Annotated in this window: 55 protein-coding genes, 2 tRNA genes and 1 riboswitch (1 of these 58 only partly in view); of the genes, 32 read left to right on the top strand and 25 right to left on the bottom strand. The window is 56.3% G+C overall.

What is annotated here, in order from left to right; translation table 11 throughout:
* Window positions 1-384 carry the 3' portion of a DUF3833 domain-containing protein gene (locus AC2FGE_RS08815; RefSeq protein WP_496818846.1) on the top strand. The gene continues 234 nt to the left of window position 1, outside the view, so only the last 384 of its 618 coding nucleotides appear in the window; the start codon falls outside the window, past its left edge; its stop codon occupies window positions 382-384.
* Complete coding sequence (locus tag AC2FGE_RS08810; RefSeq protein ID WP_496818845.1) at window positions 381-923, top strand: DUF3833 domain-containing protein; 543 nt, start codon at window positions 381-383, stop codon at window positions 921-923. The genes AC2FGE_RS08815 and AC2FGE_RS08810 overlap by 4 nt, the downstream gene beginning before the upstream one ends.
* Window positions 924-940: 17 nt before the next feature.
* On the opposite strand, the gene AC2FGE_RS08805 is transcribed toward AC2FGE_RS08810, so the two are convergent.
* Entirely contained in the window at window positions 941-1,552 is a 612-nt protein-coding gene (locus tag AC2FGE_RS08805) for an FMN-binding negative transcriptional regulator (protein WP_496818843.1), read from the bottom strand.
* Window positions 1,553-1,606: 54 nt separating this feature from the next.
* Window positions 1,607-1,807, top strand: a riboswitch (FMN riboswitch).
* A gap of 70 nt (window positions 1,808-1,877) precedes the next feature.
* Here AC2FGE_RS08805 and AC2FGE_RS08800 point away from each other — a divergent pair.
* The 5 genes from AC2FGE_RS08800 to cobO all read left to right on the top strand — a co-directional run bounded on the left by AC2FGE_RS08800 (window position 1,878) and on the right by cobO (window position 5,853).
* The gene (locus AC2FGE_RS08800) at window positions 1,878-2,318 is read left to right on the top strand and encodes a 6,7-dimethyl-8-ribityllumazine synthase (protein ID WP_496818842.1); all 441 of its coding nucleotides are present in this window, start codon (window positions 1,878-1,880) and stop codon (window positions 2,316-2,318) included.
* A 141-nt stretch (window positions 2,319-2,459) separates the two neighbouring features.
* Window positions 2,460-3,560, top strand: a complete 1,101-nt coding sequence (gene aroC / locus AC2FGE_RS08795) for a chorismate synthase (protein ID WP_496818840.1) — start codon at window positions 2,460-2,462, stop codon at window positions 3,558-3,560.
* Window positions 3,544-4,206, top strand: coding sequence for an HD domain-containing protein (locus AC2FGE_RS08790; RefSeq protein ID WP_496818839.1), 663 nt, complete (start codon window positions 3,544-3,546; stop codon window positions 4,204-4,206). The genes aroC and AC2FGE_RS08790 overlap by 17 nt, the downstream gene beginning before the upstream one ends.
* Window positions 4,207-4,260: 54 nt before the next feature.
* Window positions 4,261-5,196, top strand: a complete 936-nt coding sequence (locus tag AC2FGE_RS08785) for a DMT family transporter (protein ID WP_496818837.1) — start codon at window positions 4,261-4,263, stop codon at window positions 5,194-5,196.
* A 57-nt stretch (window positions 5,197-5,253) separates the two neighbouring features.
* A complete protein-coding gene (gene cobO, locus AC2FGE_RS08780) occupies window positions 5,254-5,853 on the top strand; it encodes a cob(I)yrinic acid a,c-diamide adenosyltransferase (RefSeq protein ID WP_496818836.1) in 600 nt (199 codons plus the stop codon).
* A gap of 465 nt (window positions 5,854-6,318) precedes the next feature.
* Here cobO and AC2FGE_RS08775 read toward each other — a convergent pair whose 3' ends face one another.
* The 4 genes from AC2FGE_RS08775 to AC2FGE_RS08760 form a co-directional block, all read right to left on the bottom strand.
* The gene (locus AC2FGE_RS08775; protein ID WP_496818835.1) at window positions 6,319-7,887 is read right to left on the bottom strand and encodes an alkaline phosphatase D family protein; all 1,569 of its coding nucleotides are present in this window, start codon (window positions 7,885-7,887) and stop codon (window positions 6,319-6,321) included.
* 134 nt (window positions 7,888-8,021) lie between these two features.
* On the bottom strand, window positions 8,022-8,387 hold the full coding sequence (locus tag AC2FGE_RS08770; protein WP_496818834.1) for an SPW repeat domain-containing protein: 366 nt from the start codon (window positions 8,385-8,387) through the stop codon (window positions 8,022-8,024).
* A 110-nt stretch (window positions 8,388-8,497) separates the two neighbouring features.
* Window positions 8,498-9,448 (bottom strand): AraC family transcriptional regulator, encoded by a 951-nt coding sequence (locus tag AC2FGE_RS08765; protein WP_496818832.1) that lies wholly within the window; start codon window positions 9,446-9,448, stop codon window positions 8,498-8,500.
* 126 nt (window positions 9,449-9,574) lie between these two features.
* On the bottom strand, window positions 9,575-10,441 hold the full coding sequence (locus AC2FGE_RS08760; protein WP_496818831.1) for a branched-chain amino acid aminotransferase: 867 nt from the start codon (window positions 10,439-10,441) through the stop codon (window positions 9,575-9,577).
* 159 nt (window positions 10,442-10,600) lie between these two features.
* On the opposite strand from AC2FGE_RS08760, the gene AC2FGE_RS08755 reads away from it, so the two are divergent.
* From AC2FGE_RS08755 to dxs, 6 genes are all read left to right on the top strand, one after another.
* A complete protein-coding gene (locus tag AC2FGE_RS08755; RefSeq protein ID WP_496818830.1) occupies window positions 10,601-11,113 on the top strand; it encodes a MarR family winged helix-turn-helix transcriptional regulator in 513 nt (170 codons plus the stop codon).
* A complete protein-coding gene (locus AC2FGE_RS08750) occupies window positions 11,110-11,811 on the top strand; it encodes a response regulator (protein WP_496818829.1) in 702 nt (233 codons plus the stop codon). Before AC2FGE_RS08755 ends, AC2FGE_RS08750 begins: the two co-directional genes overlap by 4 nt.
* Before the next feature lie 69 nt (window positions 11,812-11,880).
* The gene (locus AC2FGE_RS08745) at window positions 11,881-12,807 is read left to right on the top strand and encodes a histone deacetylase family protein (protein WP_496818828.1); all 927 of its coding nucleotides are present in this window, start codon (window positions 11,881-11,883) and stop codon (window positions 12,805-12,807) included.
* A complete protein-coding gene (locus AC2FGE_RS08740; protein WP_170534025.1) occupies window positions 12,804-13,046 on the top strand; it encodes an exodeoxyribonuclease VII small subunit in 243 nt (80 codons plus the stop codon). The genes AC2FGE_RS08745 and AC2FGE_RS08740 overlap by 4 nt, the downstream gene beginning before the upstream one ends.
* Window positions 13,047-13,913 (top strand): polyprenyl synthetase family protein, encoded by an 867-nt coding sequence (locus AC2FGE_RS08735; protein WP_496818826.1) that lies wholly within the window; start codon window positions 13,047-13,049, stop codon window positions 13,911-13,913.
* A 16-nt stretch (window positions 13,914-13,929) separates the two neighbouring features.
* Window positions 13,930-15,858, top strand: a complete 1,929-nt coding sequence (gene dxs, locus AC2FGE_RS08730; RefSeq protein ID WP_496818825.1) for a 1-deoxy-D-xylulose-5-phosphate synthase — start codon at window positions 13,930-13,932, stop codon at window positions 15,856-15,858.
* Window positions 15,859-15,893: 35 nt separating this feature from the next.
* Here the strand turns inward: dxs and AC2FGE_RS08725 are convergent, their stop codons facing one another.
* Window positions 15,894-16,208 carry a hypothetical protein gene (locus tag AC2FGE_RS08725; protein WP_496818823.1) on the bottom strand — a complete coding sequence of 105 codons (315 nt, stop codon included), beginning with the start codon at window positions 16,206-16,208 and terminating at the stop codon, window positions 15,894-15,896.
* 183 nt (window positions 16,209-16,391) lie between these two features.
* A tRNA-Thr gene (locus AC2FGE_RS08720) sits at window positions 16,392-16,467 on the bottom strand.
* A 182-nt stretch (window positions 16,468-16,649) separates the two neighbouring features.
* Between AC2FGE_RS08720 and AC2FGE_RS08715 the strand changes: the two genes are divergently transcribed.
* From AC2FGE_RS08715 to arsB, 4 genes are read left to right on the top strand one after another with little or no spacing between them, the layout of a single operon-like run.
* The gene (locus tag AC2FGE_RS08715; RefSeq protein WP_496818822.1) at window positions 16,650-17,477 is read left to right on the top strand and encodes an arsenate reductase/protein-tyrosine-phosphatase family protein; all 828 of its coding nucleotides are present in this window, start codon (window positions 16,650-16,652) and stop codon (window positions 17,475-17,477) included.
* A 1-nt stretch (window position 17,478) separates the two neighbouring features.
* Window positions 17,479-18,477, top strand: a complete 999-nt coding sequence (locus AC2FGE_RS08710) for an ArsJ-associated glyceraldehyde-3-phosphate dehydrogenase (protein ID WP_496818821.1) — start codon at window positions 17,479-17,481, stop codon at window positions 18,475-18,477.
* A complete protein-coding gene (gene arsJ / locus AC2FGE_RS08705; RefSeq protein WP_496818819.1) occupies window positions 18,474-19,739 on the top strand; it encodes an organoarsenical effux MFS transporter ArsJ in 1,266 nt (421 codons plus the stop codon). Before AC2FGE_RS08710 ends, arsJ begins: the two co-directional genes overlap by 4 nt.
* Window positions 19,736-20,758, top strand: a complete 1,023-nt coding sequence (gene arsB / locus AC2FGE_RS08700; protein ID WP_496818818.1) for an ACR3 family arsenite efflux transporter — start codon at window positions 19,736-19,738, stop codon at window positions 20,756-20,758. Before arsJ ends, arsB begins: the two co-directional genes overlap by 4 nt.
* Before the next feature lie 64 nt (window positions 20,759-20,822).
* On the opposite strand, the gene AC2FGE_RS08695 is transcribed toward arsB, so the two are convergent.
* On the bottom strand, window positions 20,823-21,917 hold the full coding sequence (locus AC2FGE_RS08695) for a tyrosine-type recombinase/integrase (RefSeq protein WP_496818816.1): 1,095 nt from the start codon (window positions 21,915-21,917) through the stop codon (window positions 20,823-20,825).
* Between the two features lie 215 nt (window positions 21,918-22,132).
* On the bottom strand, window positions 22,133-22,351 hold the full coding sequence (locus AC2FGE_RS08690) for a hypothetical protein (RefSeq protein WP_496818815.1): 219 nt from the start codon (window positions 22,349-22,351) through the stop codon (window positions 22,133-22,135).
* Window positions 22,352-22,526: 175 nt separating this feature from the next.
* Between AC2FGE_RS08690 and AC2FGE_RS08685 the strand changes: the two genes are divergently transcribed.
* From AC2FGE_RS08685 to AC2FGE_RS08675, 3 genes are all read left to right on the top strand, one after another.
* Window positions 22,527-22,961 carry a helix-turn-helix domain-containing protein gene (locus AC2FGE_RS08685; RefSeq protein WP_496818814.1) on the top strand — a complete coding sequence of 145 codons (435 nt, stop codon included), beginning with the start codon at window positions 22,527-22,529 and terminating at the stop codon, window positions 22,959-22,961.
* On the top strand, window positions 22,961-23,521 hold the full coding sequence (locus AC2FGE_RS08680) for a hypothetical protein (protein WP_496818813.1): 561 nt from the start codon (window positions 22,961-22,963) through the stop codon (window positions 23,519-23,521). Before AC2FGE_RS08685 ends, AC2FGE_RS08680 begins: the two co-directional genes overlap by 1 nt.
* 126 nt (window positions 23,522-23,647) lie before the next feature.
* The gene (locus tag AC2FGE_RS08675) at window positions 23,648-24,787 is read left to right on the top strand and encodes a DNA-methyltransferase (RefSeq protein ID WP_496818811.1); all 1,140 of its coding nucleotides are present in this window, start codon (window positions 23,648-23,650) and stop codon (window positions 24,785-24,787) included.
* A gap of 22 nt (window positions 24,788-24,809) precedes the next feature.
* Here AC2FGE_RS08675 and AC2FGE_RS08670 read toward each other — a convergent pair whose 3' ends face one another.
* Genes AC2FGE_RS08670 through AC2FGE_RS08650 form a run of 5 tightly spaced genes read right to left on the bottom strand, consistent with a single transcriptional unit; the run spans window position 24,810 to window position 32,022 of the window.
* Window positions 24,810-27,362, bottom strand: coding sequence for a sigma factor-like helix-turn-helix DNA-binding protein (locus AC2FGE_RS08670; RefSeq protein WP_496818810.1), 2,553 nt, complete (start codon window positions 27,360-27,362; stop codon window positions 24,810-24,812).
* A complete protein-coding gene (locus tag AC2FGE_RS08665) occupies window positions 27,359-27,739 on the bottom strand; it encodes a hypothetical protein (protein WP_496818809.1) in 381 nt (126 codons plus the stop codon). The genes AC2FGE_RS08670 and AC2FGE_RS08665 overlap by 4 nt, the downstream gene beginning before the upstream one ends.
* A complete protein-coding gene (locus AC2FGE_RS08660; protein ID WP_496818808.1) occupies window positions 27,736-29,721 on the bottom strand; it encodes an AAA family ATPase in 1,986 nt (661 codons plus the stop codon). The genes AC2FGE_RS08665 and AC2FGE_RS08660 overlap by 4 nt, the downstream gene beginning before the upstream one ends.
* Complete coding sequence (locus tag AC2FGE_RS08655) at window positions 29,718-29,939, bottom strand: hypothetical protein (RefSeq protein ID WP_496818806.1); 222 nt, start codon at window positions 29,937-29,939, stop codon at window positions 29,718-29,720. Before AC2FGE_RS08655 ends, AC2FGE_RS08660 begins: the two co-directional genes overlap by 4 nt.
* Complete coding sequence (locus AC2FGE_RS08650) at window positions 29,929-32,022, bottom strand: DEAD/DEAH box helicase family protein (protein ID WP_496818805.1); 2,094 nt, start codon at window positions 32,020-32,022, stop codon at window positions 29,929-29,931. Before AC2FGE_RS08650 ends, AC2FGE_RS08655 begins: the two co-directional genes overlap by 11 nt.
* Before the next feature lie 228 nt (window positions 32,023-32,250).
* Between AC2FGE_RS08650 and AC2FGE_RS08645 the strand changes: the two genes are divergently transcribed.
* The 4 genes from AC2FGE_RS08645 (at window position 32,251) to AC2FGE_RS08630 (ending at window position 35,396) form a co-directional block, all read left to right on the top strand.
* The gene (locus AC2FGE_RS08645) at window positions 32,251-32,541 is read left to right on the top strand and encodes a type II toxin-antitoxin system RelE/ParE family toxin (protein ID WP_496818804.1); all 291 of its coding nucleotides are present in this window, start codon (window positions 32,251-32,253) and stop codon (window positions 32,539-32,541) included.
* Window positions 32,542-32,553: 12 nt separating this feature from the next.
* Window positions 32,554-32,844 (top strand): HigA family addiction module antitoxin, encoded by a 291-nt coding sequence (locus AC2FGE_RS08640; protein ID WP_496818803.1) that lies wholly within the window; start codon window positions 32,554-32,556, stop codon window positions 32,842-32,844.
* Window positions 32,845-33,052: 208 nt separating this feature from the next.
* A complete protein-coding gene (locus tag AC2FGE_RS08635) occupies window positions 33,053-34,153 on the top strand; it encodes an SEC-C domain-containing protein (protein ID WP_496818802.1) in 1,101 nt (366 codons plus the stop codon).
* Window positions 34,154-34,355: 202 nt separating this feature from the next.
* Window positions 34,356-35,396, top strand: coding sequence for an IS481 family transposase (locus AC2FGE_RS08630; RefSeq protein WP_496818801.1), 1,041 nt, complete (start codon window positions 34,356-34,358; stop codon window positions 35,394-35,396).
* A 127-nt stretch (window positions 35,397-35,523) separates the two neighbouring features.
* Here the strand turns inward: AC2FGE_RS08630 and AC2FGE_RS08625 are convergent, their stop codons facing one another.
* The 4 genes from AC2FGE_RS08625 to AC2FGE_RS08610 form a co-directional block, all read right to left on the bottom strand.
* Window positions 35,524-37,077, bottom strand: a complete 1,554-nt coding sequence (locus tag AC2FGE_RS08625; RefSeq protein ID WP_496818800.1) for a relaxase family protein — start codon at window positions 37,075-37,077, stop codon at window positions 35,524-35,526.
* Complete coding sequence (locus tag AC2FGE_RS08620; protein ID WP_496818799.1) at window positions 37,071-37,544, bottom strand: plasmid mobilization protein; 474 nt, start codon at window positions 37,542-37,544, stop codon at window positions 37,071-37,073. Before AC2FGE_RS08620 ends, AC2FGE_RS08625 begins: the two co-directional genes overlap by 7 nt.
* Window positions 37,541-38,326, bottom strand: a complete 786-nt coding sequence (locus tag AC2FGE_RS08615) for a hypothetical protein (protein WP_496818798.1) — start codon at window positions 38,324-38,326, stop codon at window positions 37,541-37,543. Before AC2FGE_RS08615 ends, AC2FGE_RS08620 begins: the two co-directional genes overlap by 4 nt.
* A gap of 224 nt (window positions 38,327-38,550) precedes the next feature.
* Window positions 38,551-38,627 (bottom strand) — tRNA-Arg (locus AC2FGE_RS08610).
* Window positions 38,628-38,742: 115 nt separating this feature from the next.
* On the opposite strand from AC2FGE_RS08610, the gene AC2FGE_RS08605 reads away from it, so the two are divergent.
* The gene (locus AC2FGE_RS08605; RefSeq protein WP_496818797.1) at window positions 38,743-39,768 is read left to right on the top strand and encodes a LacI family DNA-binding transcriptional regulator; all 1,026 of its coding nucleotides are present in this window, start codon (window positions 38,743-38,745) and stop codon (window positions 39,766-39,768) included.
* Between the two features lie 4 nt (window positions 39,769-39,772).
* Entirely contained in the window at window positions 39,773-40,987 is a 1,215-nt protein-coding gene (locus AC2FGE_RS08600) for a winged helix-turn-helix domain-containing protein (RefSeq protein WP_496818796.1), read from the top strand.
* A 3-nt stretch (window positions 40,988-40,990) separates the two neighbouring features.
* Here the strand turns inward: AC2FGE_RS08600 and AC2FGE_RS08595 are convergent, their stop codons facing one another.
* Complete coding sequence (locus AC2FGE_RS08595) at window positions 40,991-41,689, bottom strand: fumarylacetoacetate hydrolase family protein (protein ID WP_496818795.1); 699 nt, start codon at window positions 41,687-41,689, stop codon at window positions 40,991-40,993.
* A gap of 655 nt (window positions 41,690-42,344) precedes the next feature.
* Complete coding sequence (hpaR, locus tag AC2FGE_RS08590; RefSeq protein WP_496818794.1) at window positions 42,345-42,779, bottom strand: homoprotocatechuate degradation operon regulator HpaR; 435 nt, start codon at window positions 42,777-42,779, stop codon at window positions 42,345-42,347.
* A gap of 188 nt (window positions 42,780-42,967) precedes the next feature.
* On the opposite strand from hpaR, the gene AC2FGE_RS08585 reads away from it, so the two are divergent.
* A complete protein-coding gene (locus tag AC2FGE_RS08585) occupies window positions 42,968-43,744 on the top strand; it encodes an aldolase/citrate lyase family protein (RefSeq protein ID WP_496818793.1) in 777 nt (258 codons plus the stop codon).
* Here AC2FGE_RS08585 and AC2FGE_RS08580 read toward each other — a convergent pair.
* Complete coding sequence (locus tag AC2FGE_RS08580; protein WP_496818792.1) at window positions 43,741-44,883, bottom strand: DUF3095 domain-containing protein; 1,143 nt, start codon at window positions 44,881-44,883, stop codon at window positions 43,741-43,743. The two genes, AC2FGE_RS08585 and AC2FGE_RS08580, sit on opposite strands and share 4 nt — an antisense overlap.
* Window positions 44,884-45,020: 137 nt before the next feature.
* Here AC2FGE_RS08580 and AC2FGE_RS08575 point away from each other — a divergent pair, with 137 nt between their 5' ends.
* From AC2FGE_RS08575 to AC2FGE_RS08565, 3 genes are all read left to right on the top strand, one after another.
* The gene (locus AC2FGE_RS08575) at window positions 45,021-46,193 is read left to right on the top strand and encodes an MFS transporter (protein WP_496818791.1); all 1,173 of its coding nucleotides are present in this window, start codon (window positions 45,021-45,023) and stop codon (window positions 46,191-46,193) included.
* Between the two features lie 22 nt (window positions 46,194-46,215).
* Window positions 46,216-47,253 (top strand): glycosyltransferase family 4 protein, encoded by a 1,038-nt coding sequence (locus AC2FGE_RS08570; RefSeq protein ID WP_496818790.1) that lies wholly within the window; start codon window positions 46,216-46,218, stop codon window positions 47,251-47,253.
* A gap of 112 nt (window positions 47,254-47,365) precedes the next feature.
* Entirely contained in the window at window positions 47,366-48,388 is a 1,023-nt protein-coding gene (locus AC2FGE_RS08565; protein ID WP_496818789.1) for an aspartate-semialdehyde dehydrogenase, read from the top strand.
* A 160-nt stretch (window positions 48,389-48,548) separates the two neighbouring features.
* On the opposite strand, the gene AC2FGE_RS08560 is transcribed toward AC2FGE_RS08565, so the two are convergent.
* Window positions 48,549-49,448, bottom strand: coding sequence for a type IV pili methyl-accepting chemotaxis transducer N-terminal domain-containing protein (locus AC2FGE_RS08560; RefSeq protein WP_496818788.1), 900 nt, complete (start codon window positions 49,446-49,448; stop codon window positions 48,549-48,551).
* A gap of 393 nt (window positions 49,449-49,841) precedes the next feature.
* Between AC2FGE_RS08560 and AC2FGE_RS08555 the strand changes: the two genes are divergently transcribed.
* Window positions 49,842-50,948, top strand: a complete 1,107-nt coding sequence (locus tag AC2FGE_RS08555; RefSeq protein WP_496818787.1) for a TIGR03032 family protein — start codon at window positions 49,842-49,844, stop codon at window positions 50,946-50,948.
* A 287-nt stretch (window positions 50,949-51,235) separates the two neighbouring features.
* On the opposite strand, the gene AC2FGE_RS08550 is transcribed toward AC2FGE_RS08555, so the two are convergent.
* Together AC2FGE_RS08550 and glyA are read right to left on the bottom strand one after the other, a co-directional pair.
* Entirely contained in the window at window positions 51,236-51,736 is a 501-nt protein-coding gene (locus AC2FGE_RS08550) for a hypothetical protein (RefSeq protein WP_496818786.1), read from the bottom strand.
* Between the two features lie 273 nt (window positions 51,737-52,009).
* Window positions 52,010-53,320 (bottom strand): serine hydroxymethyltransferase, encoded by a 1,311-nt coding sequence (glyA, locus tag AC2FGE_RS08545; RefSeq protein ID WP_496818785.1) that lies wholly within the window; start codon window positions 53,318-53,320, stop codon window positions 52,010-52,012.
* Between the two features lie 97 nt (window positions 53,321-53,417).
* Between glyA and AC2FGE_RS08540 the strand changes: the two genes are divergently transcribed.
* Window positions 53,418-54,317 carry a LysR family transcriptional regulator gene (locus AC2FGE_RS08540; RefSeq protein ID WP_496818783.1) on the top strand — a complete coding sequence of 300 codons (900 nt, stop codon included), beginning with the start codon at window positions 53,418-53,420 and terminating at the stop codon, window positions 54,315-54,317.
* Here AC2FGE_RS08540 and AC2FGE_RS08535 read toward each other — a convergent pair.
* Window positions 54,314-55,306 carry a helix-turn-helix domain-containing protein gene (locus tag AC2FGE_RS08535; protein ID WP_496818782.1) on the bottom strand — a complete coding sequence of 331 codons (993 nt, stop codon included), beginning with the start codon at window positions 55,304-55,306 and terminating at the stop codon, window positions 54,314-54,316. The two genes, AC2FGE_RS08540 and AC2FGE_RS08535, sit on opposite strands and share 4 nt — an antisense overlap.
* Between the last annotated feature and the right edge of the window lie 149 nt (window positions 55,307-55,455).

Genomic DNA, 55,455 nt, shown 5'->3' with positions numbered 1-55,455 from the left:
GGCACTTTGGCCGAGTGGTTCACCTATTCCAACGGCAAACAAATGACCCGCAAATGGTATCTGACGCTGGGCACTGGCAACACGTTCATTGCCACGGCGGATGACATCGTCGGTGAAGGTAAGGGAGAAATCTCCGGCTCGACCGTCAAACTGACCTATCGGATTATCCTGCCCGAAGACGCGGGTGGGCACACACTGGATGTAACCGACTGGATGTACCTGACCGAAAATGGCGCGATCATGAACCGCTCAGAGATGCGCAAATTCGGCATCAAAGTGGCCGAGCTGGTCGCAACCATGCGCCCCGCACCCGAGGTCAAGACTGCGCATTTGAACGGCGTAAACGGCTATGATGCCAAAGCTGCGGAAAGACCACTGCAATGATCCGCGCCCGCTTTGTCATCACCTTTGCCGCCATCACTTGCCTTTTGGTTCTGGCCGCCTGCTCGGCCAAGCCCCGCACGCCAAAGACCTTCCTGTCGGGCCGTGAATTGAACCTAGAGGAGTTTTTCGAAGGCAAAACCGTCGCTTATGGTCAGTTTCAGGACATCCTCGGCAATGTCCCGCGTCGTTTCACCGTTGACATCGACGGCACCTGGGACGGAGAAACGCTGACCTTGGTCGAAGACTTCCTCTATGACGACGGCGCAACCGAGCAGCGTATCTGGACCCTGACCAAAACCGGCAAGGATACATGGACCGGAACAGCGCCCGGTGTGCTTGGCACTGCCGAAGGGATCGAGCGGGGCGATACGTTCAACTGGAAATACAAGATCGATCTGCCCATCAAAGATGGCACCATGCGCGTCAAGTTCGATGACTGGATGTGGCTGCTGGAGGATGACCGCCTGCTGAACCGCGCCTATGTTTCGCGCTTTGGAGTCCGCATCGGCGAGGTGATCCTGTTTTTTGAGAAAATGTAGGCTCTAAACAGGGCCTTCTACACCTCGCGCATCAGCGCGGCCAGCTGATCAGTTTCAGCGCCAAAACCGGTCCCCACCTGGTCCGCCGCAGCGCGCCGCACCTCATCGGGCTTGTTCTGACCCAGTTTCCATGTGCCTTGAATATCTTCAACCTGCATCTGGCAAGGCACAATCATCCGCATCATCCGGGCCAAAGCAACCTCTGACATCTTACCCGTGACCCAAGGGGGTTTCGGCAGCAGCTTCTGTTCGTAAAACGCAGATTGCCGGTTCAGCAGATCCAACAATTCCTCCTGCGGGCGCAACTCAAGACGCCCAATCAGATGAACCGCCACATAGTTCCAGGTGGGCACTTGATCATCCACCTCATACCAGTCGGGCGAGATATACGCATCCGGGCCCGTCACAGCGATCCGCACCGCGCGTGATTGCTTCAAAAGCCTGACAATCGGATTCGAACGCACCAGATGCAACTCGACCAGCTCACCCGTCTTATCCAGCAAAAACGGGACATGACTCATGATCGGCGCGGCATCGCCTGACACAGCCAAAACGCCAAAGCCACGGTCACGGGCAAAGGTGATATGTCGGGCTCGGTCTTCGGCACGAAATGCGGGATTGGGATGCATGGAACTCCTCCTGTCAAATCTCTTGCAGATCAGGTGGGTTCTATGCAAGGTCCTGCATGTTCTCAGGGCGGGGCGAAATTCCCCACCGGCGGTATGCGGGCAATGATCCGTAAGCCCGCGAGCGGCCCCGCAGTGTCCACGATCCGAAAAGTGGGAACCGGTTTTCGGACAAATTGTGGAACCACGAAAAGGGTGTCAGCAGATCTGGTGAGAGGCCAGAGCCGACGGTTACAGTCCGGATGAAAGAGAACGTGCATCGTGCCGCTCAGCGGCGCGCCTGCTCGTGATCGCCTTGGGTGACGTGTCTGTAACTCAGGAGGTCCGAATGACACACACCCGATATGCTTTCATCAAAGCCAACTGGCACTCCGATATTGTCGACCGTGCGCTGGATGGGTTTGTGCAACTCATCCCTGTCGACCAAGTCGATGTCTTCGACGCGCCCGGCGCGTTCGAAATGCCCCTGCTGGCCCGCGATCTAGCCCAAACCGGACGCTACGCTGCAATCGCCTGCGCGGCCTTTGTGGTGGATGGAGGCATCTACCGGCACGATTTCGTAGCCCAAGCCGTGGTTGATGGCCTGATGCGCGCCGGGCTGGATACCGGCATCCCCGTCCTGTCGGTCTCATTGACACCCCATCAGTATCAGGAAACCGATCACCACAACGCCATCTATCGTGACCACTTCGTGCAAAAAGGCCGCGAGGCGGCTCAGGCCGCGCTTGAGATCACCAAAACCCGCCAATCCCTGAAAGCGGAAACCTGATCCCTTCTTCTGTTCAAAAATACCTCGGGGGTGAATTGAGCCAGAGGCTCAAGAGGGGGCTGGCCCCCTCCCCGTTTCCCTAAATCCGCTTGAGGCCAAAGGCTCACCCCGCTAATCACAACCCACAAAGGAGCACGCCCCATGTCGATGAACAGCTTTGGACACCTTTTCCGCGTCACCACCTGGGGTGAAAGCCACGGGCCCGCATTGGGTGCCACTGTCGATGGCTGCCCTCCGGGTGTGACAATCGACGAAGCGATGATCCAACTCTGGCTCGACAAGCGCAAACCGGGGCAGAACAAATTTACAACCCAGCGGCGCGAACCCGATCAGGTCAAGATCCTGTCGGGCGTTTTCGAAGGCCAGACCACCGGAACGCCGGTGCAGCTGATGATCGAGAACACCGATCAACGCTCGAAGGATTACGGCGATATCATCGACAAGTTTCGCCCAGGCCATGCCGATATCACCTATTGGCAAAAATACGGCATCCGCGACTATCGCGGCGGCGGGCGCAGCTCGGCGCGCGAAACCGCCTCGCGCGTCGCCGCCGGAGGGCTGGCGCGTGAAGCTATCAAACAGATCGCACCGAATGTTCAGATCACCGGCTACATGACCCAGATCGGACCGAATAAGATCGACCGTGACAATTTCGACTGGTCGCAGATCGAACAGAACCCGTTCTGGACCCCCGACGCGCAAGCTGCTGAGGATTGGGCAACCTATCTGGACGACCTGCGCAGATCCGGCAACTCGGTCGGTGCAGTGGTCGAAGTCGTGGCACGCGGTGTCCCTGCCGGGCTGGGCGCACCGATTTATGCAAAGTTAGACACGGATCTGGCCGCTGCGATGATGTCGATCAACGCGGTCAAAGGTGTTGAGATCGGCGAAGGCATGGCTGCTGCCGAACTGACCGGTGAAGCCAATGCCGATGAGATTTTCATGGGCCAGAACGGCCCGCAATACAGCACCAACCATGCGGGCGGCATTCTGGGTGGCATCTCGACCGGTCAGGACATCGTGGTGCGCTTTGCGGTCAAACCAACGTCGTCGATCCTGACCACCCGCAAGACCATCACCAAAACAGGCGATGAGACCGAGATTATCACCAAGGGTCGCCACGACCCCTGCGTCGGCATTCGCGCGGTCCCGGTGGGTGAGGCAATGATGGCCTGCGTGATCTTGGATCACCTGCTGCTGCATCGCGGCCAGATCGGCCAGAACCGTGGCCATATTGGCTGATCTCCGCACCCGGTTACGCGGCATAGTCGCGCAGCGTATGCAGGCTGACCCAGCCCATGATCTGGCGCATCTGGATCGGGTCTGGCGCAACGCACAGGCCATCGCAGATGATCAGGCCAATATGCAGGTTCTCATGGCCGCGTGCTATCTGCACGATCTGGTCAACCTGCCGAAAAACGATCCGAACCGGCATCTCGCATCTCGTAAATCAGCACAAATATCAGAGTCTATATTGGACGATTTGGGCTTTGACGACCCGTCGGTCCATGCCACGCAACATGCCATCGAAGCTCATAGCTACTCGGCCAATATCCCGCCTCGCTCGCCCGAGGCCCGCATCCTGCGCGATGCGGATCGCCTCGATGCGCTAGGGGCAATTGGAATTGCCCGGTGTTTCACTGTGACCGGTGCCTTAGACCGGACGCTCTACAACCCGGACGATCCATTTGCTGAAAGCCGCGATCTGGACGATCTGACATTCGCAATCGACCATTGGAAGATCAAGTTGCTGGACCTGCCGTCCGGCATGCTTACGCTGGGCGGACGGGATCTGGCAACAAAACGCGTTTCAGTGATGCTCGGGTATCTTGATGCTCTGGCAGAGGAAATCGGCCACCCCGTTCCCGATCACTGGAAATCTGCATAATTGGTACAATCCCGTCGTTGATCTTTCTACGCCAAAGGCGCAGGTTCGCGGCACATGACACAATCCTTAACATCGCATCGGCCCATGCTTGCCGTGGGTCTGAAACTGGCCGCGCTGATGCTATTCACAGCGATGTCGGCACTGGTCAAAGCGCTGTCCGAGGATTTCCCTCCGGGTGAACTGGTGTTTTTCCGCTCGCTCTTTGCTATTCCCGTGATCATTGCCTGGCTGATCTGGCGTGGAGAGTTGGCGCAAGGCTTTGTTGTCAAGAAACCCATGGGTCATTTCTGGCGCGGCGTGTTGGGCACCAGCGCTATGGGCCTGACCTTTACGGGCCTCAGCCTGTTGCCCCTGCCCGAGGTCACGGCCATCGGCTACGCCACCCCGATCTTCACCCTGATTCTAGCCGCTGTCATGTTGGGGGAGCGCATTCGCATGATCCGAATTGGCGCGGTGGCGATTGGCTTGCTGGGTGTTCTGATCATGGTCTGGCCCCGGCTGGGCAGTACCCAGATGGAGATGGCGGCCACCATCGGCGCGCTTTGCGTACTGGGCGCAACCTTGGCTCGTGCCTTTGTTCAGATCCATATCAGGCAATTGGTCAAGGTCGACCATCCCGCCGCCATCGTGTTCTATTTCTCGATGACCGCCACGTTACTGTCTTCGCTCACCGCCTTTTGGGGATGGACGATGCCAACGCTGAATCAGGCTCTAATCTTGGTTACAACGGGCCTTATTGGTGGAGTAGCGCAGATTCTGGTCACCTCATCCTATCGGTTCGGGCAAGCCTCGATGCTCGCCCCTTACGACTATACCACGATGTTGTTTGCCATCTTCATTGGCTACGTTTGGTTCGATGAACTGCCAACACTGGCCATTCTGCTGGGGGCTACGCTGGTGATTGCGGGCAATGTGGTCGTGATCTGGCGTGAGCATCAGCTGGGCCTGGAACGCGGCAAGGCCCGTTCGGTCACGGACCCCAAATCCTGATCTTTACCTTTCGCAAACTTCGCCTAGGTTGGGCGCGACAGTCAAAGAGGGTTTCCCATGAGCGACGCGCAGGATCACAAGGAAAAAATGCAGAAGGTGCAGGCCAAGCACCGCAAGAAAGTATCCGAGGCGGTTGATCCCGGGCGGGGCCTGGTTCTGATCAACACCGGCAAGGGCAAGGGCAAATCCTCGGCCGCCTTTGGTGTTGTGATCCGCGCGCTTGGTTGGGGGCAAAAAGTTGCCGTGGTTCAGTTCATCAAAGGCAAATGGAAGACGGGCGAGCGCCGGTTCTTTGAAGACCGCGATCTGGTCACCTGGCACACGATGGGCGAAGGTTTTACTTGGGATACGCAAGACCGCGAGCGTGACATAGCCGCCGCCACTGCAGCGTTTGAAAAAGCCTGTGAGCTGATGGCCAGCGGCGACTATGATCTGGTCGTGCTGGACGAGATTAATATCGCCCTACGCTATGAATACCTGTCGGATGAACGCGTATTGGACGGCCTCAAGGCGCGGTCGGATAAGACCAGCGTTTTCCTGACGGGCCGCGACGCACCACAAGCATTGCGCGACTATGCTGATCTGGTCACCGAAATGACCGAAGAGAAACATCCGTTTCAGGCTGGCATCAAGGCGCGGCGCGGTGTCGACTACTGATTGTGTACAGGATTGGCGGGCTGGCTGAGACCCATACCCGCCTTATCCGACGCGCTTTTGTAATAGGTTTTCAAAAAAGTCGCGTACCGACCCGCTGCGACACACGGCGCTTTCGGGCAATGACGGATCTACGGTCAGTTCAGAAATCACACGATCGCGTTTCTTGCACTCAACATAAGCCGAAAAGTCAGTATCACAGCAGCTGCAGCCACATGCGATGGCGGCGTCATGCCGTGTTATGATCTCTTCAAACGGAACGCTCATACCGAAACCTTATATACGGTCGTTTCCGGGGCGGCGGCATGCCCTCACCAAGTTGCGCGCTAAGCCTGCAAACCGCCCCGAAACCTATGGCCAGATAAGGAAAAAGCTGGCGTTGACTTTTATCTGACTATTTTTGTCGATTATTTCAAGTAAAAAACGCCCTCGAAAAACAACGAGGGCGCAAGTTACGGGGAAACAAAATCAGATAGACTGACCCTGCGGATCCAGTGTCACCGACCAAAGCTCGGTATCGGCGCGATCCATCAGGCGCACCGTCATCTGTTGCGTGGCGCCATCAATGTCGACCAGACCAAAGAACTGCAGGCCGGCGCTTGGGGGAAGGTTGACGCCCTGCCCTTCGGCCGGGGCTTTGACGAACTTCACCTCGGGACCGAAGGTGCCATCCAGCGCATTCGGGCCAAAGGTTCCGGCGTGCAATGGGCCAGACACAAACTCCCAAAACGGCTCAAAATCCTGGAATTGAGCTTTGTTAGGGTCGTAGTAGTGCGCCGCAGTATAGTGTACGTCTGCGGTGAACCAGACAGTGTTGGTGACGCCTGCGGTTTTGATGAACCGCAGCAGATCGGCAATCTCTAACTCGCGACCCTTGGCCGGTCCACTATCACCGTTCGAGATCGCCTCTGCCCCGGCCTGTTCTTTCCAGTTGTCCCAGACAATCAAGCCAATCGGCATGTCCGAGGCGATGACTTTCCAGGTCGCTTGTGATGCTGCAAGCTCGCGCTTTAGCCAATCCAACTGTGCCGCGCCCAGAATGCGGGACTGGTCCGTGATCTCATCTTCCATCGCCGGGCCGTTCGGGCCGCGATAGCTGCGAAGATCTAGGAAGAACACGTCCAGCATAGGACCGTATGATATCTTGCGATAAACCCGACCGGGTTCAGCCGGTGTGATCCGCAGCGGCGTCATCTCATGAAAGGCACGACCCGCGCGGGATTGCAGAACATGCACTGATTTCTCGGAATACCGGTCATCGGAAATCAGGTTTTTGGCATCCGACCAGTTGTTCACCACCTCATGGTCATCCCACTGGAAAAAGGTCGGGCATACCGCATTCATCGCCCGCACATGTTCGTCCATCATGTTGTATTTCCACTGAGCGCGGAATTCATCCAGTGTTTCCGCAACCTTGCGTTTCTCATCGATCAGAGTGGCGTTCTTCCAGATCACCTGCCCGTCTTTTTCAACCTCGTCCTGCATTGGGCCATCGGCATAGACCGTATCGCCAGAATGGATGAAGAAATCGGGCCGGTGTTGGCTCATGGTCGCATAGGTGCGCATTCCATCGTCATCGATGCCCCAGCCCTGACCGGCGGTATCCCCCGACCAGGCAAACCGAATATTGCGCCGTGCGGTCGGCGCGGTGCGGAATTGGCCAATAATAGGCTCTGATATGGTGTTGATATCGCTCAGATCAGCGGCCACAAAACGATAGAAGATATCCTGATCCGAGGGCAGCCCATCAATGAGACGCTTAACCGCAAAATCGCTGTTTGGGATCGCATCCATTGGCGGTAATTGGCGGGCATCAGCAAAGCTCTCGGTGGTCGAAACCTCCATCATCACGCGCGCCGGGCGATCTGTACGGGTCCAGATCATGCCAGAGCTTGTGTCCACATCGCCCGACTGAACGCCATGGGTAAACACCGGGCGCGAAGCGGCGCGGCTGATCGCTGGCATCGACAGCGAGGCTGCAACGGCGGTGCTGCCAGCCAGAAACATGCGGCGGTTGGGGCGAAGGAATTTGGTCATGGGGGCTCTCCTGTCTGGACACCTGTTCGAAGGCGCGCGATTGGTAAGCCGCAGTGAGCCGCCCATTTGTAAAACGGGCGGCTCAGTTTCTTGAAACTATCACGATGATATTATGAAGCCCTGTGGATAAATGCTCAGGCGGCTACGCGTTGCTCGGGCGCGTTGAGCGAGATAACCGCGACAACTGCAGCCCCGTTCAGCCAGTAAAATGCTGCGTCCAGACCCGAAAACCCAAACATGCTGGGTGCAAACAGGAATGTAATGCCGACCAGCAGATCGACAGCCAGATGAAATTTGTAGGGCAACACACGCCAGATGCCGAGGTGGTGATCCGTCAGGACAGTCAGCACGAAGGCGGCCGCCCCGGTGACGACAGACAGCCACAAAGCCAGTGGATTGGATTGACCCAGTCCAAGCGCGAAGGGCAGCACCATCAGGGCGATAGCGACAGGATAGTCCAGATATGCGTGGACGGAGCGGGTGACAAAGCGAACAGACATTGCGATTTCCTTTTCCTGGGTTGGTATGGCCCCAAGTTAGGTGCAGGTATTCGGTCGCAGAATTCCGGATCGTACGCGAAATCGTGCAGATCGTTCAGAAACCTGATCAATCAGTGCATCGATCGATAGGCCGCCGGGGACAAGCCGATCTGTTTTTTGAACACACGGGAAAAGGCGGCTTCAGAAGCATATCCAACCTCTGCCGCCGCATCAGCCACATTCCAGCGCGCCTCGGTCAGGCCATGGCAAGCGATTTGCATGCGCCAATCGGTCAGATATTGCATTGGTGTGGTCGCCATCTTCTCAGCAAAAAGCTGCGCGAAGGCCGTGCGTGACATCCCCGCCTCACGCGCCAGAGACTCAACGCTCCACTCTTGCGCGGGCGCTTGATGAAATGCAGTCAAAGCGCGCGAGATACGAGGGTCAGCAAACCCCGCAAGGGCCGAATCCGTAGGGCTTTGATGTTCAAGATGGGCGCGGATCGCCTGCGCAAACAGAACTTCCGAAAGCTTCAGTGCGATCAAGTCACCGCCAATCCGCGCACCGCTAACCTCAGACCCGATCATGCGAAGGGTGGCTTCGATCCAGGCCCCGGCCTCTTCGCCATAATTCTCGATCAGGATGTAAGGTGGCAGACGGTCGATCAGCATATGGCCGGTACCTTGGCGCCCCGGCGGACCTGTAAATGAGAAGTGACCGCAGATCAGCTGAGTGTCACGCCCGGTCTCTTCACCGCCATAAACCAGCACACCGTCCCCCTGGTAGCCCGACTCCTCTAGCACCTGTTCAAGCGGCAACGCATCGACCGGTTGGACCTGGTTGCATAGCAGTGCATGGGCAGAACCGTGGGGGATCAGGATTAGATCGCCTTGCGTAAGACGCACAGTTTCGCCTGTGTTAGAGACGAATACTTTCAACTCACCCCGTTGCACGAAGTGGAAGCGCGCCACATTCTGATAGGATGGCACCTGGACACCGAAGGGTGGCGTGAAAGAGGTTCGGAAGTAGAACGTTCCCCTTAGGGACAGGCGTGTCAGGATATCGCTCAGCAGGTCTAGCATGGGTGTAACCTACAACGGCTCATGCATTCGTCCAGCTGTCTGAACGATCTGCACAAGAACTTGAACGATGCGCAACGAAAAACCCCCGCTTAACGCGAGGGTTCAGAGCTGATGCTTCAACATCGCTTAGGCGCGCACCAGTTTCTCATAGTCTTCGGCGATCTCACGCGTGATGTCGCCCACCTCAAACGTGTAGTCACCGATTTGGCCTACAGGCGTGACCTCGGCCGCTGTGCCGGTCAGCCAACACTGTTCGAAATCCGCCATTTCTTCGGGCTTGATGCGGCGCTCATGTACGGTCAGGCCCTTGTCTTTCAGCATCTGAATCACGGTCTGACGTGTGATGCCGTTCAGAAAGCAATCGGCCAGTGGGGTGTGGATCTCACCATCTTTGACAAAGAACACGTTCGCGCCGGTTGCCTCGGCCACATAGCCACGCCAGTCCATGAACAGCGCGTCGGAACACCCCTTGGCTTCGGCCTTGTGCTTTGAGATCGTGCAGATCATGTACAGGCCCGCCGCTTTGGCGTGCACCGGGATGGTTTCAGGGCTGGGGCGCTTCCATTCCGCGATGTCCAGCTTGGCACCCTGCATCTTGGCATCGCCATAGTAGGCACCCCAAGGCCAGACCGCGATGGCCATGCGCACCGGGTTCTTGGCTGAGGCGACACCCATATCCTCGCCCGAGCCGCGCCAGACCAGGGCCCGCACATAAGCGTCCGTCAGACCGCTGGCTTTCAGGGTTTCTTCCTTGGCGTCTTCGATATCTTCGACCGAGTAGTGCATCGGCATATCCAAAGCCTCAGCCGAGGCGATCAGACGCTCAGAATGTTCGCGGCTTTTGAAAATCTTGCCGTTATAGGCGCGTTCACCCTCGAACACGGACGAGGCATAGTGCATAGCATGGGTCAGAATGTGCACGTTCGCCTCACGCCAGGGCACCAGTTTGCCATCCATCCAGATGGTGCCATCACGATCATCATAACCCGCCATGCGAAACCTCCAGCCTTGGGTTGAATTTCCGATTGTTGCGCTATTTAGGTCCGATGCGGACACAATCTTGCGCAAAAACTGCGATTCGATACCTGTCTGCCCTTGGAATGTCAATAACGCTGACATAAACTCGGAGCCGTGTAACGCATGAGGCATGATATGTCCGAAATCCGTCCCGCCCCGAAGTTTGGGGGCGAAAGCCTGTTGTTTCTTACTGATGAGCAGTTGCGGCAGGGGATCGAGGCCATGTTTTTTGCCTATCGCGGCTTTACAGCTGATCCTGATCGTATCCTCTACGACATGTCCTATGGCCGCGCACATCACCGGGCGATCCATTTCGTGAACCGCGCGCCCGGCACGACGGTCAATAACCTGCTGGCCATTCTGGGTGTGACAAAGCAATCCCTGAACCGGGTCCTACGGACATTGATCGAGGATGGTATGGTCGAAAGCCGCGTTGGGACCGTGGACAAGCGCGAGCGGCATCTGTTCCTGACCGAAAAAGGCCATGCGCTAGAGGCGACATTGTCCGATGCGCAGCGCGCCCGGATGCGTGCGGCGTATAAGGATGCGGGGCCCGAAGCCGTCGCTGGATTTCGTAAAGTTCTTGAAGCGATGATGGATGCTGATATGCGTCATGCTTACACGAAGTTGCGGGATACGACCTCATGAGCGATATGGACGCCCATCTGCTGATCGTCGATGATGACGAGCGCATCCGCGATCTGTTGAAGAAGTTTCTGATGCGGAACGGATTTCTGGTGACGGCGGCCCGCGATGCGGCCCATGCACGGCGGGTTCTGTCCGGGCTGGATTTCGACATGATCGTACTGGATGTGATGATGCCGGGCGAAGATGGCGTAAGCCTGACCAAAGCGCTGCGCGAAACACACAGCACTCCGATCCTGCTGCTGACCGCCCGGGGGGAAACCGAACATCGGATTGCAGGCTTGGAAGCAGGGGCGGATGACTATCTGGCCAAACCATTCGAGCCGAAAGAGCTGCTGCTGCGCATCAACGCCATTCTAAGACGCATGCCAGAAGCGCCCGCTCAGGATGCGGCTGCGAAGATTCTGACATTGGGGCCGATCCGCTATGACATTGAGCGCGGCGAGATGTGGCAGGGCGAAGACCCGGTGCGCCTGACCGCGACCGAAAGCCAGCTGATGAAGATATTCTCGGCCCAGCCGGGCGAACCGATCAGCCGGGCGAAACTGGTCGAGGATCTGGGCCGTGACAAGGGGCAAGCGCAGGAACGCGCGGTGGACGTGCAGATCACGCGGTTGCGGCGCAAGATCGAGCAGGACCCAAAGCAGCCCCGATACCTGCAAACCGTTCGCGGTGCCGGGTATATGCTGGCCCCGGATTGATTGGGCCGCTGCGCGGCGATTTTATGCCTTCGGCGAGGATATTTTTAGCCAGATGAACAGGGGATCCCGATGAAGACTGCCTTGCTGACCCATGCCGATTGTTTGAAACATGTGACGCCGGATGGACATCCCGAGCGGGTGGCGCGATTGGAGCATATCCTGCACGCTCTGGAACCTTTGGATTTGGATCGTAGAACGGCCCCAATGGCAGCGGATGATGATCTGTTGCGGGTTCACCCGCAGGACTACATCCGGGATATTCGCGCAGCGCGCCCGGCAGAAGGCTATACGCAGATTGATGGGGATACCTTTATGTCCCCGGGATCGGTCGATGCGGCCTATCGCGCGGCAGGCGCCGTGGTGCGGGCGGTTGATCTGGTGCTTGGGGGCGAGGCTCCGAACGCGTTTTGTGCCATTCGCCCCCCGGGCCATCATGCGGAAACAGACAAGGCGATGGGGTTTTGCCTGTTCGGCAATGCAGCGCTCGCGGCGAAACATGCGCTGGATCACCACGGCTTAAGGCGCGTCGCGGTGGTTGATTTCGATGTCCATCACGGCAATGGCACGCAGGATCTGCTGTGGGACGAGAAGCGCGCGTTGGTGATTACCAGCCAGCAGATGCCCCTGTGGCCCGGATCAGGACGGCCGGATGAGACTGGCGCATACGAAACCATCGTGAACATACCACTGGCCCCCGGCACGGGTGGGGCCGAGATGCGGGCGGCTTATGAAACGCAGGCGTTTTCGCGTCTGAGGGCATTCAGGCCTGAGTTGATCATCATCTCAGCCGGGTTTGACGCCCATCAGGACGATCCGCTGGCTAATCTGAACTGGTCCACCGACGATTTTGCATGGATCACAGCTGAGCTGTGCAAGATCGCCGATGAGGTTTGTAAGGGCCGTATAGTCTCGACTCTGGAAGGCGGGTATGATCTGAACGCACTGGCCGAGGCGACGCGCGCCCATGTGAAAGAACTGATGAAGGCAACACGATGACCGATACCCCAGTTGAACAGATGACGTTTGAGCAGGCGATGAAAGAGCTTGAAGCTGTGGTCGGCCAGTTGGAACGCGGCGACGTGGCGCTGGATCAGTCAATTGCGCTCTATGAACGCGGAGCGGCCCTGAAAAAACGCTGCGAGGACGAGTTGAAGCGGGCCGAAGAGAAGGTTGCCGCGATCACTTTGGACGCAGGCGGCCAGCCGACCGGGACGACACCTGTCGACGGTCAGTAAATGTTTCGGGAAAGGCTGGCGCAGGATGCCACGCAAATTCAGGCGCAGTTTGACCATGTGCTGAGCGGCTTTGATGATTTCGATGTGACGCGGGCCATGGGCTATGCCACCCGCGGCGGAAAGCGGTTGCGGGGGTTTCTGGTGCTGGAAAGCGCCCGCCTGCACGACGTTGAGGAAGCGCGCGCGATCTGGCCCGCCACGGCGATTGAGGCCCTGCATGCCTACTCTCTGGTCCACGACGATCTGCCCTGCATGGATGATGATGACCTGCGGCGTGGACGCCCCACGACCCATATAAAATGGGATGAGGGGACGGCGGTTCTGGCCGGGGACGCACTGCAGACTCTGGCCTTTGAGCTGTGCACACGCCCGGAGGTTGGCAATGCAGAAACTCGGGCAGACCTGGCGCTGACATTGGCCAAAGCCAGCGGTGCGCAAGGGATGGTCATGGGGCAGGCGCTGGATATCGCCGCTGAATCGGCGGCAGAGCCTTTATCATTGGAGGCGATCACCCATTTACAGGCCGGCAAAACAGGAGCGCTGATCGAGTGGTCCGCCTGCGCAGGCGCGCGGCTGACACAGGCCGATCCGTCCGCCTTGCGCCAATATGCCCAAGCCCTTGGCCTTGCTTTTCAAATTGCAGATGACATCTTGGATGTGGAAGGTGATGCGGAGCGCGCCGGAAAACGGCTGCAGAAAGATGCGGATGCGGGCAAAGCCACGTTTGTGTCGCTGCTTGGGTTGGGCCCCGCCAAAACCCGTGCGGCAGAACTGGTGGATCGGGCTTGCGCCGCGCTGGATGGATATGGACCAAGGGCCGAAACCTTGAAGGATGCCGCCCGCTTCGTTATTGCCCGGGACAGCTAAGTCAGGAACGCGCTAAATGTCTGATCGCCCGAACACGCCTCTGCTGAACCTTGTGAATCGTCCTGCTGACCTCAAGCAGTTTTCGGACGCGCAGTTGCATCAGTTGGCACAGGAATTGCGGGCCGAGACGATTTCCGCCGTCTCGGTGACAGGCGGGCATCTGGGTGCGGGACTGGGCGTTGTGGAACTGACCACGGCGCTGCATGCCGTGTTCGACACACCCCGCGACAAGATCATCTGGGATGTGGGGCACCAGTGCTATCCGCATAAGATCCTGACCGAACGACGTGATCGTATTCGAACGTTGCGCATGAAAGATGGTCTCAGCGGATTCACCAAACGCAGCGAGAGCCCCTACGACCCCTTTGGGGCTGCGCATAGCTCAACCTCGATCAGTGCAGCGCTTGGTTTTGCGGTTGCGCGCGATCTCGGCGGCATCACGCCCGAAGGGCTGGGCGATGCGATTGCGGTGATCGGCGATGGCTCGATGTCCGCAGGCATGGCCTTTGAGGCGATGAACAATGCGGGCCACCTCAAAAAGCGCCTGATCGTGATTTTAAACGACAATGAGATGAGCATTGCCCCTCCAGTGGGTGCGCTGTCCAACTACCTATCGCGCATCTATGCCGAGGAACCGTTTCACGATCTGAAAGCCGCCGCCAAAGGTGCGGTTTCACTGTTGCCCGAGCCGTTCCGCGAAGGGGCCAAGCGCGCCAAGGAGATGCTGAAAGGCATGGCCGTTGGCGGCACGTTGTTTGAGGAGCTTGGCTTTTCCTATCTCGGTCCAATCGACGGGCATGATCTTGACCAGTTACTGCCGGTGCTCCGCACGGTCAAAGCGCGGGCGACGGGTCCGATCCTTATTCATGTTCTGACCAAGAAGGGCAAAGGCTACGCCCCCGCCGAGCAAGCCCGCGACAAGGGCCACGCCACCGCCAAGTTCGATGTGGTGACGGGCGAGCAGAAAAAGGCGCCATCGAACGCACCATCTTATACGTCGGTCTTTGGCAAGACGCTGGTGGAAGAGGCCGCGCGCGATGACAAGATCGTCGCCGTCACGGCGGCAATGCCTGACGGCACCGGGTTGAACCTGTTTGCAGAACGCTACCCCTCGCGCTGTTTCGACGTGGCGATTGCGGAACAGCACGGGGTGACCTTCTCGGCCGCGCTGGCGGCGGGAGGAATGAAACCCTTCTGCACAATCTATTCGACTTTCTTGCAGCGCGGATACGATCAGGTGGTGCATGATGTCGCGATCCAGCGCCTGCCCGTCCGCTTTGCCATCGACCGCGCGGGGCTTGTTGGCGCGGATGGAGCCACCCATGCGGGGTCCTTTGACATTGCCTACCTGTCTAACCTGCCGGGTATTGTTGTTATGGCCGCCGCAGATGAGGCGGAACTGATGCATATGGTGGCCACTGCAGTGGCCCATGACGATGGCCCCATCGCCTTTCGCTATCCACGTGGCGAGGGTGAGGGCGTTGACCTGCCCGAACGCGGAGAGGTGCTGGAGATCGGCAAAGGCCGCATGATCCAGGATGGCGCGCGCGTGGCCTTGCTATCCTTTGGGACACGCCTCGCCGAGGTGCAGAAAGCCGCCGAGTCACTGGCCGCACGGGGGATCACCCCCACCATCGCAGATGCGCGCTTCGCCAAGCCACTGGATCGCGATCTGATTCTGGGTCTGGCGGAAACGCATGAGGCGCTGATCACTATTGAAGAAGGCGCCGTAGGCGGGTTCGGCAGCCACGTCGCCCAGCTTTTGGCAGATGAAGGGGTGTTTGACCGCGGCCTGAAATACCGTTCAATGATTTTGCCCGACATCTTCATCGACCAGGCCAGCCCGGCGGATATGTATGCCGTGGCGGGCATGAACGCCGAGCATATTGAGGCGAAAGTTCTGGACGTTCTAGACGTCGCATCGATCGGAGAAAAGCGCGCGTAAGTGCCGCGCCGGGTTTGGTTGCAACGTTCACAGGCTCATCTGCGACCGGCAATGCCATCGTTTTGCTTCTCATGCAGCACGCTATGAAAAAGAGCTTTGGTTTCCGACTGGTCTAAGCCCGCATCGAAACGCTCGCTATCAGATGAGTCAGGAGCAAGATTTCCCGGTATGGAAATACGGACCGTTTTGTTTTCCAACCATTGGTTCAGAAGCGACTTAATCGACATTGTTAAACTCCAGCGCATGTATTTCTTAATCAATGAGGTCGCTGCGCGTCGTTTCCGAACCGTGAGGGGGAGAGGCTCAAGGAAATTTTGTGAGTGAGCGGAACCCGCAGCGACACGGCGCATTTACGAATTTTATCTGACTAGGGAAGGTATGGAATTCCGCCGGTTTTTGCGTTTGTTGACCGGTCAGTCAAAATTTTCCTTGGCAAGCTTACGTTTACGTCAACTTCTTGACAAAACGGCTTTTGATTTGGACGTTACGTCACATTCTTTCGTCCGCTTCAATAAGTGCTTTGGGGCCAATTTTGGTGCCGCTGAAGGGACTCGAACCCCCGACCCCATCATTACGAATGACGTGCTCTACCAGCTGAGCTACAGCGGCACCTTTGGTGACCCTGACAGGATATGCCTGGGTGCGGAGCGTCATTTAGACGTTCATGATCGGACCCGCAAGCCCGGATGCATATGCTTGTGAGATCGGCAAGGCGCTTCGGTTTGTGAAAGTTCTGTAACGAGGTCGAACTTGGATTGATTGGTTGTTATTATTTCTATATTTCATGAAATATGATAGAAAGAATCACAGATCAGTTGGCCATACTGGGCCACCCACAACGCATCACCGTGTTTCGCATGTTAATGCGACGGTTTCCTGACAGCGTGCCTGCAGGTGAATTGGCGACAGAGCTGGATATCAAGCCTAGCACTATGTCGAACTATCTGAACGCGCTGCAACGGTCCGGGTTGGTGACACAGCAACGTTCTGGCACCTCGCTGCTCTACTGCGTCGACATGAAGAATGTGCAGGGGATGCTGGATTTCCTGATCATCGATTGCTGCCGGGGGCGGCCCGATCTTTGTATGCCTTCAACAAAAGGAAAAGGCGAAATGACTGACCGCAAGTTCAACGTCCTGTTTTTGTGCGTGGGAAATTCTGCGCGCTCGATCTTTGCTGAATCGCTGTTGCGCCAGTTGGGCGGGGATCGGTTCACTGTTTATTCCGCGGGAACGCAACCCGCATCCGAACTGAACCCATTTGCCGTGCAAGTGTTGCATGACAAGGGCCATGACACCTCGGTCCTTCGCTCAAAGCATATGTCCGAGTTTGCGTCTGCGGACGCTCCGGAAATGGATTTCGTCTTTACCGTCTGCAATCAGGCCGCCAACGAAGAATGCCCGGCTTGGGAAGGCCAACCCATCAGCGGCCATTGGGGCATGGAAGATCCGGTCAAAGCAACCGGGACCGATGCCGAGAGAAGCCTGGCTTTCCAGACCGCCTATGGCGCGCTGAAGCACCGGATCGAGGCGTTCACCTCATTGCCGGTCGAAAGCCTGGACCGCATCGCATTGCAATCTGCTGTCGATGAAATCGGCAGAACCTCTGTTGGGAATTGATATGACCACTTATGCTGTAAACGGCCTGGGCCGGATGGGAAAGCTGGCCCTGAAACCGCTGTTGGAGAAAGGCGCCAAGATCGCCTGGATCAACGACGGGGTCGGAGATGCCGAGATGCACGCGCATCTGTTGGAGTTCGACACGGTTCATGGCCGCTGGGACGCCACTTTCGAGCATGATGACGACAGCGTCACCATCAACGGCGCGCGCCTGCCGTTTATCGGCACCAAGGACCTGAGCGCCCTGCCGCTGGATGGTGTCGATGTGGTGATCGACTGCACCGGTGTGTTCAAGACCGAAGCCAAGCTGGCCCCTTATTTTAAGGCGGGCGTGAAGAAGGTTGTCGTCTCAGCCCCGGTCAAGGACGGCCCGACCGCCAATATCGTGATGGGTGTGAATGACGACATCTACAATCCGGCGACCCATCAGATTGTGACCGCAGCCTCCTGCACCACGAACTGTCTGGCCCCGGTGGTCAAGGTGATTCACCAGAATCTGGGCATCCGCCACGGCTCGATGACCACGATCCATGACGTGACCAACACTCAGACTATTGTGGATCGTCCGGCCAAGGACTTGCGGCGCGCGCGGTCGGCGCTGAACTCGCTGATCCCGACCACAACCGGCTCGGCAACGGCGATCACGCTGATTTACCCGGAACTTCAGGGGCGTCTGAATGGCCACGCGGTGCGGGTGCCGCTGTTGAACGCCTCACTGACCGACTGCGTGTTCGAGGTTGAGCGTGAAACCACCGTCGAAGAGGTCAACGCCTTCTTCAAAGCCGCCGCCGAAGGTGAGTTGAACGGCATTCTGGGCTATGAGACCCGGCCGCTGGTCTCGACCGACTACACCAATGACGAACGCTCCTCGATCGTGGATGCGCCATCGACCATGGTTGTGAACGGTACGCAGGTGAAAATCTATGCCTGGTATGACAACGAGATGGGCTATGCGCATCGTCTGGTCGATGTGGCGCTGATGGTTGGGGCCTCGCTGTGACCGACCGGCCCGAGGGGCTGTCGGCCTATATCGCGGTCACGGCGGCCTATTGGGCCTTTATGCTGACCGATGGGGCCCTGCGGATGTTGGTGCTGTTGCACTTTCATACGCTGGGCTTCTCGCCGGTGCAGCTGGCCTATCTGTTCGTTCTATATGAGATCGCCGGAATGGTCACCAACCTTGCGGCGGGCTGGATCGCGGCGCGGTTTGGCCTGACCTCGACGCTCTATGCCGGGCTTGGGTTGCAGGTGGTCGCACTGCTGGCGCTGACGCAACTAGACCCTAACTGGGCGATTGGGGCATCCGTGGCCTTTGTCATGATCGTGCAAGGCGCCAGCGGAGTGGCCAAGGATCTGGCCAAGATGTCTTCGAAATCTGCGGTGAAACTGCTGGCCCCGACCGAGGGCGGCGGGTTGTTTCGATGGGTGGCCGTCCTGACCGGATCAAAGAACGCGGTCAAAGGACTGGGCTTCCTACTTGGTGCGGCCATGTTGGCAACGCTGGGCTTTCAGGCGGCAATCATTGTGATGGTAGTCGTTCTGGCGGTAATCCTGTTCGCCGTCATCCGCTTCATGCCCCCCGGCCTGCCCAAAGGACGCAAAGGCGCGAAGTTCTCTGAGGTCTTCTCGAAATCTGCCAACGTCAATTGGCTGTCCGCCGCGCGAGTCTTCCTGTTCGGTGCCCGCGACGTATGGTTCGTGGTCGGCATCCCGATCTATTTCTACGCCGTCCTCTCGGATGGCACCGAAGAGGGCAACCGCGCGGCCTTTTTCATGATCGGCACCTTCATGGCATTCTGGATCATCCTCTATGGCGTTATTCAGGCCAACGCGCCCAAGATCCTGAGGGCCTCAGACCGGTCCGAAGGTGATTTGATCCGCGCCGCGCGCAGCTGGGCCGCGATGCTTTTCTGCGTTCCCGCAGCTCTAACATTGGCCGTTTTGCTGTCTTCCGGGCCTGAAACATGGCTGACAATCACGCTGGTTTTTGGCCTTCTCGTGTTTGGAGCAATCTTTGCCGTCAACTCATCCCTGCATTCCTATCTGATCCTCGCTTTCACCAAATCCGAGCGGGTCACGATGGATGTCGGCTTCTACTACATGGCCAACGCGACAGGACGCCTTTTGGGCACCGTCCTGTCCGGCTTTACCTATCAGGTCGGCGGCCTGCCCCTTGTGCTGGGCACAGCGGCTGTCATGGTGGCGCTTGCAGCGCTCACTTCGGGCAAGCTGACCGACCAAACAACTGAGGCATACTCATGAGCATCTTCGAGCGCTATCTGACGATCTGGGTTGCCCTTGCCATGGTTGCTGGCGTGCTGATTGGGCTGGCCGCGCCCGGTCTGGTCGGTTTGGTTGCCTCAGCCGAATTCGCAAGCGTCAACCTGGTTGTCGCCGTTCTGATCTGGGCCATGGTCTACCCGATGATGGTTGGTGTCGATTTCGGCGCTGTTGCAGGTGTGGCGCGCCAGCCAAAGGGCCTGATCGTGACACTTGTGGTCAACTGGCTGATCAAACCCTTCACCATGGCCCTGCTGGCCGTTCTGTTCTTTGACTATGTCTTTGCGCCATGGATCGCACCCGAGGATGCCGCCCAATACACTGCAGGCTTGATCCTGCTGGGCGCGGCGCCTTGCACGGCGATGGTCTTTGTCTGGTCACAGCTGACCAAGGGCGACGCGACCTATACGCTGGTGCAGGTCTCAGTGAACGATCTGATCATGGTGGTGGCCTTCGCGCCGATCGTGGCCTTTCTGCTTGGCGTCACTGACATTTCAGTTCCTTGGCAGACATTGGTACTGGCCACTGTCCTCTATGTCGTTCTGCCGCTAATCGCCGGGCTGCTCACGCGCCGAAAGCTGGGATCACAAGACGCAATCGACAGGTTTTCAGCACAGGTTAAACCATGGTCAATCATGGGCCTAATCGCCACGGTGGTCATCCTGTTTGGCCTTCAGGGGCAAACGATTCTGTCCAAACCCATGGTCATCGTCCTGATCGCCATCCCGATCCTGATCCAAAGCTACGGCATCTTTGCGCTGGCCTACGGCGCGGCCTATGCCCTGAAAGTCCCCCACCGTATCGCCGCACCCTGCGCCATGATCGGCACTTCGAACTTCTTCGAACTCGCAGTCGCCGTGGCCATCAGCCTGTTTGGTCTGAACTCGGGCGCTGCATTGGCAACGGTCGTTGGCGTCCTCGTCGAAGTCCCTGTGATGCTGTCTCTGGTCGCCTTCGCCAACCGGACCCGCGATAGGTTTGCTGAGCCTGTGACGCAGTAAGAATGGCGACCCCGGCAGGATTCGAACCTGCAACCTGCCCCTTAGGAGGGAACCGTTCATAGCGCTATTCCTTCTGTGATTTCTTGCTCTTGAGTGTTTGTACAGTGTCCGCCTGTACGTGGTTTGTACGAAAACGGGCCCTGACATCGGCCTCATCTGTCTCTGCGTGGGCGTAAATGCGCATGGGCAAATTGGGGTCAGACCAGCGCCCAGCCTTGGCTGCTGTGACCGGATCGACGCCTTGGCGCACGACCAATTCAGTGAAGAACCCGTGCCGTCCTGCTGGGTGTGCTGACAGATATGGAATGCCCGCGCTCTTACAGATCGTCTTCCACCGCGTGTTGTAGCCGGTGGAACTGCCATAGCCGAAAACTCGCGGTTTCATGAACTTGCCCGTCTTTCGGTTCTTCGGACGCTTCGGCGGTAATGCTAGGAGTTCGTCCATCATCTGTGGTGAAACGGTGATCCAGCTTTCCGGGTGGCCCTTTTGGGCCTTCACCCTGACCTTGTTATCGGCGGGACGCAGATCGTCAGTCTCTATCGAGACAGCCTGATCGATCCGCGCCGCCGTCTCGAACATGAACCGGACCAAAGCAGCGTTGTAGGGATCAGCGGCCCGGCAGAAGGCCTCGATCCATTCCTTGTCGGCAGGCTTGCGTTCAACACGGCTCATCTTCCCCCGCCGCTTGTCCTGGGCAATGCGCTCGAATTTGTCATAAGGCTTAACCCGAATGAGCGGTGTTCCTTCCAGCTCGTGCGCGTTGTTGATCACCGCACTCGCTGGCGTCACGATCTCGCGCCACCAAGTGTCGGTCGACGCCTTCGGTTTCAATTTCGGCCCAAGCCCCTTCAAGAGGGCTCCAGATATGGCGCCCAATGGCATATCGCCAATCTCTTCGACAATGGGGATCAACTGCTTCGCGGTCTTTGGGGAGGCGTTGTAGAGCATGATCGCATCAGAGAACGTCTTGCTCGGCTCATCGCCAACAACATGGCGACGTATCTGAAGCTCGGTCTCGCGGTTTATCCAGTCCCGTGCGCCCGCTTCTGTAGATGCCTTAGTGCTTCGCCGGTATGGGCCTGCGATTGGCCTGCCGTTGTATTCGACCCAGCCCTTAGCCCAGTAGAAGCGACCCCTCTTGTAGATTTGGAGCGGCATGACTGGCCTCCTTCAAAAATCTTGTCGATCTGCGCGGGTGTGATCAGCATAGTCCGCCCAAGACGGTAGAATGCGCCGGTGTCGTTGGCCCGCTCGCGAAGTGTTCGCTCCGAAATATCGATTCCCATGCCGGACATGACTTCGACCCACTGAGCGGGCGTTTTGCCAAGTCCCAGGATTTGAGAACCATCGGCAGATGCTTGACTAGACATAGATCAACCCTCCCTGCGCGAGGTTGCCGCTTTAGGTTCAGCTTTGACGGTGAACTGGGCCACGTACTTTTCCCAAGCCCCGCAGGGGATTTTCGGGTTCCGTTTCCCAGGCGCGGTGTAGATGTGATCCAGCATGTCCTCACGGATCAGGTAGCGAACATTGGTCACCGGAATGCCAACTCGCTCCGCCAACTCTTTGGGTGTCTCGAGAAGTTTGGTCATGGATCGCCGCTCCGCCAGTTACTCACATAACGAGGCGAGAGAATTAGTTTTGCGTTCAGAAAGAAACAAAACTACGCTGACTTTGCATGAATCAGGCGTATCGCCATCGTTCGTAACATATATTGTTAGATATGATCACGAATGAGGTCAATAAGATTACGAAAGAAAGTCGAAAATGGCTGTTCCGGGAATGGGGAAACGCCTTGCGGCGGTAAGAAACTCGTCAAGGCTCTCCCAAGAGGACATGTGTCACCGTTTGGGCATCAGTCGAAGTGCGTTCCAGAACTACGAACGTGGTCAACGCGACCTTACCGCCGAACTCTTGCTCAAAATTTATGAAGAGTTCGACGTCGACCCGCTCTGGATGCTGGAAGGCGACACCGAGACTGGTAAAAGCAGACGCCACGATGAGGTGACTCAAGCGTACCGAAAGATCGGTCTAGCGGTGGAGCAACGTATCAGGGAACGGAGTCTTACAGTAACACCCCAAAAAAAGTGGGACGCGATCGACTTCTTGTTTGCTGAATTTCTTAACACCGATGCTTTGGGCGGCGAAGATCATGAGCCAGACTCCAAGCGGATCGATAGCATTCTAGGGTTGGTAGCATAATGTCTGATACTGAGTTCCCAGCAGGCGTTCATGTCCTGAGACCGCGCAAGGTTTCCGTGTCCAAGAAGCTCGATGATTTCCTTGCAAAGGCAGGACTATCGAACGCAAACTACAATAGAAAAAATGATACTACTCGCCCACGATCAAGAAGCATGAACGCGGTCACCTGCGCGGATTGTGGCCAAATTGAATACCTGACACGCGAATACTGCCGTTGCGGTCACTACTTGCGCGGCCAACTGGAAGACGAATACCTGGCGTGGGAACAAGGAGTTCTTGATCTGCATACTGAATTGTCGGACGAGGTTGAACTCAAGCTTAAGCCCCTGCGCATGTTCTACCTGCTGGCCATACCCTTCATTTTGGTACCCGCAATGCATGTGCTCTTCTGGTCGAATAGTTTCACGTTGATTACTCTTCTTTGGTGGTTACCAGCCGTGTTCATAGCAGGTGCAGGCATGTTTGCTGAAGGCCACCTCAGCCGCCAACTTAGAGAAAGTGCTAGGTTCGTTGATAGCTACACCTTCGAAACCTTTGTCGAGCAGAGGAGCTCTTCTTGAAAACTGGCTTGAGGGTAGTCGCTTGTCAGAGTGTTTAAAGCTCAAGGTGGAACATTCAAAGTTTTGAGGTGGTTCACATACTGCTTCGATAATATGGGTAGACGGCGCGTCACGAGGGAGCATTGAATGTCGGATTGGTTCGAAACATATGAGGCAAACATAGCCTTAGACAGACCCTTGGCGGATGATGGCTCGGTTCCGGTCTATTCCACCGCCTCTGGATCAATGTATCTCGGAAAATCCGAAGATATTCTTCGGTCTAAACCTCTCAAGGGATTTGCTGGCAAGGTTCAGCTTGTAATGACCTCACCGCCTTTCCCTCTAAATACCAAGAAAGCATACGGCAACCGAACACAGGATGAGTATGTCGAATGGTTTGCAGATTTCGCACCTATCTTGCGGGATATGGTTACCGAAGATGGTTCAATTGTTATTGAGATTGGCAACGCTTGGATGCCAGGGCGTCCTGTCATGTCGGTGCACGTCATGAAGGCGTTTCTACGCTTCTTGGAGAAAGCTGATCTGCACCTCTGCCAAGAGTTTATTTGGTATAACCCGGCACGCCTCCCTTCGCCAATCGAATGGGTGAACAAAGAGAGGTCTAGGGTCAAAGATGCCTTCACACGAGTATGGTGGATGTCTCCGAACGAGCGGCCCAAGGCCGACAATCGCAATGTCCTTCGTGAATATAGTCCCAGTATGAAACGATTGATCAAGTCAGGTAAGTATAATGCTGGACTCCGCCCTTCAGCACACAACATCGGAGCAGAAAGCTTCAAGACTGACAACAAAGGTGCCATCCCACCAAATGTTGGTGATGTTGAGGGGATCCCATCAATTGATGGCACGATTTCTCAACAACAATTCGAACAAACTATGACCCAGATTTCGGAGTTCGAAGAAGCTACAAATCTGCTAAAGGCGGCCAATACGGTTTCAAGCGACGATTATCGAAAATTCTGCCTCAATCAAGGAGCTAAGGTCCATCCGGCACGGATGCCAAAGAGTCTTGCCGATTTCTTCATAAAATTTCTAACGGACAAGGGTGACATCGTTTTGGACCCATTCGCGGGGAGCAACACTACTGGTGCCGTTGCGGAAAACCTTGAGAGGAAATGGCTCGGAGTTGAAGCAGATTGGAAATACGCAGCGTACTCCATAGGCCGGTTTTGCCCCACAAGTATCGTGTCTACTTGTCAGGGGATCTCAATTGGGAACCGAGGAATCCAGAAAACCGCTGATTCAATAGTAAAGACACAACAATAGCCTACGGTGAATATATCTGGCATCAATCATCGTCACTGTCGTCGGCTACTTGCCTCTCCAGGTCCCAAATTCCATCGCCAAGGTAACGCGTACCGGATCTAGAGAGGGCATGTGAGACAGCTTCCTTATCGATCTGGCGTTCGGTAAAAAAATTTAGCCAATCTTTGATATCGCCAATGTTCATCGGTCCCGGCACTTGCTTACTTAGCTTTTCGAGTGCCGCGTTAAGTGTAATGCGCCTAGGCTCGCCCCATTCCTTTAGGTAGGCGAAGCGCCCGATGCTGACAGCAATTCGATCATCAAGTGTCGCGATACTAAAAACGGCCTCCGGATCAACTGAAATCAAGCCGTCAATGTAATGGTCGATCTCGTCCAGATGTATCCCAGACCCTTTTTGCCTGAGGGCCGTGAAAACTTTTTCAATGAGTGCCGGTTGTTCTTCACGCTTCACCGATAGATCCCGATCATTGAGCCCCCAAATACCTCTACCTACACGAAGAACTGGATCGCGGTTCCAGATCTGTACAGCCCCATTTAACCCCCTGATTTCAGCTAGCCGTTCGTTAATTTCTCGTGATGTGAGTGGTCCGCCCGCTGTATCCAAAATCTCAACCACGGCATCTCGAATATCGACGCGGTGCAGATCATCTGCGTCAGGCAGAACCCAAACAAGCCGACCAAGGTACTTAAGATTTGACTTCATCTGGAGCGCTACGCTTAGACCGTACTTATCAAGTCTATCGCTTAGAGATCCTTCAACCTCTAGAACCTCCGCAAGGAGTTCAGATGCATGCCATTGCCGGCCAGACGAGTGCTCCGCAACAATTTCGGTAGCGACCTCAGCCACCTTTTCAATCTCCAAGTCGGACAAAGGCACATGCTTCCTTAAACCATAAACCCCCCGGCCAAGAAGAAAGCCAACATTTGCGACCGGATTTCGAATTTGCTGCTCATCGACCTGCTTGCCAGACAAATCACCGACAGACTTTGCTACCTCACTTGTGTGAAGAGGCCTGGAACTCTCTTCTAGCACAACTTGAATAAGCTGCTCGAGACCACGCCCATAGGCGGTTAGGGTTCTCGCGCCGTCAGAGCCTGAAAAGTGGCACAAGCGAGAGGCCTCTGCCCAAAGTAGGGGGGCCAGTTCTTTTCCCTGAGTTGGTAGCAAGCTATCAATCGTTTGACGGCACTCTGCTTCAGACCAATTGAGTTCTACCGCGCCTTCAAGAAGTTGACGAGCCTCCTTCAACTTACCCTCCCAAACTTCTTGCTCAACACGACTTACGTATCTGAACTCTCCAATTTTTAGGACGTGAAAGCGCTTCTCACACATCACATCAATTAGGTACTCAAGCACATCTTGCTTGTCGGCAGTGCCTCTAAACCAGTCATCCACGACTTCTAGGCCGAATAGTGGGAGGGGGTCGTCACGGTCATCCAAAATGGTGCCCAACCGGTGCCTGAGCACATCATCCCAAAGCTCTTTTTCTATTATGCGTTCGAGCGACCGCTTCTCAATTTGTCGAATCCGTTCCCGTGTGACCCCATATTCACTGCCGATGTCCTCCAAGGTTCTCGGCTTCTGGCTAAACCCCATTCGATTGAGCAGAATATTTCGATCGCGTTCATCGATTTCGTTTATTGTTTTTAAAAGGTTACCAAGAAGTCCGATTGATAGAAGCGCAGGCGGGGCGCTGCTCTCAGAGCCGACTTCGCCAGAAGCCAGTAGCCCCTGTCCAAAAAAATCATCTGTTACAGTGAAGTCTTCTGCACCACGTTTCAGACCCTGTTTGAGGGCTTCAGAAAGATGCTTCCAAGAATGTCGCCCGAAGTTCGGTAGTCGAAAAAGCTCTGCCTGTGTGTAGCCGTCTAGATCTGAGACGAAGCTGATATCGTTGTTGGAAAAAACGTTTCCAAGTCGCACGGTGAGAGAGAGATTTGCAAAAGGTTGCGAGCGCAACCAAGGTGGGGCACAGCGAACAATGTCAAGCGGATCGGCCTCATCGCTAATTAGAGCATCGTAGCGAAAGTGTCCTAACGCGGTTCTAATCGATTGTGGTAGACTTTCCTCCAGTTCGATGTAGCTCTCTTCGTCATAAACGCCGACTCGCTTAAGCTCGCTGTCAAATTCAGGCGCAACAGACAGGAAACTAGATACCCAACCACGTGCAGGTTGTGTTGAAGAAATATCGCTGGCGCGAGCAGCTATGTCAGCGGATTGCGGCGTCACGCTTAGAGTCGGATCCTCGCGGGTGTAACCCCAGCCCTCGAGGGCAAGATAGATTGGCAGCCCATCTACTTGAGCGATCTCGCGTTCTGAGCAGGAAAAGGTTTGAGGCAAAACAAACCTTGCACCTTGTGTAACGAGTAGCCATCCCTCGTTTCCGTCAGCAGCCTCGTTAAACGCACGAGTCGGCAATCGACCAAAACCTACGTGAACGACGCCGGTTACATAGCCATCTCCAAACTGTCGCGCCCACTCATCTTCAACTTCATTCAGCTTCTGGGAAACAAATATTCTCCAGTCTGCCCCGCGCCTTCGGGTCATCAAAAAGAGTCTGAGTGGTGAGTTCATTGTGATGACAGGTCGTCCATGCGCTTCAGAATTTTCGCAAAGTCAATCTGCCCCTCAGAAGCCTGCTCGTATAACTCACGAACACCCCAGTCCGCTAGTCGTTCAGCAACTCGGTAGACGGAAGTATCACCTAGCTGATCCTCGTACAGAGCCTCAACTGCGCTCCTAATCAACTGGCCTGGGTCAAGTGATCCCACATTGAACAGTGTTTTCCGCTTTCCAATCTCTGGAGGAATTACACCCGATGCGGCCGCAAAACTTATGGCAAAACGATAACCATCTAGCTTCTCGGCGAAAATCTCCTGCTCTTTCAACTGATCCAGAAGGTCATCTGCATGTTCGGAAAGTCCAACGGTTGTAACATCCGAGTCATTCATAGTTTGGACCTTTCAATCTTCGTCTGTGTCTCGGACACCTCTACAAGCTCATAGACTTCCCCCACTCGATCCCTGATTGCTTCAAGATCGGTTTCACGACGGATTTCACCGCCATGAACGAACAATACAAACTGAGTCGTGACAGTTGGTAGGTAGCACAGGATGTTGTTGCGGTGCTTTGGGTCAAGGCGGCCGAACGGTGTATCCATCACCACGGGCCCAGCAGATCTTCCCGTTCTGTTCAGACCGTCTATCAGTGACAGGGCAACAATCTGTTCCGCACCTGCACTTCGCATTGAGACAGTACGCCCTTGGCTGTCAAGAATGCTGAGGCCATAGTTGTCATTGATTTGGAGCCCCTGGTAAGCCTGTTGCGTTGTCATTTCACGAAAGGCATCACTTGCCAGTTGCTGAACTCGACCACGAAGTCGGTCTCGGAGCTTTTCTATACTGGCTAGAAAAACCCTCTCTAGTTCCGATGTGAGCGTGACCTTAATAGTGGATTTCTCAGCCCTTGCTGATGCGACTCCTTCGATCGCCTTTCTAGCGATCGCTAGTTCTTCGTTCACTTTCCTTATGTTGGTACGGACGCTATTCAAGTTGTCGTCTAGCTTGCCCTCTTCTTTGAACAGATCCACAATCCGCGAACGCTTCCGCGCTATCTCGGTTGCATCTTGCTCATCAATCTTATTCTCAATTTCAGCGATCTCGTTTTCAGCTTTCTGAAGCTTTATCTGCGCTAGATTGATGTCTTTTTCGATCTGAGCGAACCGTTCTCCTGCGGCGGATCCGCGAATTTTCTCTAGATTGCCAAGCTGAGCTGAGATGTCATTTAGCCGAACACTGACATCCTTTTGCGTCATCAGCTTTGCCTGCATCTGACCAAGTGTCGTTTTAAGGTCTTCACGGATAGGTCCGGTCACAGATTGCTGGCAGGTCGGACAAGCGTCAGTGTCGATTAACTCACGCAGGCGATCAATGTCAGCTTCGACGCGGGAAGTCTTCTTTATGTCTTCCGTGATGCGACGCTGCTCCTCTCTAAGGCCCTTCTTCTTCTCGGTTAATCTCGCATCAAACATGTCCTTCCATGCGGAAGCCAGGACTTGATGGCGCTCAACTTGCTTTCGTTCAATCGTAGCTTGGCTTTCTTTTCGCTCTTCCCTTGCGGCATCGAGCTTACTTTTCAATGCGAGGACTGTCGCAGCCGCTTCGACTTCATCTTGAAGGTTCTCGCGTTCTTCCCGGATCGTAGAAATCGATGCTTCAATGTACTTCTGATCCGCTTCAAAAGCCTCCAGTTTCTCGTTCAACGAGTCAGCAAGCAAGGCTCGGGCCTTTAGCCCTGAGATATGTGCTAGCGCTTTAGTCTGCGCACGAGAAGCACTCTTGAGAATTGTGCTAAGTCCATCTCGCCCCCTTACAAGCGTTGGTACGCCTAACGCTTGCTCAATCGCATCCTTAATCTGCCGCCCTTGCTCGCTCCCTTCGAACAACAGTTCCTCGTACTCTTGCAACAACTCGCCGTCAAAAAGAAAGAATCTTGAGGTCTGCTCTGGAGCCACTTGATCGAGTTCATAGGCCACTTCGTTTCCGGCTACGACTGAACCATTTTTCTTCAGCAGCACCGAGGTCTGAAGGTCTTCGGAACGGGTTGGTCGAACGGCCTGAGAGCGACGATCTGCTGTCCGACGGAGTTCAAAGACGTTACCGTTGGCTTCAAACTCAACAAACACCTCAACACGCCAATCATCTTCCAGCAACGCATCCTTGTTTACTATGTCAAACAGTGGAATATCCCGGGAGTGTCTGCCCAAAGCCTTCTCATAGAAACCCCACCGAAGTGCGTTGAGAAGCGAGGTCTTACCTCTCATGTTGTCCCCAAAAACGAGCATCACGTTTCGCGACTCATCCTCTGGGAAATTGATGACAGCCTGCTCTTTGTAAGGCATAAAGTTCTTCATTGTCAGCCGGATAAGCTTCATTGCTGACTCTCCGACTTGGTTGAACGTATTTCAACCTCAGCATCGATGAGCTTCTCCATCTCAGCGACGGGAACGGATATATCCGAGGTGAATTGATTGTTTTTTTGCACGTAGTAGCAAGCACGGAGCAGGTCTTCTGGTAGGTCAGGAGCAACTTCCGCGCGCAAAGCTATCAATATTTCTAAAGCGATGTCTGATCCAGAATGTTCACTCATCATCTTCTACTCCATCTTTTGCTACCAAGTCGTCGATCTGTATCCCCATTTCCATGGATATGGCCCTTAGTTCTGCGCCTGCTGACATGTTCATCGCTCCATCGGCAAATTCAATCGCACGTATTAGCTCACCACGCAGGAGCCCCAGTTGCTCTGGCTCCGCATCAGCGTTGAGCGGTTGCACGATCGCGTCATGTATCTCTGCCAAATTTTTTTCAGGATGTGTTCGCAAGACTCTTCCTCGTCGTTGAATGAATTGCCGAGGGTTCTGCGATGAGGCTAAGATGAGAGCGTGCGAAACCTTGGGAATGTCGACTCCCTCATCGAGGCACTTAATCGAAACTAGAATACCGCCAAATTTGTGGAACCACTGCATGGTGGCCTCTCGGTCGCCATCCATATTTGAGTGGTATTCAATGGTTTCAACTCCAGCCAACCGGAGCGCGGTTGCGACGTCAGCAAGTTGTTCGCTGTCTTCACAATAGACCAACCAACTTTGGCCATCGCGAAACTCGTTCTTGATAGTCTCGACTGCTAGATCCACTTTAGCAGCGGCTTTTTTTGCCACTCTCGAGCGCTGGATCAACAACATCCTGGCTCTCTCACTGAGCTGCTTTTTTCCGTTGGCATCAGTGGCGCTCTTGGCAACCTCTTTTTTGATACGGTTCGTGAAGTCGAGCCATTGATCCGCTTCATCCGCGTTCAAGTTTATTGAATGTGGGAAATACTGGTAGGGCACTAGCCTGCCAGCCTTCATTGCATCCGAGAGCGTGATAGGTGGGGGTACAACACCCTCGAAGAATCCCAATAGCCTGCGTGTACCTTCTGGGTCACCGTAGCGCTTCGGCGTTGCGCTTAGCCCGAGTCGAAGGCCAGCCTCAATCTGAAGCGCTCGCGAGTTGACCCTACTGCCTAGCTGATGAACTTCATCTACTACTAAGAGCAGGTCATCGCTCTGAACGACTCCTTTAAGAAATTGATCGGTGGCCGCAGTTGGCATCATTGCTAGTGTTACACGGGCCCCCAGATCGGCATCGGGAGCTGTCATGCTCTTGAGGCGACCTGGTAACTTCCATCGGTTTTCGCCATCTCCCGCCAACATTAGTGTGACGCCAGGGATCTCATCGCGGATCTCTTCAGCCCACTGGCGTAGAAGCAACCTGCTTGGCACAAGAACCACTGCAGGCTTGCCTGCCTGAACGTGCTCTCTGATCGCCACTATTGCGGTGAATGTCTTGCCAGTTCCCGTTGCATGTTCAAAGATTCCTCTTGAGCCTTGCTTTCGCCAAGCATCCAGTGCTTTGATTTGATGCGGTAAGGGTGTGCGGCGCGATGCTGTCGGGATCGGAACACTTTCCATGATATCTTCGATGCTCTTTGCTGCGAATTTGCTGAGATATTTTTCAGCCGTTGCCGGAAATGCCGAAACTTTGACGCCGGGGTCGTATCCCGCCCATAGGTTCGCGAAATGGTTGCGATGCTTTTCGGTTCGGACCTTGTCGGATGCTCCATGCCAATCGCAAAACACCTCAAAGGCTTCGAAGTTGCCTTCTGAGTGCCACCCACTCCAGGTTTCGTTCGTCGAACCACGAAAGCTCACAATATTACCAAAATCATCTGTAAAAAGGCCCAGTTTCTCATGATAGATCCCACTTCCTGTCGTGAGTTCGGCCAGTCTGATTTCTAGGGCGCTGCAAGAAATGAGTGTTGCCAACGCTCTTGCGGAAAACTCCGTCGAGGGCTCAGCCAGCAGACGATCAAATTCTTCTATGATCGCAGCGCCAAACACCTCCTCGCGACGTGCATACCCAGCTGAAATACTTCGAACATCTTCGCCCGTAAGGTTTGGCGAGCAAATCAACTGAATCCGCCCTCCTCGACGGGCGAACTCTAAGATCGTGCTTCCAATGATCAAGAGTACAGAGGATCGAAAGTAGCCAACCGCTCTCTGATAGCTGGTCGCGTTGCGAAGGCACTTTTTGTAAAACGCCTCGACCGGGTCGTTTTTTGTAGAACGGTATTCTGTCTCAAGTTTGAGCTTCGACAGATCCCCTCCCAGAACAGCTTCGGGTGCGTCACTAATCATTCTAAAATTCGTTACTTTGGTTTCGATTCAATTCTCTATGCCTCAATTACACTTATCTGAACACAACTGTCGGTTTATTCCCAGACGGCGTCAACGCCGATCGCTCGATTGCATCTTGATTTCCGAATGATGAAGGGCTGAGTACTTTGGATGCTGTGCTAGCTACAGTTTGTCGGCACTAGTCAGAAAGACGTATCGTATCTTGATCCATGTATCTACATGTGATACATGTTCGACATGATCCAAGGCACCAAAGGCAAACTCGCTGCCAACGCCGTAAAGGGCAAGTATGGCAAAGGCTTCCCTGGTGACTTGGTGAGGCGCACGAGGGCGATGCTTTCGGCGCTGGATGCTGCGGTTGTTGTCGAGGACTTGCGGTTCCCGCCCGGCAACCACCTGGAAGAACTCAAAGGGGATCGGGCCGGACAACACTCCGTGCGGATCAACGGGCAATGGCGCATCTGCTTTGTCTGGACGCCGAACGGCCCCGCCGATGTCGAGATTGTGGACTACCATTGAGAGGATACGCTGATGAGCTTGCTTGAACACCCGATGCACCCCGGTGAAGTCCTGAAAGAGCTTTACCTCGATCCACTGGAGATGGGGGCCATCGCTTTTGCGCGTCGTCTAGGCGTACCTCGGACGCGGATCGAGCGGTTGATCAAAGGCACGACCGGGATCACGCCTGACACGGCACTGCGCCTCGCCCGTGTGTTCAACACGACCCCGGCCTACTGGGTGAACTTGCAGACGAATTATGACATGGCGCTGGCGGCAAAGGAGATTGATGTGTCGGATATTGAGCCGTTAGTTGCTGCCTAGCGGGCATTCGCACCGTAGATTACGCAAATCTGGCGCTGACATCGCAAAAAATCTCCCAATGCAACCTCCTCTACTAGGTCAGCGGCCCAGGAAAACCTTTTAAGCATTGAATCTAATCAGATAAACATAGGGTCCTATGTCCACCCACCCGTCACTAATCGCGCCCAGACTGTCTCGCACACACAATCGCTTGAAGCCACGCGAGAAGATGGGGAGAAACGAACGATGCTGGTGCCAGTCCAGAAAAAAGTTCAAGCACTGCCACGCCATCCGCGAAACACTTGATCCAGTAAATGCCTTCGAACAAGAGCAACAGCTATTTGCGGAACTTCAAAAAGCTTACTGCTCTCTTGCATCAACGGGCACCTGTAGTTCGTCAATTGTCAAAGCCCACACAATTCAACGGAAGGGAGGACTCGCCGCAATTGCTGAAAACAACCATGTCTTAACAGTGAAGCCGCTCATGAAAGATATGATAGAGTCCAGTGGCAATCCACAGCCCCGAAAAATTGGTCTCAAGAAAGCATCAGTATTTCCTGGATTTTGTGGCAAGCACGACTCAGAAGTTTTCAAACCGATAGAAGGAAAATCGCTCAACCTCGATTCTCAGTCGGCCTTCCTCTTTTCGTATCGAGCTATTGCCTATGAACGATACTCTAAAGAGGCAGAGGGGCGCTTCAACGAAATTCTACGGGCCGTTGGCGATCGTGGACAGCCCTTCTGGAAGCAAGCTGCGATGCAGTCTTTGCTATACGATGTCTCTGTTGGCGTTGAACTTGGAAAACGCGACTTAAGCCGGGTCAAAGAAGGCTTCGATCAATTGTATTTGGAAGGCTCTCTTCAAGACTTCCATTACTGCGTTATTCGCTTTGATCAGCTCCTGCCAGTTGTCGCTTGTTGCGCATTCCATCCCGAATTCGACCTGGATGGAGGTCGTTTGCAGCAGTTGGGACAAGACAAGGTAGAACTCGACGCAGTGACACTTACGGTCACTGCATTTGAGAACGAAACGATTGTAGTATTCGGTTGGATTGGGGAAGACAGTGGGCCAGCGCGGTTGCTATCGAACTCGCTGCTGGAGGTCGAGGACGCACGCAAGGCGGATGCCCTTATTCGTCTTCTCTTCATACACTCCGACAACATTTTTCTGAACCCGACTTGGTGGGAAAGTCTTTCAGACAAACAAAAAGCTACATTAAATCAGATGACACGCAGTGGAACGATAATGCGCGAACGAGAGGCAACGGAATACGCGAATCTCCACATGGATCTATTCTCAGCTAGAACTAAAGAGACGGTAACGGGATAAGCCGCAGCTCGCCAGACAACGAGTAACTTGTGGTGTTTTCGAACAAGATGCCAGTACCATTCGCATATGGTGAATTAGTCTTGATGTGATCTGACACCGCCCCCTTCCCAGCGAGCTGGAATGGGGGCGGTGCATCTCTTGAACGAGATGATGGTTGTCCGTTTTGATGGTGGTGCGAACCAAACCATCAAAGGAAACCACAATGTTGAATACTACCGACAAGATCATCAAACACAAAACCGGCTTGCTGAACCTGGCCGAGGAGTTGGGCAATGTCTCGAAGGCTTGCCAGGTCATGGGCATGTCGCGCGACACGTTCTACCGTTACAAGTCAGCAGTCGACGACGGCGGCGTCGAAGCCCTGTTCGAACGCACCCGACGCAAGCCCAATCTGGCGAACCGGGTCGATCAGGCGACGGAGGACGCCGTCATCAAATCCGCCACGGATTTCCCGGCTTATGGCCAGGCCCGCACCTCTAATGAGCTGCGTAAGCTGGGTGTCTTCGTCTCGCCCTCAGGTGTCCGGTCGATCTGGCTGCGCCATGATCTGGCGAACTTCAAAGCCCGGCTGAAGGCGCTGGAAGCCAAGGTTGCTGAAGACGGCTCCATCCTGACCAAGGCCCAGGTTCAGGCGCTGGAAAAGAAGAAGCTGGACGATGAGGCCTGCGGCGAAATCGAGACCGCCCACCCCGGTTACCTTGGTTCCCAAGACACGTTCTATGTCGGCACCCTCAAGGGCGTCGGTCGTGTCTATCAGCAGACATACATCGACACTTACAGCAAGGTCGCACATGCCAAGCTCTACACCACCAAGACGCCGATCACGGCAGCCGATCTGTTGAACGACCGGGTGCTGCCGTTCCATGAGGAACACGATCTGCCGGTGCTGCGGATCATGACCGATCGGGGCACGGAATATTGCGGGCGTGTCGACAAGCATGATTTCCAACTCTTCCTGGCCATCAACGATATCGACCACACCAAGACCAAGGTGAAATCACCACAGACGAACGGCATCTGCGAGCGTTTCCACAAGACGATCCTGCAGGAGTTCTACCAAATCGCGTTCCGAAAGAAGCTCTATGACAGCATCGACGCGCTGCAGGCCGATCTGGACGAATGGCTGCACCATTACAACCACGAGCGCACGCATCAGGGCAAAATGTGTTGCGGCAGAACACCCATCGAAACTATGATCGGCGGGAAAGAAATCTGGCGGGAAAAGTTTGTGAACCAAACTTGACCTGACAGATGCCGCCGGAAAAACGGCCAACTGTCAGATCACATCTGAACCACTACACATATGGCGCAGGACTCAGTCATCCGCGCCGATCCTTGGTTTTGGCCGTGCGGAATGAGCTCGGCTACTTTCAATGCCTCGCCCCTCTTTCCGCATGAGCTTCCTGGCTGTCTAGCTGTCCCTCAATCTCTCGGCGGCGGCCTTCGCTAAGGTCACGCTCTGCTGCAAGCTCTCGTCCAGCGTCTTGTAGCTCGCCTCGTCGTTCAGCAATCCGGTCAAGGCCTTCGTGGATGCGGCTTGTGAACGAATGAGCAAGGTCACGCAGTCTTTCAAACCAGCCAGATCCCTCTCGATCCTGCCGGTCGAGCGTGTTTCCAAAGCGGTCAAATCCCTCGCGGAGGCCTCTGAGGCCGTCACCAACCGCTCGACGCAGGCGAGCAAGTCGCGTTCCAAGGCTGTCAGTTGGGTCATCTAATCCTCCTCGATCCGAATGCAGGTGACGTGTCGCTCGCCCATCGTGCAGGTCCTGAGCCGCGTCTTCGACGGGTCCAGGATCAACCAGGTCCCCTCGGGCCGTTCGATCCGCGTCAGGCCCAGTTCCGTCAGCTCCGAGCGTGTCAGATGCACCGTCCAGAAAAAGCTCGCGGCCATCATCAAGGCGATCCCCGTCAGCACCATCGCTGCGATCAGCCAGGGCGAGATCGTCAGCCAGAGGCGGATCGGCCTCAGGCGCGTCTCGAACATATTCGCCGTCTCGGTCTGAAAGCGGCGCGTATCGCTCGCGATGGTATGCTGCGCGGCGCCCACAATGTTCTTCAAATCGATCCTGAAGCTTTTGAGCTGGGATGAGATCGAGGCGACGTGTTCGGCTCTGATCGTGTCGAGTTCCGCATTCAGCTTCTCGCTCAGCCGGGTCGGCTTGCCAGTCTTCATGGAAAATCTCTCCTTTTAGCCGCCAGCGCTCGCCGGTGTTGGGGTCGCGGGCGGTGATGTAGGCCTTGCCGGTGCGCGGCAGGTCGAATCCTGCGTCGGTGAGGGCTTCGGTCATCGAGGTGCGATCCGTGATCAGGCCCATATCGATCTGGTCCTGTATCCACGCGTGCAACTCGTCCCGGCCCTGGGCGCGGGTCGGGGCCTCGACGGTGTCGCGGACCCCTTGTGCGCGCTCCACGTCCATTGGGTCGGCCCAGCCGTGACGTTGGTTCATCACATCCCGCAGGCTGTCATAGGCGTCCTGATAGCCCGGTGGGGCGATGTTCAGGCTTTTGCCCTTCGTCAGCTCCAGGCGCGGCGTGCAGAAGTGCAGCTCGACCCGGCCTTCGTGGCGATGGCGGACCCAGAGCACCTCATATTGCTCGGGGTCCAGCCCCGCGAAGGCCAGCCTCTCGAACTGGTCCATGACCTCCGCCTGCTGGTCTTCGGTCGGGTCATCTGTGTCGGCAAAGCTGATCACGCCCGCGCGGTAGGTCCACTGGTGGCGGCTGGCGTCGATTAGGGCTTCGGTGCGCTCGGGGTTGCCGCGCAGGACCTCGGGCTGCGGATCGCGGGCGACACTCACGGGCTGGCCATCGGCATCGCGGATCAGGTCGCGGTTGCCGTCATAGGCCAGCACGCGCTCGGCCACGAGGTACCCGACCGGCCCTGCACCCGCGCCTTTGCCGTTGGGGAAGAACTTGATCAGCACTGCCGCGCCTCATCGAGGAGCGCGGCAAGCTGGCGTTCGATCACCACAAGGCGGCGCGCGATGGTCAGCGCGTCAAGGTCTGTGCGCCCGACCTTCATGGCGTGATTCAGCCAGCGCGCGATCTGGTTGAGGTTGCCGCCGATACGCCCGACGGCCAGCGCAAGCGCTGGATCGACGCGCGGCACCGGCTTGCGGCGGCGCGCCTCGGTCAGGCCAAGCGCCTCGCGCAGAAGGGTCGAGGCAGGCAGGCCAGCCGCCTCAGCCTTGGCGCGCAGCTGGGCCTTCTCTGCGGCGCTACACCGAAAGACGAATGTCTCGGTGAGCGGCTCTTTGGTGCGGGCTTTTCCCGCGCCGGTGGGGTTCGAAGGGGAGGCTTGCCGCCCCTCGCAAGGTCCCGTGTCATCGGCGCAGCCGTATGACATGGGTCGCCTTGCTGTTTGCGCTTCGGTGGGTTCGTTGGTGCTCATGATCTGAGGCCCGCCGCCTGAATCTGCGCCTGTGTCACCAGCTCTGCGGCCAAGAGCGCGTCGATCTGGCCGGGGGTGATGTGGCGGCAAAGCGGATGCTTGTCCGTGAGCCAGTTCGCCAAGCCTGCTAGCATCTCGGCTTCCTTGGCCTTCGAGGCTTCTCGGCCTTTGGCGATGTCTTCGACGTAGGTGCGCCAGCGTCCCGACTTAAACCAGTTGTCCGAGAAACAGACCTTGGACCGGGTAAAGCCTGCACTCTCGGTTGCGTAGGCCGTGACAGCCTGCACCAGGTCCTCGACCTCTGTCCCGGCATCCAAGATGTCCCTGATCTGACCGAGACACTCTGCTTTTCCTCGCAAACGGTCGGGCGGATAGGTGTCCAGAATCCTCTCAGCCTCTTCATCCTCCACCGCCACGCGCTCGCGCGTAGGGGGTTTATGGATGGTTTTAGGATGGTTTGGGGGCCGTGGTGGCCCCGGTACCCCGGCCACTGTGGCCCCCGTTCCGGGTCCAGTCTGGACGGGGTCCACAGTGGCCCCCGTCTCAATCTCGGGTTCTGCGTTCAGTTCGAGGGCCTCGATCCGGGTGAGATCGATCCGGTAAACGACCGTGAACCCGTTCTTGCAGCCCCGTGCGCCAGTCTCGACCAAAATGCCTTCCTTCAGGAAGTCGCGGATCGTGCGCTTGACCGTCGTCTCGCCCAGTTCCGTGTGCCGCTGGATAGTCCCCTTGGAACACCAGATGCCTGAGCCATCATCCGATGCCTTGTCCGCCAAGAACATGATGATCTGCTTGCGCGTCGCACTCCCGAACTTCCTCTCCGCACACGCATTCGCAACCCGCCAGCTCATCGGATGGCCCCAAATGCCGCACGGACGTGCGAATTTTGTACAGGTTTTGTACGAGATTTCGGTCGTTTTCGGAGAATTCGGCGGAAAACGAAACGGGCGTTTCTGCACGCTTCTGCGCAACGCCTTGCAAATAAGCCATATTTTTCAGGCAGTTTTGGCGACCCCGGCAGGATTCGAACCTGCAACCTGCCCCTTAGGAGGGGGCTGCTCTATCCAGTTGAGCCACGGGGCCGCTTGGGGCCTTCTGTAACCGGGAATTTCGGGGTTGTCATTGCCTTTGCACAATTGTTGTACACGTCGACCTGTTCACGCTACCATCGGGCAAAACAACAACGCAGGTGCCTCTCGTGAACACTGAAACCAAACGCCCGCTGACCCTTCGCGATGTATCCGAGGCTTCGGGAGTCTCTGAGATGACGGTCAGTCGGGTTCTGCGCAATCGTGGCGATGTGTCCGACGCCACCCGCACCCGCGTTTTGGCCGCCGCGAAAGAGCTGGGATATGTCCCTAACAAAATCGCGGGCGCGCTGGCGTCCAGCCGGGTTAATCTTGTGGCCGTAATCATCCCGTCGCTGTCGAACATGGTGTTCCCCGAAGTGCTGACCGGCGTCAATCAGGTGCTGGAGGACACTGAGTTGCAGCCTGTTGTCGGCGTCACCGACTACCTGCCCGAGAAAGAAGAGAAGGTGCTGTACGAGATGCTCTCGTGGCGGCCTTCGGGCGTGATCATTGCCGGATTGGAACATACCGAAGCGGCGCGTGCCATGCTGGATTCATCTGGCATTCCGGTGGTCGAGATCATGGATACCGACGGCAAACCGGTGGATGCGATGGTCGGGATCTCCCATCGCCGCGCAGGCCGCGAGATGGCGCAAGCGATCCTGAAAGCGGGCTATGAACATATCGGTTTCATGGGCACCAAGATGCCATTGGACCATCGCGCACGAAAACGGTTCGAAGGCTTCACCGAAGTGCTCGGCAAGCAAGGAATCGAGATCGAGGATCGGGAATTCTATTCCGGCGGGTCCGCTTTGGCCAAGGGGCGTGAGATGACCCAGACCATGCTGGAACGCTCACCTGATTTGGATTTTCTTTATTATTCCAACGATATGATCGGGGCAGGTGGTCTGCTGTATCTGCTGGAGCAGGGCATAGATATTCCAGGACAGATCGGGTTGGCCGGGTTCAACAATGTGGAACTGCTGCAAGGCCTGCCACGTAAACTGGCAACGATGGATGCCTGCCGATTGGAGATTGGTCGACAAGCGGCCGAGATCATCGCGGAACGGCTCAATGACCCGGAGTCTGAGATTGAGACCCGCGTGACGCTGACACCCAAGATCAGCTTTGGCGATACGCTGAAACGGCGTTAGGCCGATGGCGCTGCGGCAACTGGACAACCGCACAGCGCGGACGATTTTTATGGATCGTCATGCGCTGGCCGAGCCGCCTGCGGGACACGTCAAGGGGGCCGAGCTGCTGGACCTGATCCAGCGGCTGGGCTTTGTTCAGCTTGACAGTATCAACACCGTCGCTCGCGCCCATGACATGATCCTGTTCTCGCGCAGGCCCAGCTATCGCAGCGGGAATCTGAAACGCCTCTATGAGCGCGATCGGGCGCTGTTCGAACATTGGACCCATGACGCCGCTGTCATTCCGATAGAGTTTTACCGTCATTGGCATCTGCGGTTTCTGCGTGATGCTGAACTGTTGAAGTCGCGGTGGAAAAACTGGCGCCGGGATGGGTTCGAGCAACAGATTGAAACGGTGTTGAACCATATCCGGGATCATGGCGCGGTGTCCTCATCCGATGTCGGGAAGGACGAAAAGAAAGGGTCCGGCGGGTGGTGGGATTGGCACCCCTCCAAGACGGCGCTTGAGTTTCTGTGGCGATCCGGCGCGCTGACCGTTGTCGGCCGCGAAGGATTTCAAAAACGCTATGACCTGACGGAGCGGGTGATCGAGACGCATCTTTGCCCCGGTCAACATCCTTGTGACGCTGAGGCGACCGTCGATTGGCTGTGCAATGCCGCGCTGGACCGGCTTGGCTTTGCCACATCAGGTGAGATCGCTGCATTCTGGGATACGGTCAGCCCGGCAGAGGCCAAAGATTGGTGTGCCAACGCGCTGCGATCCGGTGCCGTGGAAGAGATCGAAATTGCCTGCGTGGACGGGCGAGCGCGCAAGCAGTTCGCACGGCCCGACCTAACCAATGATTTGGCGGACCTGCCCCAGCCAACAGGGCGCATCCGCGTGCTCAGCCCGTTTGACCCGATGCTGCGAGACCGGAACCGGGCCGAGCGGTTGTTTGGCTTTCACTACCGGATCGAGGTTTTTGTACCTGAGGCGAAACGGACCTATGGCTACTACGTGTTCCCATTGCTTGAGGGCGACAAGCTGATCGGGCGGGTTGATATGAAAGCCCATCGGGATGCGGGTGACCTACGCGTGCGCGCCCTATGGCCGGAACGCACCATCCGATGGTCTGACGCGCGGACCCGCCGCCTAGAGGCCGAGTTGGATCGGGTTCGCCGATTTACGGAGCTGGATCGCGTTAGCTTTGCAAAAGATTGGCTGAAAGAACCAAAATAGACCCTATTCCGCGTCGGTCAGGGTCAGCCGAAGCGATGCAAGCCCGTCAATACCACCTTCGATCGTATCCCCTGCAACTACGGGCCCGACGCCAGCAGGCGTTCCCGTCAGGATCAGGTCTCCGGGACGTAGATGATAGTAGCCCGACAGATGGCATATGATCTCATCGATCTTCCAGATCAGCTCTTGCAGGGTTGCATCCTGACGCAGGGCTGAATTGACGCTCAGGTGAATGCGCTTGCTGTCGTCTGGCGCCCATTCGACCGCACGGGTCAGCGGCGCAAAAACCGTTCCATCTTCCATATCCTTTCCCAGATCCCAGGGGCGCTGTTTGTTGCGTTCCTGGATTTGCAGATCGCGGCGCGTCATATCCAACGCACAACCATAGGCATAAACCGCATCCCAGGCCTGATCACTGGTGGCTTTGAACACCGGTTTGCCGATGGCAACGACCAATTCCATCTCATGATGGAAGTTTTCGGTGCCGGGCGGATAAGGCACGGTCGCGCCGGTCAGAATAGCGTTCGATGCAGATTTCGTGAAATAGAACGGCGCTTCACGATCCACCTCATGCCCCATCTCAGCTGCATGGGCGGCATAGTTGCGGCCAACGCAGAATATCCGATTAACCGGATACCGGGCCGTTTCACCCTGCACAGGGATGCCAAGGATATCCGGAATCGGGAACAAATGGTCGGTCATGATGGGCCCTCGCGCATGTTTGCGCGCATCTTAATTCACAAGACCAATCCCGCAACCCGCAGAAATCCGCCGGTTTTTACACAGCTCTCCCTGTAAATTCGGCACGGAACTGCCCAATTTTGACAATTTGGAAACGAATTGTTTCCTAAAGCCCGGGGAATCGGTTTTAGATATACACATCGGATGCGCTTTTTGACCCCCGGCGCAATTCGATACCTGCGATGGGCCCCAAAAAATCTGCACATCGCCATTAGACGGAAAGTGCTTGGATACCATCCTGTTCGCCCCAGAACACTGGTTGCCAAAGTAGTGAACCAATGTATTTGGCTCTGCACGATCTGGTGCAGAGCACTTTATCAAACGCCAGAACCGGATCGTTGTAAAACCGGACAAACAGCACGATCAAAACGATAAAAAGAAACCGCTTGCAGACCAGGCGACAAGTCGGCAAGTGAGCATGACCGCTTCGGAGCACACGCAAAGGTTTAGGTCCATCCCCCTGGATCCTGAGCCTCGGTAACGAACCAATTTTCGGTTCTGCATGTCTTCGAAGCACGGGCCAGGCACATATCCAGTCCGGGTCTGGCCGAACCCCGTCGGAGAGTTCCCCCTACCATCTCCGACGGGGTCATAAACCTAAGGCCGGACCAACCTCTCAGCTTTCCAGGTCATTGAGCTCATTGAGAAGATCCAGCAGCATTTCATGCTTGTCGGGACCAAGCTGGCTGCGCACGCGTTTGGCCTGTTCCACACTAACGGCCAGATTGGCGTGGATGATCTGAACCCCCGCATCGCTGATTTCGACAATCTGACGACGACGATCCTGAGGATGACGGCGGCGCACGATCAGCTTTTTCTGCTCTAACGTTTGCAGAATACGGGTCAGGCTGGGCAACAACAGGCAGGCGCGTTCGGCAATATGCGTCGGCTCCTGCGGGCCTTCTTCGTTCAAGACACGCAGCACCCTCCATTGCTGTTCGGTGACACCTGCATCAACCAGCAGCGCTCGAATTGGCCCCATCACCTTTTCGCGTGCCCGCAAAAGCGCGATGGGCAAAGATCTTGAGGTTAACGGTAAATCATCGGCCATGTTTAACCTTACCACTTTTTTTGGTGGAACGCGCACATGCCGGGTTCTGCCCGGTGTCTGCCGCGATACCTCTGGAATGCGCCTATTTGAGATCACAATAGGTTTGTTCCCAATAACTATGGATATTGACCGATACTGCATGACAGAATGTAGCAGAATCTCAAGAGTCTCATACAGGACAACGCAGAATGCCCGCTCCAAAAAACACGTTCAAACAGGCTCTGGCACAGGGCAAAAGGCAGATCGGCTGCTGGATGAGCTTTGCCGAATCCACCACTGCCGAGGTCATGGGAACCGCAGGGTTCGACTGGTTGGTTATTGATGGAGAGCACGCACCCAATGACATTCGTTCGATCCGGGATCAGCTGATTGCCTTGACCAACAGCCCGTCTCATCCCGTCGTCCGCGTACCGGTGGGTGAGACCTGGCTGATCAAGATGGTTCTGGATGCCGGCGCGCAAACCGTTTTGGTTCCGATCGTCGAAAGCGCCGAACAAGCACGGGAACTGGTCCGTGCTTGCCGCTATCCACCCGAAGGTGCACGCGGCGTTGGTGCAACATCCGCGCGCGCGACGATGTTTGGATCAACCCAAGACTACATCCAGACCGCCGATCAGGAAATCTGCCTTTTGGTGCAGGTGGAAAACCGCGCTGGTATGGCTGCGCTGGATGAAATTCTACAGGTCGACGGGATTGATGGGGTCTTTATCGGACCCGCCGATCTTTCGACCGATATGGGCTATCAGGGCAACAGCGCCGCGCCAGAAGTGCGCGCCACCATCGCCGACGCCATTAAACGGATCAGGGCCGCTGGCAAAGCGCCGGGGATTCTGGGCACCAATGATGAGGCTACCCAAGCCTATCTGGACATGGATCCGCTGTTTCTAGCGGTCGGCATTGATGTCATGCTTCTAGCCAACGCGGCGCGAGCGCTTTCGGCGCAATGGAAATCCGGCCAGAGCTAGCCCCGCATCAAAGCCGCCGCCTGCGCATACCCGCCGGATGCACCATCAACGAAATGAACGTGATCATCCCGCGTGGCGGCGGGCACAAAGCAGGTCATCATCGCCTCATCCTGTGCATGCAGGCCATATCTGATTTTGCCGCGCCCGCGCGCCTCTTCCAGCATATGTTCGATCTGGTCCAGCGTGGCATCGTCGCAATCCAGCGTCATCTTCAGCCCATCGTCGAATTTGCGGAAATCGGCATTGCGACTGACCATGCGCTTATAGTGCTCGGGCTCGAACTGACCCATACGCTTATTGGTCCAGAATAGGATCGCAATCAGAAGGTTCTGCCCCAGCAACTTCAGCTTTTGCAGCAACAGGCTGCGACCGGTTCGCGATACATGCGCATCCAGATCAACTCCCGGCGGCGGCCATGTCATGGGCGGGCCATTTTCCGGCACCGGGTGACCCGCGCGGTCCAATCCGTCCGAGGCGCGCAAGACCGATTGCGCCAGATCGGCAAAGTCACGTTCGGTTGCCTGCACCGTGGGCTGCACCACAACCGAAACGATGCGCCCATGCTGCGCCGGACTGTTGGACCAGCGACAGGACAGACCGGTCAGATCTGGCTGACTGCCCGGTTCGGCCAGCGGTACCTGATGCTCTCCGGCTTTCATCTGTGCCTCGGCCCAGGCCAAACCACCGCCCGAGAACATTGCATAGTCCACCCCGTTCGATGGCGCATACCGGGCCACGCGCAAATCCTTGCCCGCCTGACGCAGCTCTGCCACGGGAACCAACGCCGCGCGCAGTGGCATTGAAAATTCTTCCTCAGCCCACCGCCGTAACGCGGCAAGCGTCTGGCGAGCCTGATCAGCGGCACTGGGTGGCACGGCAAACCCTGCGCCATCTCCCCCAAAGACATAAGGGAATAGCTTTCCACCCATTGTGTTGATCATGCCCGAGATCACGGCCGCGCCCACCATGTTCACGGTCTTGTAACGTCCGCGCGCAATCTCTCCGGTCGAGTCGACGATATCGGCGACGCCCAGAACCCATTCATCCGGGACAGCCGCAAACGAGGACGGGTCCGCCAACTGATTGAAATCACGCAGCAGCGGCAGGTTTTCGTAAAACGCAGAATGGAGGTCTTTCATGCTCCCCCTCAGATTGAATTGAATGTTCAGATAGCTCAAACGTGATCAATGTCAGTTACCTGCAACATTCTACACGCGCTTGTGCGTTTTACCACAACATGCCAGAGAGTGATCGCAAGATTTGAAGGGAACGTTAGATGAAATCTGGGCTGGTTGTACTGTGTCTGGCCTATGTCCTCAGCCAGTTCTTTCGCGCGTTCCTCGCGGTCCTCAGCCTTGATCTGGAACGCGACATCGGTGCCACGCCCGAAGATCTGGCCTTCGCCTCGGGCCTTTGGTTTCTGGTCTTTGCGGCCATGCAAATCCCGGTCGGCTGGGCGCTGGACCGGGTTGGCCCGCGCCTGACCGCAGCCGCACTCTTGCTGGTTGGCGGCGCAGGTGGGGCAACCGTGTTTGCCCTGGCCACATCCGCCGTTCACATCAGCGTCGCAATGGCGCTGATTGGGGTTGGCTGCTCTCCGGTTCTGATGGCATCGTATTTCATATTTGCACGCGAATACCCTCCGGCCCGGTTTGCCACGCTTGCCGCGGTGATGCTGGGCGTGGGATCGGTGGGTAATCTGGTCGCCTCCTACCCAACTGCTCTTGCGGCTGAACTGCTGGGCTGGCGTGCCACCCTGCTGGGGCTGGCCGTGATTTCTGGGGTAATTGCCCTTGGCATCTGGGTCAGTGTACGCGACCCAGCCAAGGTTGAAACCGAGCACAAGGGATCGGTTCTGGACCTGCTTAAAGAACCCGCTTTGTGGCTGATCCTGCCGCTGATGTTGGTGGCGTACGCGCCATCGGCCGCGCTGCGTGGATTATGGGCCGGTCCCTATCTGAACGATGTCTTTGGGCTCAGCACCACCCAGATCGGCACTGCGACACTTGTTATGGGGGCAGCGATGATTGCAGGAACCTTCGTATATGGTCCGCTGGATCGCATTCTGGGCACGCGGAAATGGGTGATCTTCGGCGGCAATGCGCTGGCAGCTGCCGCGCTGGTTCTCTTGTGCTTGTGGGTCGACAGCGCGATCTGGGTTTCGATTTTACTGCTTGCAGTTGTGGGTTTTCTGGGGGCCAGCTTTCCGGTGATCATGGCCCATGGTCGCGCCTTTGTGCCGCCGCATCTGGTTGGACGTGGTGTCACCTTGCTGAACCTTTTTGGAATCGGCGGCGTCGGCATTGCACAATTCGCGACGGGTCGCATCCATGCGGCCAACGTTGCCGCCGGAGCGACCGTGCCTTATCTCGCCATCTTCAGCTTTTTCGCCGTGACCCTTGCCATTGGCTGCGTGATCTATCTATTCAGCCGGGACAGTGTGGACTGATTAGGAACCGGAGGGACGGCCCGTGCAGGACATCGAGGTGATCGCACCCAACCTGAAACACAGCCTTTCCGGGGTCACCACCACGGTCATTCGCCTGCTTCCGATTCAGAAAAAGATGATCGGAATCGTCGCCTCCGGGCCGGGGCTGCCGGATGACTTGCCCCATATCCGCCTGATCAAGGTTCCGTTCCTGTCGAACCGCACCCGCCGGGTCTGGCATGCCCGGCGCAACACCGAAATGCTGATGGGCCTTTTTCTGCGTAAAATCCTTCGGCGCAACCTGAAACTGCTGTTCACATCTGCCGCGCAGCGGGATCATTCGGGGTTCACCAAGAAACTGATCTCGCAAATGGACGCATTGATTGCGACAACCCCGCAAGCGGCCTCATTTCTGCAACACCCGTCAACCGTCATCATGCATGGCGTGAACACCGAACTGTTCCATCCTGCCAAAGACAAACAAGAGCTGCGCAATAAGTTAGGCCTACCAAATGGCACGCTAGTCGGCTGTTTCGGACGCATACGCCCGCAGAAAGGCGTCGATCTGCTGGTCGATGCTGCGCTGAGCGTGTTGCCCAACCACCCTGACGCCCACATCATCTTTACCGGTCGCGCCACCAGCGAATTCGAAGCGTTTCAGGCTGAACAGCAGGCGAAACTGCAAGCCGCTGGTCTGGGCGGCCGTGTGCATTTCCTGGGCGAACGCCCGTGGGGGGAGATCGTCGAAACCTACCGCGCCCTCGATCTGTTCGTCGCCCCCGCCCGCCACGAAGGGTTCGGGCTGACCCCGCTGGAAGCCATGTCCTCAGGCGTGCCGGCCATCGCCTGTCATGGCGTGGGCGCCTTTAGCGCTCAGATCAAAGATGGCGAAACCGGGCGGCTGGTTGAAAAGGATAATGCCCCGGCATTGGCAGAGGCTCTGAACCAGATGCTGTCCGATCCTGCGCAACTGGCCACCGCTGGACAGGCCGCCCGCGCCCATGTGGAGCGGAATTTTCGAATCGAAGGCGAGGCCGAAGCCATCGTAAAGGTCTATCGATCTCTGCTGGACGCAGATTAGAGTGCGGTGAACGCCTCAAATCCGCGTCATTCGCCGAAAACCGATCCGAAAGCTCTTTTTTCTTTGCTGCAACGCGGCTATGAACGCGCGTCCTTAACTTTGGAGACATGAAATGGGCTATCGCGTCGTTGTCGCCGGCGCCACAGGTAATGTGGGCCGCGAAATGCTGAACATCCTGGCGGAACGCCAGTTCCCGATCGATGAAATTGCCGCTCTGGCAAGCCGTCGTTCGCTGGGAACTGAGGTGACATTTGGCGACAAGACACTGACCACCAAGGACATTGACACATTCGACTTCACCGGCTGGGACATGGCGCTGTTTGCCATTGGCTCGGACGCAACCAAGACCTATGGCCCCAAAGCGGCCGCAGCGGGTTGTGTGGTCATCGATAACTCGTCGCTTTATCGCTATGACCCGGACATTCCGCTGATCGTGCCGGAATGTAACCCGCAGGCGATCCACGACTATAAGAACAAGAACATCATCGCCAACCCCAACTGCTCGACCGCGCAGATGGTTGTGGCGCTGAAGCCGCTGCATGACCGCGCGCGCATCAAGCGCGTCGTTGTTTCGACCTATCAGTCGGTTTCGGGCGCGGGCAAAGAGGGCATGGATGAGCTTTGGGATCAGACCAAAGCCATCTACAACCCCACAACAGAAGTTGAGCCGAAGAAATTCCAGAAGCAGATCGCGTTTAACGTCATCCCGCAGATCGACGCCTTCATGGAAGACGGCTCGACCAAGGAAGAGTGGAAGATGGTTGTCGAGACCAAAAAGATCGTCGACCCGTCGATCAAAGTCACGGCCACTTGCGTCCGCGTTCCGGTTTTCGTTGGCCATTCCGAGGCCGTGAATATCGAGTTCGAGGAATTCCTGGACGAAGACGAAGCCCGCGACATCCTGCGAGAAGCCCCGGGCATCATGGTGATCGATAAGCGTGAAGCGGGGGGCTATGTCTCACCGATCGAATGCGCAGGTGATTTCGCCACGTTCATCAGCCGCATCCGCCAGGATTCAACCATCGAGAACGGCATCAACCTGTGGTGCGTCTCGGACAACCTGCGCAAAGGCGCTGCGCTGAACGCAGTTCAGATTGCCGAGCTTCTGGGCCGCGAGGTTCTGAAAAAGGGGTAAGCAATTCACCCCGACCAGAGTATACGAAGCCCCGCAGCATCACCTGCGGGGCTTCTTTTTTTGTCTGAACGCGCAATAAATGCGCCAATTCAAACTGCGGTGTGCAAAATCTGTTGAGTGTGAAGATGTTCATTAAACCGCCAGTTTCGGACAAGCCTGATCAGGACCCGATCTTGATGGCGTCCTCATACAACAGAACTGCCCGTTCGGATTCGTTCTCAAGCACATCCATCTCAGCGCAGAAATGCACGACGTCATCTAGGCTGGGTACATCTGCGGCGCTCAAGGCTTCGACAGTCGGCTGAAGCTCGGCCCAATAGGCTTTTACCTGCTTCAACGCCGTAAGCGAGGCGTCGCTTGGGGGCGTGGACATCTTGATATAGTCATTGCCGCCATCGATCAGCGCGTCGACGATCTTGCCAAACTTCGCGGCGTTCTTTTTGAACTTCTCATGATGCTCGGCCGTGTCTTTTCCTGTCGCGGCCAGGGCGATTTCCTTGCAGATTTTCTGCGTGATCATCCGCTGCCGACCCGCAAACTCCAGGGCCAGAGCCATGGACGGTTCGATATCGACCTCGCCATAAGCTGCTTCCAGCTTGCGAACGACCACGTGGCTGGCCTCTTCCAGAGGTTCCACATCGCCCACGATCATGGTCAATTGCGCATCGCTCACGGATTTGGCGGCGACAATATCCTCGACCGCGATCCGATAGGGCGCCCACAAAGCGGCGACTTCCTCAAGCGCTTTGTTGACCGAGTAGAACCGTTCGCGATCAATGCCCGACGATCCCTTGCCCTCTTTGAAACCGAGCAGGATATCGTCAAAGTCATCATGCGCTTGCTGTAGTTCGGTCAGAGCTTTGTCGGCTTCGGCGCCCAGGCTCAGCAATACAGTGGCTTTTGCGACTTTCTCGCTCAGAAAGCTTAGTTTTTCAGCGGCCAAAATGCGGTGCGCCACCTGACCTGCCGCCATGGCAAGCGCGTAACCCCCAACCGGCAAGAATGCTGATAGCCCAAGCCCCAACGCTCCAGTGACGAAAACACGGCGATCGATACCCATTTTTTTACCTAGTCCTGCTGATTTTGCATATGCATTTCGAGCAAGAAGCGCGCCAAATGTCCCAGAGGAATGTTAAAAATAAGAAAATATAGTGGCTTTTCGCGCCTGAGATCAGCAAGTTAACGCGTTAGACGATCAGATCGGACAGTGAGTCCGGCCTGGGTTTCGGCCACCAAGAACCCTTCCACTTGTACGCAGGTTGATTTCAAGAGGTCGCGCTATCAGCTTGTCAGATACAGGTTTTTCTGTTGGGAAATCGCCGTGCCGAGTGCACCATCCTAAAACCCCTGTTGTTGCATTCAACGGGCGCGGGTTTAGAAATCAAGTGGTCTGGACAAGTCTCAGGCCCGCGATCGACCATATCGGCTCAAACAGAAGGCCCCGAGTAACCCCATGACGAACACCACCACTGAACAAGACCAACAGGGCACCGTAGAATACAGCCAGTCCCGTGGTTTGGTGGATCGGTTGGCGCGATTGGAATGCGCGCTTGCGTTTTCATCTTATCAATCCGGGCTATTGTATCATCTGGGGCGCGATCCCGGCGGGTCGCTGCATGTGCACCAGTCGGCCATGCCAAAACCCATGGGGCTGCATTATGATGGCCAAGGCGGGCTGATACTGGCCGGGGGTGCTCAGATTCTGAGGTTCGAGAACATTCTCGCTCCGCATGAGCGCATCAACAACGTGTTCGATGCCTGTTTTATGCCTCGGGTTATACATAGTGTTGGTGAGTTGGATGTGCATGACATCGGGCTGGATACAGATGGCGCGCCCGTCTTTGTGAACACCCGTTTCAACTGCCTGTCGACCCTATCGAAGCGCCACAGCTTCGTACCTGTCTGGACCCCGCCATCTATCACTCAGATCGTGGATGAGGACCGGTGCCACCTGAATGGGATGGCCATGCGCGACGGCCAGCCCGCCTATGTCACCGCCGTATCCCAATCCAACACGATTGACGGGTGGAGAGATCGCCGCGTTGACGGAGGCGTGGCCATTGACGTCCAGAACAACCAAGTTGTGTGCAAGGGCCTGTCGATGCCGCATTCCCCCCGCTGGTATGATGGCAAGCTCTGGCTTCTGAACTCTGGCACCGGCGAGCTTGGCTATGTGGACGGGTTGGAGGGCGAGGCACCGGGCCAGTTCAAACCGGTTGTCTTTTGTCCGGGTTTCCTGCGCGGGCTGCGGTTCTACAAAGGATATGCTTTCGTCGGTCTGTCCAAGCCACGCTACAAACGGTTCGAGGGGCTGCCGCTGGCAGATCGGCTGGATGCCGCAGACAGCGACGCCTGGTGCGGCCTGCAGATCATCGATCTTGCAACCGGCACCTGTGTCGACTGGTTTCGGATCGATGGTGCCATAACTGAGCTCTATGATGTCGAGATCATCCCGGGATTTGCAACACCAATGACGGTCAGCCCCGGCAGCACTGAAGCGGCAAACCTGATCACTTGGGATGAACCGAGCTCAGCCGCCACGCCGACGTCGCAAAGGTAACTCAACTCTACGCCTGCCGCACAACCAATATGTTGAACGTCACGCGAAACAAAGCAAGGAGTCGACTACACATCCAGAATGGCATTTAGGTGGCGAGGTCAATGAATTGACATCGCCACCTTGGATTCAGAAACCTAGTTCCATTGCATTGCTATCTAAGGGCGCCCGATCGGCGGTTTGTTTGGGTTGTCTTGCCATTGTTTGAATTTGAGGACGCCGCCAGCGGCTTCCGCAATCGCATCGAGGTACTTACTTCCTGACATGTCTAGAACCTTCTGTTCGGCGTCCTATTTGATGGTTCCATCAGTATCACCAACCTGTGTGTTGGTATCGGCATAGCCGTTGTGTTGGGCTCTGGGCGCGGACTGGAAATGCGTCTCGCCGTCTAAGTAGAAATCACCGCTGGCTTTATGTGATTGTATCAGTTTCCCACTTGTATCGACGATACCGGAACCCGCATCCTGCATGGTCTCAAGCGGAGAAGGCGTTGTGGCATGATTGAAAGTGTAGCCGCTGAAGGTTGGAGCGACCTTGGAACTACTCTCATCTTGCGTTGCTTCCAATGGAGAGAGGTTGGCAATAAGGTTAACAATTTTCCCAGTAACGGTTGTTGTCATATCCGTTGCTTCATGCGACGTGCCACGTGATGTTTCCGAGTGGCTGATTTTGGCGCCATGATGACCAGCGGCGGCGTAGTGGTCCGGCCCTGCTATGGCAGATCCTGCTGTCAGTGCAATCACCAGTGCCGGTGCAACGATGTGTTTTTTGAGTGTGCCGAAACGTTCCATTTTTGATCTCCTTATCTTGCTGTTACATTTCCAACCTAGGAACGTGACGGCTTTGGGTATTGTGAACAGAGCTCAGTTTTTTGGGATTTTCAATCAACTAGCCACGCGGTTGCTTAGCCGCAGATTTTTGTCGTATTTAGTTCTTCAGGGGCATTCGGCCGAAAGTGTTTGACGTTTGGGCTGGCAATGCATGACGCACTGCATCGATCATGAAACCGGTTCACGCGGCAGGTGAAATCATACTGGCTCTGTCGCCTATATGAACATCAAGCTTCACGCATGAACAAAGGATAGGCTGTCAAAGCTTTTCCGCCAGTCGCAAACCTCGGCACCTACGTCATCGCCCGCCAGGCCGCGCGCGATCAGGTTGGCCAGCCTGTCTGCATGATCCGTGGTCATGCCCCATCTTACCAGTTCCGGGGTGCCTATGCGCAAGCCGTTCATGTCGCCCTGCACCTCTGGCGCCGGAAGGCCGATGCCGCAGGCCAAAAAACCCGCCTGCCGCAGGGTTTTGGACGCGGTTTGCCCACCGCCAAACGCGTTAGCCAATACAGCAAACTGGTGGGAGCAGGTGAAACCCCCTTGGCTAGCAAAGACAGGTACGCCATTGTCATTCAGGCGTTCTGCCAACCCCTGGGCCATTGCGATCATCTGTGCCGCATAGTCGGCCCCGAAATCGCGCCAATCCAGCATCGTGACCGCAAGTGCAGCCGATTTCGCCGCGTCGAAATTGGCCGTCATTCCGGGGAAGGCAATGGCGTCCAGCCGCTCGGCCAGATCAGCCTCATTGGTGACAATCAGCCCTCCGGCAGGGCCGCCTAGGCTTTTGTAGGTGCTCATTGTCATCAGATGCGCGCCTTCGGCCAGCGGGTCACGCCACGCCTTGCCTGCGATGATCCCGCACTGATGTGCGGCGTCGAACATCACTTTGGCACCCACCTCATCGGCGATGACACGTATCTCTCTCACGGGATGTTCGAACAGGTTGAGGCTACCCCCAACCGTGATCAGTTTGGGTCGTTCGCGTTTCGCCATGGCGTGTAATTGATCCAGATCGATGGTGTATCCATCTGCGTCAACCGGTGCTTCAACGGTGCGCAGCCCGAACAGACCCGCACAGCCCGCCACATGATGCGTGACATGCCCGCCAATCGACGCAGGGGGTGCGATGATCGTGTCACCCGGTTTGCACGTGACCATAAATCCATAAAGGTTTGCAATCGCGCCCGACGGCACGCGGATTTCAGCGAAACGTGCGTTGAAAACCTCTGCACAAAGCTGGGTTGCGATCACCTCGATCTCTTCGATGGCCTCAAGGCCCATCTCATATTTGTCGCCCGGATATCCAAGCGAAGGGCGCGACCCGATACCCGAAGACAGCAGCGCCTCGGCCCTCGGGTTCATGACGTTGGTGGCTGGATTGAGGTTGAAACACTCTTTCTCATGAATCTCGCGGTTCCGGTTCGCCAGGTCTTCGATCCGGTCAAGCAATACGGCCGAGGTGCTGCACGCGGTGGTCGCTGCGATCTGCTGCACAAGCGTTTCACTGGCGTCCGGGACCCAGGATCTTATGTCTATTGTCATTGCTGCATACTCCTTGCTCGGCTTCAGAATGGACGGTCTGCATGACATTGCAAATCAGTTCTGCTATTTCTTGCCCTAGAAAAACTAAGGCTCACGCATGGCAGTTCTTCCCCGACGACCCAAAGGGCCACCCCTGAACGCATTGCGCGCCTTCGAGGCTGCCGCCCGTCTGGGCAGTTTCGTTGCGGCAGCCGAGGAACTGGGTGTCACCGCAGGCGCGGTGTCACAGCATGTCAAAGCTGTTGAGGCGTGGTCCGGCACCAGCCTGTTTGAACGCAGCGCACAAGGCGTTTCATTATCTACCGCTGGTCGTTTGTTGAACGAGGATTTCACACAGGCTTTCGATCTTCTGGCAGCTGCAACCCAAAATCTGCGTAATCTGGCACCCAACCCCGAAGTTCACATTGCCGCATTGCCATCGGTCGCGCAGCTTTGGTTGTCGCCCCGTCTGGGTCGATTGCGTGACCTGCATCCCAATCTGAACATATCCGTGACGGCGATGGAGAACCCCCCAAGCCTGTCCAGGGATCTGTTTGATTTGTCCCTCTTCATATCGCGGCCGGACGAAACCGAAGATCAGATCATCGTCGAAGACGACATCATCTTTCCGGTTTGCTCGCCTAAGCTGGCGCAGGGTATCGATCTTTCAACGGCGCCGCTGCTGCACGATCAGACCTGGGACAGCGATTGGCCAGCGTGGTCAGGCGCCACAGGTATCGACATCGGCGATCCGGCACGCGGCCCTCGGTATTCTCTTTACGCTTTGGCGGTCGAAGAGGCAAAATCAGGTGCGGGTGTGCTTATGGGGCATGCCGCATTGGTTGCGCAGGCACTGGATGCGCAGCAGCTCTGCCGTGTGTCTGAACACAGTCACAAAACCGGCAAAGCCCTGGTGATCGAACGTCCACACAGGTCCCGATGCCACCCGGAAATCGATCACGTCATCGATCGGCTGTGTGGAACCGATCCGAACCAGCGCCAAGGTTGGTTTAGCTAACCGGCAGCATATCCGAGATAGCGGCGGGTCCTGATATCCTCTGGCCGCGATCCGCATTGTTCAAACAGGGCACGCGACATGGCTGCGCGTGAGGAAAACCCGGTCGCAGCTGCAATTTCGACCAACGACATGTCGGTCTGTCTCAGCAGGTCAATAGCTCTTTCTACCCGAAGCTCTTTATACGTATGCAGAAGCGTCGCACCGGTTTTACACAGGTATCGTCTCTGAAGTTGACGGGTCGAAGCACCCACTGCCTTTGAAAGGTCAGTGATACTCAGAGGCTCCTCGATATGCTCCAGCATGGTCGCCAGCGTCAGAATGACCAGTTCATCCCCACCTGATCTGCGAATAAGCCGATTGGCGGTCTGGCTCTCTATTGCCTGTTTTGGCTCATCCAGGCCAACATATCTGCGTACCGCATCCGCAAGATGCTCGCCATGATCACCCGATACAAAATCGGCCAGCAAACGCAGGGCGCTGATGCGGGTATTGGCACTGTGCAATCGCCCGTTGGGTGAAAGATACGTTGAGGCACCGCAACTTCTTATGCCCTGCTCTGACGCTGCCGCCTGAAAACTGGAATGTATCGCTGCAATATGCCCGTCACACCCGCTGGCCTGGGCCAGCAGCATCACAGCGCCCCCAACCAGAATGACCCGGGGCGCCAGGTTCAGCACCTGGGTCGCCCAATGTTTTTGCGAGCCGCTCAGATTCCAGCTGTCCTCCAGATCCCCCCAGATGACAGCCGTCCGCCCGGCCCAATACAACGGCCCACCGACCTTATCCTCGGCAAGAGCACGCAGAGTGATAACGTAGCGCTGATTTTCCATCAAACCGTTCAGAGCCCGGTAAAAATCCAACGCCAGCTCTGCCGTCGCGCGGGATGCATTCGGGTGCAAAATGACATCAACATATTGAACCCGCTCAGACACCGCTGCAAAGGCGTTTGCCTTGTTTTCGGGTTCGTTACGCAGGACGTAGTGTTTCATATGTCATGACACTTCTGGTTTGAGTGGTAGAGAGCGGGAAGCGCTCTGCTGCCTGTGGGCACCCCCCCTTTTGGGGGGATGTTTTTATTCAGCGGCTTCGATGTATTCGGTCATTGGGGGGCATGTGCATATGAGGTTTCGGTCGCCAT

This window comes from Ruegeria sp. YTSA075 (assembly GCF_059610245.1).
The sequence above is the reverse complement of the archived record's forward strand: the minus strand, read 5'-3'. Positions and strand labels throughout refer to the sequence as shown.

Bases quoted from the DNA above. Each gene is read 5' to 3' on its own strand.
- AC2FGE_RS08810 (WP_496818845.1), top strand. From the start codon at position 381: ATGATCCGCGCCCGCTTTGTCATCACCTTTGCCGCCATCACTTGCCTT.
- AC2FGE_RS08805 (WP_496818843.1), bottom strand. From the start codon at position 1,552: ATGCATCCCAATCCCGCATTTCGTGCCGAAGACCGAGCCCGACATATC.
- AC2FGE_RS08800 (WP_496818842.1), top strand. From the start codon at position 1,878: ATGACACACACCCGATATGCTTTCATCAAAGCCAACTGGCACTCCGAT.
- aroC (WP_496818840.1), top strand. From the start codon at position 2,460: ATGTCGATGAACAGCTTTGGACACCTTTTCCGCGTCACCACCTGGGGT.
- AC2FGE_RS08785 (WP_496818837.1), top strand. From the start codon at position 4,261: ATGACACAATCCTTAACATCGCATCGGCCCATGCTTGCCGTGGGTCTG.
- cobO (WP_496818836.1), top strand. From the start codon at position 5,254: ATGAGCGACGCGCAGGATCACAAGGAAAAAATGCAGAAGGTGCAGGCC.
- AC2FGE_RS08775 (WP_496818835.1), bottom strand. From the start codon at position 7,887: ATGACCAAATTCCTTCGCCCCAACCGCCGCATGTTTCTGGCTGGCAGC.
- AC2FGE_RS08770 (WP_496818834.1), bottom strand. From the start codon at position 8,387: ATGTCTGTTCGCTTTGTCACCCGCTCCGTCCACGCATATCTGGACTAT.
- AC2FGE_RS08765 (WP_496818832.1), bottom strand. From the start codon at position 9,448: ATGCTAGACCTGCTGAGCGATATCCTGACACGCCTGTCCCTAAGGGGA.
- AC2FGE_RS08760 (WP_496818831.1), bottom strand. From the start codon at position 10,441: ATGGCGGGTTATGATGATCGTGATGGCACCATCTGGATGGATGGCAAA.
- AC2FGE_RS08755 (WP_496818830.1), top strand. From the start codon at position 10,601: ATGTCCGAAATCCGTCCCGCCCCGAAGTTTGGGGGCGAAAGCCTGTTG.
- AC2FGE_RS08750 (WP_496818829.1), top strand. From the start codon at position 11,110: ATGAGCGATATGGACGCCCATCTGCTGATCGTCGATGATGACGAGCGC.
- AC2FGE_RS08745 (WP_496818828.1), top strand. From the start codon at position 11,881: ATGAAGACTGCCTTGCTGACCCATGCCGATTGTTTGAAACATGTGACG.
- AC2FGE_RS08740 (WP_170534025.1), top strand. From the start codon at position 12,804: ATGACCGATACCCCAGTTGAACAGATGACGTTTGAGCAGGCGATGAAA.
- AC2FGE_RS08735 (WP_496818826.1), top strand. From the start codon at position 13,047: ATGTTTCGGGAAAGGCTGGCGCAGGATGCCACGCAAATTCAGGCGCAG.
- dxs (WP_496818825.1), top strand. From the start codon at position 13,930: ATGTCTGATCGCCCGAACACGCCTCTGCTGAACCTTGTGAATCGTCCT.
- AC2FGE_RS08725 (WP_496818823.1), bottom strand. From the start codon at position 16,208: ATGCGCCGTGTCGCTGCGGGTTCCGCTCACTCACAAAATTTCCTTGAG.
- AC2FGE_RS08715 (WP_496818822.1), top strand. From the start codon at position 16,650: ATGATAGAAAGAATCACAGATCAGTTGGCCATACTGGGCCACCCACAA.
- AC2FGE_RS08710 (WP_496818821.1), top strand. From the start codon at position 17,479: ATGACCACTTATGCTGTAAACGGCCTGGGCCGGATGGGAAAGCTGGCC.
- arsB (WP_496818818.1), top strand. From the start codon at position 19,736: ATGAGCATCTTCGAGCGCTATCTGACGATCTGGGTTGCCCTTGCCATG.
- AC2FGE_RS08695 (WP_496818816.1), bottom strand. From the start codon at position 21,917: ATGCCGCTCCAAATCTACAAGAGGGGTCGCTTCTACTGGGCTAAGGGC.
- AC2FGE_RS08690 (WP_496818815.1), bottom strand. From the start codon at position 22,351: ATGACCAAACTTCTCGAGACACCCAAAGAGTTGGCGGAGCGAGTTGGC.
- AC2FGE_RS08685 (WP_496818814.1), top strand. From the start codon at position 22,527: ATGGCTGTTCCGGGAATGGGGAAACGCCTTGCGGCGGTAAGAAACTCG.
- AC2FGE_RS08680 (WP_496818813.1), top strand. From the start codon at position 22,961: ATGTCTGATACTGAGTTCCCAGCAGGCGTTCATGTCCTGAGACCGCGC.
- AC2FGE_RS08675 (WP_496818811.1), top strand. From the start codon at position 23,648: ATGTCGGATTGGTTCGAAACATATGAGGCAAACATAGCCTTAGACAGA.
- AC2FGE_RS08670 (WP_496818810.1), bottom strand. From the start codon at position 27,362: ATGAACTCACCACTCAGACTCTTTTTGATGACCCGAAGGCGCGGGGCA.
- AC2FGE_RS08665 (WP_496818809.1), bottom strand. From the start codon at position 27,739: ATGAATGACTCGGATGTTACAACCGTTGGACTTTCCGAACATGCAGAT.
- AC2FGE_RS08660 (WP_496818808.1), bottom strand. From the start codon at position 29,721: ATGAAGCTTATCCGGCTGACAATGAAGAACTTTATGCCTTACAAAGAG.
- AC2FGE_RS08655 (WP_496818806.1), bottom strand. From the start codon at position 29,939: ATGATGAGTGAACATTCTGGATCAGACATCGCTTTAGAAATATTGATA.
- AC2FGE_RS08650 (WP_496818805.1), bottom strand. From the start codon at position 32,022: ATGATTAGTGACGCACCCGAAGCTGTTCTGGGAGGGGATCTGTCGAAG.
- AC2FGE_RS08645 (WP_496818804.1), top strand. From the start codon at position 32,251: ATGTTCGACATGATCCAAGGCACCAAAGGCAAACTCGCTGCCAACGCC.
- AC2FGE_RS08640 (WP_496818803.1), top strand. From the start codon at position 32,554: ATGAGCTTGCTTGAACACCCGATGCACCCCGGTGAAGTCCTGAAAGAG.
- AC2FGE_RS08635 (WP_496818802.1), top strand. From the start codon at position 33,053: ATGGGGAGAAACGAACGATGCTGGTGCCAGTCCAGAAAAAAGTTCAAG.
- AC2FGE_RS08630 (WP_496818801.1), top strand. From the start codon at position 34,356: ATGTTGAATACTACCGACAAGATCATCAAACACAAAACCGGCTTGCTG.
- AC2FGE_RS08620 (WP_496818799.1), bottom strand. From the start codon at position 37,544: ATGAGCACCAACGAACCCACCGAAGCGCAAACAGCAAGGCGACCCATG.
- AC2FGE_RS08615 (WP_496818798.1), bottom strand. From the start codon at position 38,326: ATGTTCTTGGCGGACAAGGCATCGGATGATGGCTCAGGCATCTGGTGT.
- AC2FGE_RS08600 (WP_496818796.1), top strand. From the start codon at position 39,773: ATGGCGCTGCGGCAACTGGACAACCGCACAGCGCGGACGATTTTTATG.
- AC2FGE_RS08595 (WP_496818795.1), bottom strand. From the start codon at position 41,689: ATGACCGACCATTTGTTCCCGATTCCGGATATCCTTGGCATCCCTGTG.
- hpaR (WP_496818794.1), bottom strand. From the start codon at position 42,779: ATGGCCGATGATTTACCGTTAACCTCAAGATCTTTGCCCATCGCGCTT.
- AC2FGE_RS08585 (WP_496818793.1), top strand. From the start codon at position 42,968: ATGCCCGCTCCAAAAAACACGTTCAAACAGGCTCTGGCACAGGGCAAA.
- AC2FGE_RS08580 (WP_496818792.1), bottom strand. From the start codon at position 44,883: ATGAAAGACCTCCATTCTGCGTTTTACGAAAACCTGCCGCTGCTGCGT.
- AC2FGE_RS08575 (WP_496818791.1), top strand. From the start codon at position 45,021: ATGAAATCTGGGCTGGTTGTACTGTGTCTGGCCTATGTCCTCAGCCAG.
- AC2FGE_RS08565 (WP_496818789.1), top strand. From the start codon at position 47,366: ATGGGCTATCGCGTCGTTGTCGCCGGCGCCACAGGTAATGTGGGCCGC.
- AC2FGE_RS08560 (WP_496818788.1), bottom strand. From the start codon at position 49,448: ATGGGTATCGATCGCCGTGTTTTCGTCACTGGAGCGTTGGGGCTTGGG.
- AC2FGE_RS08555 (WP_496818787.1), top strand. From the start codon at position 49,842: ATGACGAACACCACCACTGAACAAGACCAACAGGGCACCGTAGAATAC.
- AC2FGE_RS08550 (WP_496818786.1), bottom strand. From the start codon at position 51,736: ATGGAACGTTTCGGCACACTCAAAAAACACATCGTTGCACCGGCACTG.
- glyA (WP_496818785.1), bottom strand. From the start codon at position 53,320: ATGACAATAGACATAAGATCCTGGGTCCCGGACGCCAGTGAAACGCTT.
- AC2FGE_RS08540 (WP_496818783.1), top strand. From the start codon at position 53,418: ATGGCAGTTCTTCCCCGACGACCCAAAGGGCCACCCCTGAACGCATTG.
- AC2FGE_RS08535 (WP_496818782.1), bottom strand. From the start codon at position 55,306: ATGAAACACTACGTCCTGCGTAACGAACCCGAAAACAAGGCAAACGCC.